Origin of the sequence: Piscirickettsia salmonis LF-89 = ATCC VR-1361 (genome assembly GCF_000297215.2) — a bacterium.
In the GTDB taxonomy this organism is placed as follows: Bacteria; Pseudomonadota; Gammaproteobacteria; order Piscirickettsiales; family Piscirickettsiaceae; genus Piscirickettsia; species Piscirickettsia salmonis.
This window is the reverse complement of record NZ_AMFF02000087.1, coordinates 1-46,301: the sequence shown is the minus strand read 5'-3', so window position 1 is coordinate 46,301 and position 46,301 is coordinate 1. Positions and strand designations below refer to the sequence as shown.

The 46,301-nt window shown below is 41.6% G+C and carries 41 protein-coding genes and 1 pseudogene; 26 read left to right on the top strand and 16 right to left on the bottom strand.

Translation table 11 applies throughout. From position 1 onward, the window contains the following. Positions 1–74: 74 nt before the first annotated feature. Together C200_RS09285 and C200_RS16725 are read right to left on the bottom strand one after the other, a co-directional pair. Entirely contained in the window at positions 75–497 is a 423-nt protein-coding gene (locus C200_RS09285; protein WP_016209863.1) for a hypothetical protein, read from the bottom strand. Positions 498–737: 240 nt separating this feature from the next. Then, positions 738–1,181, bottom strand: coding sequence for a YhbY family RNA-binding protein (locus tag C200_RS16725; RefSeq protein WP_016209853.1), 444 nt, complete (start codon positions 1,179–1,181; stop codon positions 738–740). Between the two features lie 54 nt (positions 1,182–1,235). On the opposite strand from C200_RS16725, the gene C200_RS09275 reads away from it, so the two are divergent. The 9 genes from C200_RS09275 to C200_RS09235 all read left to right on the top strand — a co-directional run bounded on the left by C200_RS09275 (position 1,236) and on the right by C200_RS09235 (position 13,727). Then, complete coding sequence (locus tag C200_RS09275; protein WP_016209873.1) at positions 1,236–1,493, top strand: hypothetical protein; 258 nt, start codon at positions 1,236–1,238, stop codon at positions 1,491–1,493. Then, positions 1,471–2,097, top strand: a complete 627-nt coding sequence (gene rlmE, locus C200_RS09270) for a 23S rRNA (uridine(2552)-2'-O)-methyltransferase RlmE (protein ID WP_016209868.1) — start codon at positions 1,471–1,473, stop codon at positions 2,095–2,097. The genes C200_RS09275 and rlmE overlap by 23 nt, the downstream gene beginning before the upstream one ends. Positions 2,098–2,174: 77 nt before the next feature. Beyond that, complete coding sequence (ftsH, locus tag C200_RS09265; protein WP_016209871.1) at positions 2,175–4,157, top strand: ATP-dependent zinc metalloprotease FtsH; 1,983 nt, start codon at positions 2,175–2,177, stop codon at positions 4,155–4,157. A gap of 209 nt (positions 4,158–4,366) precedes the next feature. Then, positions 4,367–5,710: a phosphoglucosamine mutase gene (gene glmM, locus C200_RS09260; RefSeq protein ID WP_016209869.1), complete on the top strand. Its 1,344-nt coding sequence runs from the start codon at positions 4,367–4,369 to the stop codon at positions 5,708–5,710. Between the two features lie 266 nt (positions 5,711–5,976). After that, positions 5,977–8,646 (top strand): pyruvate dehydrogenase (acetyl-transferring), homodimeric type, encoded by a 2,670-nt coding sequence (gene aceE, locus C200_RS09255; protein WP_016209874.1) that lies wholly within the window; start codon positions 5,977–5,979, stop codon positions 8,644–8,646. A 32-nt stretch (positions 8,647–8,678) separates the two neighbouring features. After that, positions 8,679–10,589: a dihydrolipoyllysine-residue acetyltransferase gene (aceF, locus tag C200_RS09250; RefSeq protein WP_196771057.1), complete on the top strand. Its 1,911-nt coding sequence runs from the start codon at positions 8,679–8,681 to the stop codon at positions 10,587–10,589. Positions 10,590–10,758: 169 nt separating this feature from the next. Next, positions 10,759–12,180: a dihydrolipoyl dehydrogenase gene (lpdA, locus tag C200_RS09245; protein ID WP_016209860.1), complete on the top strand. Its 1,422-nt coding sequence runs from the start codon at positions 10,759–10,761 to the stop codon at positions 12,178–12,180. Between the two features lie 154 nt (positions 12,181–12,334). Further along, positions 12,335–13,300: a phospholipase A gene (locus tag C200_RS09240; protein WP_230384586.1), complete on the top strand. Its 966-nt coding sequence runs from the start codon at positions 12,335–12,337 to the stop codon at positions 13,298–13,300. A gap of 31 nt (positions 13,301–13,331) precedes the next feature. Next, positions 13,332–13,727, top strand: coding sequence for a VOC family protein (locus tag C200_RS09235; protein ID WP_016209855.1), 396 nt, complete (start codon positions 13,332–13,334; stop codon positions 13,725–13,727). A gap of 2 nt (positions 13,728–13,729) precedes the next feature. Here the strand turns inward: C200_RS09235 and C200_RS09230 are convergent, their stop codons facing one another. From C200_RS09230 to C200_RS09220, 3 genes are all read right to left on the bottom strand, one after another. Beyond that, a complete protein-coding gene (locus tag C200_RS09230; RefSeq protein WP_016209859.1) occupies positions 13,730–13,951 on the bottom strand; it encodes a hypothetical protein in 222 nt (73 codons plus the stop codon). Between the two features lie 163 nt (positions 13,952–14,114). Further along, positions 14,115–15,776: a chaperonin GroEL gene (gene groL / locus C200_RS09225; protein WP_016209875.1), complete on the bottom strand. Its 1,662-nt coding sequence runs from the start codon at positions 15,774–15,776 to the stop codon at positions 14,115–14,117. Between the two features lie 72 nt (positions 15,777–15,848). Beyond that, entirely contained in the window at positions 15,849–16,139 is a 291-nt protein-coding gene (locus C200_RS09220) for a co-chaperone GroES (protein WP_016209850.1), read from the bottom strand. A gap of 225 nt (positions 16,140–16,364) precedes the next feature. Here C200_RS09220 and aroQ point away from each other — a divergent pair, with 225 nt between their 5' ends. The 9 genes from aroQ to C200_RS09175 all read left to right on the top strand — a co-directional run bounded on the left by aroQ (position 16,365) and on the right by C200_RS09175 (position 25,412). Further along, positions 16,365–16,820 carry a type II 3-dehydroquinate dehydratase gene (gene aroQ / locus C200_RS09215; protein WP_016209861.1) on the top strand — a complete coding sequence of 152 codons (456 nt, stop codon included), beginning with the start codon at positions 16,365–16,367 and terminating at the stop codon, positions 16,818–16,820. 64 nt (positions 16,821–16,884) lie between these two features. Then, a complete protein-coding gene (accB, locus tag C200_RS09210; protein WP_016209852.1) occupies positions 16,885–17,349 on the top strand; it encodes an acetyl-CoA carboxylase biotin carboxyl carrier protein in 465 nt (154 codons plus the stop codon). A 92-nt stretch (positions 17,350–17,441) separates the two neighbouring features. Next, a complete protein-coding gene (accC, locus tag C200_RS09205; protein ID WP_016209862.1) occupies positions 17,442–18,788 on the top strand; it encodes an acetyl-CoA carboxylase biotin carboxylase subunit in 1,347 nt (448 codons plus the stop codon). After that, positions 18,788–19,693 (top strand): 50S ribosomal protein L11 methyltransferase, encoded by a 906-nt coding sequence (prmA, locus tag C200_RS09200; RefSeq protein WP_016209870.1) that lies wholly within the window; start codon positions 18,788–18,790, stop codon positions 19,691–19,693. Before accC ends, prmA begins: the two co-directional genes overlap by 1 nt. Before the next feature lie 61 nt (positions 19,694–19,754). Continuing rightward, positions 19,755–20,741, top strand: coding sequence for a tRNA dihydrouridine synthase DusB (gene dusB / locus C200_RS09195; RefSeq protein ID WP_016209854.1), 987 nt, complete (start codon positions 19,755–19,757; stop codon positions 20,739–20,741). Beyond that, positions 20,734–20,976, top strand: coding sequence for a helix-turn-helix domain-containing protein (locus tag C200_RS09190; RefSeq protein ID WP_016209851.1), 243 nt, complete (start codon positions 20,734–20,736; stop codon positions 20,974–20,976). The genes dusB and C200_RS09190 overlap by 8 nt, the downstream gene beginning before the upstream one ends. Before the next feature lie 121 nt (positions 20,977–21,097). Then, positions 21,098–22,642, top strand: a complete 1,545-nt coding sequence (gene purH / locus C200_RS09185) for a bifunctional phosphoribosylaminoimidazolecarboxamide formyltransferase/IMP cyclohydrolase (protein ID WP_016209858.1) — start codon at positions 21,098–21,100, stop codon at positions 22,640–22,642. Positions 22,643–22,688: 46 nt separating this feature from the next. Next, a complete protein-coding gene (gene purD / locus C200_RS09180; protein ID WP_032126611.1) occupies positions 22,689–23,975 on the top strand; it encodes a phosphoribosylamine--glycine ligase in 1,287 nt (428 codons plus the stop codon). Positions 23,976–24,017: 42 nt separating this feature from the next. After that, positions 24,018–25,412, top strand: a complete 1,395-nt coding sequence (locus C200_RS09175) for an aminopeptidase P family protein (protein WP_016209864.1) — start codon at positions 24,018–24,020, stop codon at positions 25,410–25,412. 23 nt (positions 25,413–25,435) lie between these two features. Here C200_RS09175 and C200_RS15450 read toward each other — a convergent pair whose 3' ends face one another. The 5 genes and pseudogenes from C200_RS15450 to C200_RS09155 all read right to left on the bottom strand — a co-directional run bounded on the left by C200_RS15450 (position 25,436) and on the right by C200_RS09155 (position 31,512). Beyond that, complete coding sequence (locus C200_RS15450) at positions 25,436–25,615, bottom strand: hypothetical protein (RefSeq protein WP_016209867.1); 180 nt, start codon at positions 25,613–25,615, stop codon at positions 25,436–25,438. A 194-nt stretch (positions 25,616–25,809) separates the two neighbouring features. Further along, positions 25,810–28,071 (bottom strand): annotated as a pseudogene (locus C200_RS09170) (type VI secretion system Vgr family protein); the annotation flags it as partial. A gap of 394 nt (positions 28,072–28,465) precedes the next feature. After that, positions 28,466–28,963, bottom strand: a complete 498-nt coding sequence (locus tag C200_RS09165) for a chemotaxis protein CheW (RefSeq protein ID WP_016210079.1) — start codon at positions 28,961–28,963, stop codon at positions 28,466–28,468. 170 nt (positions 28,964–29,133) lie between these two features. After that, entirely contained in the window at positions 29,134–29,829 is a 696-nt protein-coding gene (locus tag C200_RS09160) for a response regulator transcription factor (RefSeq protein ID WP_016210095.1), read from the bottom strand. Positions 29,830–29,931: 102 nt separating this feature from the next. Then, complete coding sequence (locus C200_RS09155) at positions 29,932–31,512, bottom strand: APC family permease (protein WP_032126603.1); 1,581 nt, start codon at positions 31,510–31,512, stop codon at positions 29,932–29,934. Between the two features lie 297 nt (positions 31,513–31,809). Here C200_RS09155 and C200_RS09150 point away from each other — a divergent pair, with 297 nt between their 5' ends. The 7 genes from C200_RS09150 (at position 31,810) to C200_RS09120 (ending at position 38,870) form a co-directional block, all read left to right on the top strand. After that, positions 31,810–33,603 carry an aminopeptidase P family protein gene (locus C200_RS09150; RefSeq protein ID WP_016210093.1) on the top strand — a complete coding sequence of 598 codons (1,794 nt, stop codon included), beginning with the start codon at positions 31,810–31,812 and terminating at the stop codon, positions 33,601–33,603. Positions 33,604–33,688: 85 nt separating this feature from the next. Continuing rightward, on the top strand, positions 33,689–33,961 hold the full coding sequence (locus tag C200_RS09145; RefSeq protein ID WP_016210081.1) for a dual-action ribosomal maturation protein DarP: 273 nt from the start codon (positions 33,689–33,691) through the stop codon (positions 33,959–33,961). Positions 33,962–33,966: 5 nt separating this feature from the next. Next, positions 33,967–34,593, top strand: coding sequence for a DUF938 domain-containing protein (locus C200_RS09140; protein ID WP_016210094.1), 627 nt, complete (start codon positions 33,967–33,969; stop codon positions 34,591–34,593). Further along, a complete protein-coding gene (locus C200_RS09135) occupies positions 34,586–36,010 on the top strand; it encodes an exodeoxyribonuclease I (protein WP_230383349.1) in 1,425 nt (474 codons plus the stop codon). Before C200_RS09140 ends, C200_RS09135 begins: the two co-directional genes overlap by 8 nt. A 332-nt stretch (positions 36,011–36,342) precedes the next feature. Continuing rightward, positions 36,343–37,398, top strand: a complete 1,056-nt coding sequence (locus C200_RS09130; protein ID WP_016210086.1) for a methionine ABC transporter ATP-binding protein — start codon at positions 36,343–36,345, stop codon at positions 37,396–37,398. Then, complete coding sequence (locus C200_RS09125) at positions 37,367–38,044, top strand: methionine ABC transporter permease (RefSeq protein ID WP_032126605.1); 678 nt, start codon at positions 37,367–37,369, stop codon at positions 38,042–38,044. Before C200_RS09130 ends, C200_RS09125 begins: the two co-directional genes overlap by 32 nt. Beyond that, a complete protein-coding gene (locus C200_RS09120) occupies positions 38,034–38,870 on the top strand; it encodes a MetQ/NlpA family ABC transporter substrate-binding protein (RefSeq protein WP_016210084.1) in 837 nt (278 codons plus the stop codon). Before C200_RS09125 ends, C200_RS09120 begins: the two co-directional genes overlap by 11 nt. Positions 38,871–39,029: 159 nt before the next feature. On the opposite strand, the gene C200_RS09115 is transcribed toward C200_RS09120, so the two are convergent. From C200_RS09115 to C200_RS09090, 6 genes are all read right to left on the bottom strand, one after another. After that, on the bottom strand, positions 39,030–39,323 hold the full coding sequence (locus tag C200_RS09115) for a phage tail assembly protein (RefSeq protein WP_016210080.1): 294 nt from the start codon (positions 39,321–39,323) through the stop codon (positions 39,030–39,032). A gap of 106 nt (positions 39,324–39,429) precedes the next feature. Next, the gene (locus C200_RS09110) at positions 39,430–40,236 is read right to left on the bottom strand and encodes a replication initiation protein (RefSeq protein ID WP_122940784.1); all 807 of its coding nucleotides are present in this window, start codon (positions 40,234–40,236) and stop codon (positions 39,430–39,432) included. 304 nt (positions 40,237–40,540) lie between these two features. After that, positions 40,541–41,395, bottom strand: a complete 855-nt coding sequence (hslO, locus tag C200_RS09105; RefSeq protein WP_016210083.1) for an Hsp33 family molecular chaperone HslO — start codon at positions 41,393–41,395, stop codon at positions 40,541–40,543. Between the two features lie 154 nt (positions 41,396–41,549). Beyond that, entirely contained in the window at positions 41,550–42,599 is a 1,050-nt protein-coding gene (locus C200_RS09100) for an NAD(P)H-dependent flavin oxidoreductase (RefSeq protein WP_016210082.1), read from the bottom strand. 50 nt (positions 42,600–42,649) lie between these two features. After that, on the bottom strand, positions 42,650–43,303 hold the full coding sequence (locus C200_RS09095) for a DedA family protein (protein ID WP_016210087.1): 654 nt from the start codon (positions 43,301–43,303) through the stop codon (positions 42,650–42,652). Positions 43,304–43,320: 17 nt separating this feature from the next. Then, positions 43,321–44,601 carry an HlyC/CorC family transporter gene (locus C200_RS09090; RefSeq protein WP_016210097.1) on the bottom strand — a complete coding sequence of 427 codons (1,281 nt, stop codon included), beginning with the start codon at positions 44,599–44,601 and terminating at the stop codon, positions 43,321–43,323. A gap of 273 nt (positions 44,602–44,874) precedes the next feature. On the opposite strand from C200_RS09090, the gene ffh reads away from it, so the two are divergent. Beyond that, positions 44,875–46,236 (top strand): signal recognition particle protein, encoded by a 1,362-nt coding sequence (ffh, locus tag C200_RS09085; RefSeq protein WP_016210096.1) that lies wholly within the window; start codon positions 44,875–44,877, stop codon positions 46,234–46,236. Positions 46,237–46,301 lie beyond the last annotated feature (65 nt).

Here is a 46,301-nt window from a genome sequence, read left to right as displayed (position 1 = left end):
TATCCAGTAGCTCTTTATTCATTCCTGATGAAATCCCTGTATCTATCAGATTTCATTATACATTGTTTATCATGTCAGTGCGTAAGGTGAGTTAAAAACTCTTTGGGGTGATACCAAGCTTGCTGAAGCCAGGGTGGGTTTGGCCAAGTTTGATAGTTATCAATGAGCTTAATTTCACCTTCTAGCTTTATCGCATTAAATACGTGGTTTATACAGGTTAGGTGGGCAATGTCGGCAGAAACCTGCACATGCTGACCTTCATTTAAAGTGTGCATTAGTGCTTTAAGTGGTGCTTCTCCATCTTTAAAGTGGTAAAAAAATTGTTTTTTAGAGATTCTTGGCAATCTTTGTAAATAAGATTCTGTTAAATCTGTACCGGTATTTAAAAGGTGGCTGACTCTATTCGCAGCTTGAACACAGTTGCCAATGCCTGTGCGTTGGGTGTTTAATATTTTTTGATAGATTAAATCTAGATAGTCTGATTGGCAGTTCGGCATAATTTAAAATTTTTTTAACTTTTAATCTTTATAGTTAAATATTTATAATAAATAAATATAAAAGTATATGTTTTTTTAACAAATAAATTAAAAAAGTAAAAATTAATAAAGAAAATAATACAGTGTCTGGCTTGAGTGTAGGTGAACAGTATTAAGGTTATCCGTTCTAGAGTAAAGGGATACTGGTGCACCCTCCTGTTGGAGAGTGTCGAGTGGTTAATAATTGATTGATCTTTAATTTTAATCTTGATTGTTACGTGGTGTGCGCGGCTGGGTGATTTTTTTAAAGTACTTGGCTTTTTTACGTGCTTGCTCTTCTTTTTCAGCTTTTGCTTTTATTTCTTGGCGTTTTTCACGGGCTTTGACTTTTGAGTTGGGTTTAGATTTAGTTTTCGCTTTTTCAGCTGCCGGTTTTGTAGGCGCTTGGCGATAGAGTACGGCAAGAAAGCCGATAAGTTGCACACATTCAGCATGATGGTCTGTGCAAATGGTCTGAGTTAGCTGCTCAAGTTCATCACGGTCTGTGCAATTGATGCGAACTTTGATGAGTTCGTGGTGGCTAAGCGCAATATCAATCTCGTTATTAACGTTTTCCGTTAGGCCTTTATGGCTGATGGTTACAACTGGCTTTAAATGGTGGGCTCGGGCCTTGAGGGTCTGTTTTTCTTGACTGGATAATGCCATAATTGTCACCTTGAAAGATTAGGTTAAAAAATAAACCCGTAGTGTAACGACTTGATGAGCAAAAAACTACCTTCTGAGCGCTTTTTTTATATTCGTTTGGATCTCGCGATTATTGCGCTATTTGGCATTATTCTATTGATAGGTGTTTCGAATTGGTTTGATCGCTATTTATATCAATGTGTTACTTTACTTGCTTATAGTGGCGTGGCGGTGCTGTGGTTGTTGTGCCGTATTAAGCGGCAATTAAATCAATTAAAATGTATAAAAAATGCCAATGCTGAGGATGTTGATGGCAAAGAAGTCGAAAAGTAGTTCACGCTGGTTACAAGAACATCGTGATGATTTTTATGTGCAAAAGGCACGTGCTGAGGGCTATCGCTCACGGGCGAGCTATAAGCTGAAAGAAGTGCAGGAGAAGGACAAAATTATTCGCCGTGGGATGACCGTGATTGATTTGGGCGCTGCGCCTGGTGGGTGGTCACAATTGGCGGCGGATTGGGTTGGTGCCTCAGGTTGTGTGATTGGTTTGGATTTATTGCCGATGGATCCATTGGAAAATGTGATTGCCCTGCAAGGAGACTTTACTGAAAAAGCGGTTTATGATTGTTTGGTTACAACATTAGCCGGTCGGCCGGTGGATATTGTCTTATCAGATATGGCGCCAAATATGAGTGGGATTGATACCAGTGATCAGGCGCAAGCCATGTATTTAGTTGAGTTGGCGCTGTATTTTGCTGAGCAGGCTCTAAAGCCCGGCGGGGACTTACTGGTTAAGGTGTTTCAAGGGGTGGGCTCACAAGAGTATATTAAAGCATTACGTACTAAGTTTGCCAAAGTAGTGACTCGCAAGCCGGCGGCCTCACGCCCACGTTCACGCGAGATTTACCTTCTGGCGAGAAACTTTCAAATGGTGTAAGGTGAGGGTTAAACTGTGAGTAGTGTCGCTATAAAAAAATTTAGGAACATATATAAGAGGTTAGGGCTTTGAGCGATATGATTAAAAACATCATGCTATGGCTGGTCATTGCTTTGGTGTTGGTGACTGTGTTTAGTAATTTAGGCCCACGTCAGCAGTCGGTGAATCGGCTAGATTATTCAACATTTGTTAAAGACATCAATAATGGTCAAGTAAAAAGCGTTATCATTGATGGTTTGAATATTAAAGGACAAACCTCAAGTGGGACGCCATTTGCTACTTATATTCCGTGGAAAGATCCATTTTTAATGGATCAGATGCTGGCGAAAAATGTCACAATTGCTGCTAAACCACCTGAGCAGCGGAGCTGGTTATTGTCTGCATTAATCAGTTGGTTCCCTGGTATTTTATTAATTGCGATTTGGATTTTCTTCTTGCGGCAGATGCAAGGCGGTGGTGGTGGTAAGGGCATGATGTCCTTTGGTTCCAGTAAGGCACGTCTGCTTGGTGAAGATCAAATTAAAGTTAACTTTGCTGATGTTGCTGGCTGTGAAGAGGCTAAAGAAGAAGTAAAAGAACTGGTCGATTTTCTGCGTGACCCAACCAAATTCCAAAAGTTAGGCGGCAAAATTCCGCAAGGGGTATTGATGGTTGGCCCACCTGGAACAGGTAAGACGCTATTAGCTAAAGCCATTGCAGGTGAGGCGAAAGTCCCGTTCTTTTCTATTTCAGGCTCTGATTTTGTTGAAATGTTCGTCGGTGTCGGTGCATCGCGGGTGCGTGATATGTTTGATCAGGCAAAAAAACGTGCACCGTGTATTATCTTTATCGATGAGATTGATGCAGTGGGCCGTCACCGTGGCTCAGGTATGGGCGGTGGTCATGACGAACGTGAGCAGACCTTAAATCAAATGCTGGTCGAGATGGATGGTTTTGAGGGAACCGAAGGGGTGATTGTCATTGCCGCGACGAATCGTCCGGATGTATTGGACCCGGCATTATTGCGTCCCGGGCGTTTTGATCGCCAGGTCAGTGTCGGGCTTCCCGATGTCAAAGGCCGTGAGCAGATTCTAAAAGTGCATATGCGTAAGGTGCCTTTGGGAGATGATGTTAAAGCGTCATTGATCGCCCGTGGTACGCCTGGGTTCTCAGGAGCGGATTTGGCGAACTTGGTCAATGAAGCCGCACTCTTTGCCGCGCGTAAAGATAAAACCGTGGTTGCTATGCGTGAGTTTGATGATGCCAAAGATAAAATTTTGATGGGCACTGAGCGCCGTTCGATGGCAATGACCGAAGAGCAAAAACGTTTAACCGCCTTTCATGAGGCAGGGCACGCGATTGTCGGGTGTTTGGTACCTGATCATGATCCGGTGTATAAAGTCTCGATTGTGCCGCGGGGTCGTGCCTTAGGTGTGACCATGTATCTGCCTGAAGAGGATAGTTATGGTTATTCACGCGAGCGCTTGGAGAGCTTAATTTCGAGTATGTATGGCGGACGTATTGCTGAAGCTTTAGTCTTTGGTGTTGAGAAAGTAACGACTGGGGCATCGAATGACATTGAAAAAGCCTCAGAAGTGGCGCGCAATATGGTGACAAAGTGGGGGCTGTCTGAGCGCTTAGGGCCGATATTATATGGACAAGAAGGCGGTGATCCGTTTGGTTATGGTGCGGGTAAAGGCACGCCGGAATTTTCAGATCAAACCTCTGTTGCTATTGATGAGGAAGTACGTCAGATCATTGATCGTAATTATACACGCGCTGAGAGCATTCTAATCAATAATCGGGATATTCTTGATGCGATGGCGGATGCGTTGATGGTCTATGAGACGATTGATCGTGACCAAGTGGCTGATCTAATGGCGCGTCGGCCGGTGAAAGCACCGAAAGATTGGGATCAGCCCTCTGATGAGAGTGGCTCATCAGCATCTGGTGATGAGTTACAACCTCTTGATGCTAATATCAATACTGATATTAATGAGACTAAGAGCGCTGATCAAGAGACAGATCAGGGCGCGCCGTCACCAGAAATAAAGGGTAAACCAGCGGATGATCCTACCTAATAATTACCCTTCATCTTTTTAATATTATTTAAATTTTTATAGATCTTAAGTAGATAAATGATAAAGGGCACGGGTTGCCCTTTTTTCTTGAGTAACCTAAAGAGGATCTTAACTAAAAAAAAGATAGATGGTTTGATATTTAGATCGTATTTTTGATAGCGCTAGAGGGCATTGGCTAGGATAGTGATAGTGAGTGAAGTGAGAAAACAATGAGTACAAAACGCAAATATTTTGGTACGGATGGTGTGCGTGGACGGGTTGGTCAGGCACCGATTACCGCTGATTTTATTTTACAGTTAGGCTGGGCAGTCGGTAGCGTGATTCGTCGTGAAAGCGGAGCGGGTAAGGTTGTGATTGGTAAGGATACGCGGATTTCAGGCTATATGTTTGAAGCGGCGCTTGAAGCGGGCTTCTCAGCAGCAGGAGTGGATGTGTATTTACTTGGGCCGATGCCAACACCAGCGATTGCTTATTTAACACGGACTTTTCATGCCGATGCAGGGGTGGTAATCAGTGCTTCACATAATCCTTATTATGACAATGGCATTAAGTTTTTCTCAGCCCAAGGGGTAAAGCTCCCTGATCATATTGAGCTGATGATTGAAGCTGAGCTTGAGAAGCCGATGCAGACAGTCGAGTCATTGGAGTTGGGTAAAGCGTGGCGGATTGATGATGCACCTGGACGCTATATTGAGTACTGCAAGGCAACGATTCCAAATGATTTGACTTTATCGGGGTTAAAAATTGTCGTTGATTGTGCGCATGGCGCGACTTATCACGTGGCCCCGAGTGTGTTTCGGGAGCTGGGCGCTGAGGTGGTAACCATTGGTGTTGAACCAAATGGGACGAATATTAATGATAATGTGGGCGCGACATCACCACAGGCCCTATGTAAGAAAGTGCTCAGCGAAGGAGCAGATATTGGCATTGCTCTGGATGGTGATGGTGATCGCTTGATTGTCATTGACCATGCGGGCAGTGTTGTTGATGGTGATGATTTACTGTATATCATGGCCAAAGACTATCAACAGCAAGGGGTATTGCAAGGAGGTGTTGTCGGTACGGTGATGAGTAACCTGGGGCTGGAAAAGGCACTCGATCGTGAAAATATTGCTTTTGTCCGTGCGCAGGTGGGTGATCGTTATGTGGTTGAAGAGATGCACGCGCGTGCTTGGAATTTAGGTGGTGAATCCTCAGGCCATTTAATTTGTAGTGATGTGACGACGACAGGTGATGGTATTGTTGCTGCTTTGCAAGTGCTGGCGAGTATGAAGCGCTTGGGTAAGAATATTCAAGAATTAAAGGCTGGTTTTAAAAAATACCCACAGAAAATGATTAATGTACCGGTTAAGAAAAGGCTAGGTCATCAGGCATGGGAAAAAGTCAATCAAGAAGTAGTCAAAGCAGAAGCGCAATTGGGTGAGCGTGGTCGAGTTTTGCTGCGACCTTCTGGAACAGAGCCTTTGGTACGAGTGATGGTTGAAGGTGAAAATATGGGGGAAATTACCCGCTGTGCAGAAGATCTCGCTGACGTGGTACGAGAGTATAGCTAAATTTACCGGCTCTCTCATTTTTAAAATAGCAGTGCAATGATTGATATGGCCGCCACACGGTGGTTGACTAGGCTTTCGTATTAAAAAAGAGTAGACTATGGTGCGTAAGGAATGCCTACTGTTTAAGAAACGGTTGTCCGCTGCTTAATAAAAAGAGATATTTTCGGCGCTTTATGGACAGATTAATTTAAGGCAAATTTGTGTTTAGTATATGAAATAACCGGCAATAATGCTGAGACTGAATAAATTTAAGGATAAGGGTGGTTATGTCTAGTATCCATGATATTGATCCACAAGAAACAAGCGAATGGCTTGATTCAATCAACTCTGTTGCAAAGGCAGATGGTAGTGAGCGCGTTGGCTTTTTATTAAATAAAGTGAAAGAGCGTGCGCGGGAACTTGGTGTAAATGTTGGTTCAGAACAGATTACGACCCCTTATGTCAATACAATTCCCGTTGAAGCAGAGGTGATGATTCCTGCAGATAAAAAGCTTGAAGCACGCCTAGAAGCGCTGGTGCGTTGGAATGCTGCAGCGATGATCGTCCATGCCAACCGTCAAGATTCGACTTTAGGTGGCCATATTGGCTCGTATGCATCAAGCTCAACCTTGTATGAAGTGGGTTTTAACCACTTTTTTTCAGGTCCTGATGCTGAGCAGGGCAGTGATTATGTTTATTTTCAGGGCCATATTGCCCCAGGAATTTATGCGCGTTCTTATTTGGAAGGACGTCTAACAGAAGAGCAAATTAGAAATTTCCGTCAAGAAACCATGGGCAAGGGCTTGTCGTCTTATCCCCATCCATGGCTACAGCCCACCTATTGGCAGTTCCCAACCGTGTCTATGGGCTTAGGTCCATTATCGGCAATTTACCAAGCACGTTTTGCTAAATATTTGCATAATCGTGAGATTATAAAAACCGATCAACGCCATATCTGGTGTTATTGTGGTGATGGTGAGATGGATGAGCCCGAATCACTCGGTGCTATCAGTTTGGCCGGCCGTGAAAAGCTTGATAATTTAATTTTTGTGATAAATTGTAATTTACAGCGTTTAGATGGCCCTGTGCGTGGCAACTCGAGCATTGTCCAAGAGCTAGAAGGCGTATTCCGAGGGGCTGGTTGGAATGTGATTAAAGTATTATGGAGCACGGATTGGGATGAGCTCTTTGCGAAAGACCATTCTGGCAAATTAATGCAGCGTATGAGCGAAGTCTGTGATGGTGAATATCAAGCTTATAAGGCAAAAGGTGGCGCGTATTTGCGTGAGAATTTCTTTGGTAAATACCCAGAATTAGTTGAGTTGGTTAAAGATAAGAGTGATGATGAGCTAGCCGCTTTACGTCGTGGTGGTCATGATACCCAAAAAGTTTTTAATGCGTATAAGCAAGCGACGGAAACGAAAGATAAGCCAAGCGTTATTTTGGCCAAAACCGTTAAAGGCTATGGCATGGGTGATGCGGGTGAAGCCTTAAATATTGCGCATAACCTGAAGAAAATGACCTCTGAAGAGCTGTATACGTTCCGTGATCGCTTTAATATTCCTGTCAGTGATGAAAATGTCGAAAATGTTGATTTATTTCATCCAGGAGAAGGCAGTGAGGAGATTCAATACCTCAAATCACGTCGTGCTACTTTAGGTGGACCATTGCCTAGCCGGCATGATAAAGCATTAATGCTGGAGATTCCAAAAGCAGTTGATTTTGCCAAGCGTTTAATGAAAGACTCTGGTGAGCGTGAAGCCTCGACAACGACGGCGTTTGTGCAGATTTTATCGACTTTGGCCAAAGATAAGAAAATCGGTAAACGTATCGTACCGATTGTGCCAGATGAGTCGCGGACTTTTGGTATGGAAGGGCTGTTCCGCCAACTGGGTATTTATGCACATGAAGGCCAAAAATATGTGCCTGAAGATAAAGATCAGATCATGTTCTATAAAGAAGCTAAAAATGGTCAGATTTTGCAAGAAGGCATTAACGAAGCCGGTGCATTTTGTTCTTGGCTAGCTGCGGCGACGTCTTACAGTAGCAATAAAGAACCGATGATCCCTTTCTATATTTATTATTCAATGTTTGGCTTTCAGCGCGTGGGTGACTTATCTTGGTTGGCCGGTGATATGCGTGCACGAGGCTTTTTAGTGGGTGGTACCTCAGGGCGGACGACGCTCAATGGTGAAGGGTTGCAGCATGAAGATGGCCACAGTCATATTATGGCAGGGACTATTCCAAACTGTGTTACCTATGATCCAACCTATGCCTACGAGCTTGCTGTGATTGTTGAAGAAGGCATGCGTCGTATGTATGAGCGTGATGAAAGCGTGTTCTACTACATTACGACGATGAACGAAAATTATACGCACCGCGGTTATGATGAGAGCATGCATGAAGGTATTATCAAAGGTCTGTATTCTTTGATTAAGCCGAAAAAAGCGAAAAAATTACATGTTCAATTGTTGGGTTCAGGGTCTATTTTACGTGAAGTGGAAGCAGCAGCAGCATTACTGGATCAAGACTTTGGTGTCAGTGCGGAGGTCTGGAGTATGACTAGCGCGAATGAACTCCATCGTGAGGGTTTAGACGTTGCGCGTTGGAATCTGTTGCATCCAGAAGAGCCAGCGTGTCCAAGTTATTTAGAGCAGTGCTTAGGCAATACCAAAGGGCCGATTATTGCTTCAACAGATTATATGAAGCTGTACACTGAGCAGTTACGCGAGCATATGCCCAAAGATCGTCGTTTTATTGCACTAGGAACCGATGGCTTTGGCCGTTCTGACTCACGCGCTGCGCTACGCCGCCATTTTGAAGTCGATCGCCATTATGTTGCGGTTGCTGCATTGAAAGCGTTGGCCGATCAAGGCGATATAGCTGCCAGCCGCGTGTCTGAAGCGATTAAAAAATATAACATCGATGTTAATCGTGTCCATCCATTACAGGCATAATAGAATTTAGGGGAGAAACAAACGTGGCAACGATGAAAGACGTATTGGTGCCGGATATTGGTAACTATAGCGATGTAGATGTCATTGAAATTAATGTTGCTGTTGGTGATCAGGTGAGCGCTGATGATGCATTGATTACACTTGAAACAGACAAGGCCACTATGGAAGTCCCTGCACCGTTTGCAGGGACTGTTAAAGCGATTAAAGTGAAAGAAGGTAGTAAAGTCTCTGAAGGTAGCTTAATTGTACAGATGGAAGGCTCTGGTGATGTGGTTGAGTCTGCTACAGTGCCTGCGGCTGTCGCAGCACCGACAGCGGTCGTAGCACCGACAGGTCCAATTGAAGTGCGTGTACCTGATATTGGTAATTACAGCGGTGTGGATGTGATTGAAATCAATGTTGCTGTCGGTGATCAGGTCAGTGAAGAAGATGCTTTAATCACCTTGGAAACTGATAAAGCGACAATGGAAGTACCATCGCCGGTGGCGGGTATCGTTAAAGAAATTAAAGTCGCTGAAGGCAGTCAAGTCTCTGAAGGTGACCTAGTTTTAATCGTTGAAGGTGCCGGTGGTACGAGTGCGGTAGCGCATACCCCTGCTACTGCACAACAGGAGGTTACAACAATAAGCTCGGCGGTGCCGATGGCTGTTGTTGCGACTGCAAGTGTACAAGAAGTGCATGTGCCGGATATTGGTAACTACAGCGGTGTGGATGTGATAGAGATCAATGTCGCAGTGGGTGATTGTGTTAATGAGGAAGATCCACTGATTACTCTGGAAACTGATAAGGCGACGATGGAAGTACCATCGCCGGTGGCGGGTGTTGTTAAAGAAATTAAAGTTGCGGAAGGCAGTAAAGTCTCAGAAGGTGACTTGATTGTTTTAGTTGAATCACCAGGGGCTTCAAGCGTTGTTGTAAGCTCAGTAACGAGTCAAGGTGCAGCAGCAGTGGCAGCCCCAGCGGCCAATCAGCCAGTGACATCGGCAGCAAGTGCAGCAGCACCTGTGTTAACACAAGCATCAGGCCCTTCACATGCATCACCAGCGCTTCGTCGTTTTGCGAATGAGTTAGGCGTTGATTTAGCAAAAGTGATCGGAACAGGTCGTAAAAATCGCATTTTGCATGAAGATGTGACGAAATGGGTGAAAAATGCATTATCGCGTCCAGCAGCGACAGCGAGTGCAGGAGGAGGTACTGGGTTAGATTTATTGCCGGTGCCAAAAGTTGATTTTGCTAAATTTGGTGCGATTGAAGAGCAGTCACTATCACGGATTAAGAAAATCTCCGGGGCGAATTTACATCGCAACTGGGTGATGGTGCCGCATGTCACACAGTTTGATGAAGCGGATATCACCGAGATGGAAGCATTTCGTAAAGAGCAAAATAAATTAGCTGAAAAGAAAAAAGCTGATTATAAATTTACTCCGTTGGCTTTCTTGCTCAAAGCTAGCGCTGCGGCATTAAAGGCGTTTCCTGAGTTCTGTGCGTCACTAAATGAAGCCGCTGATGCGTTAGTATTGAAAAAGTACGTGCATATCGGTGTTGCTGTTGATACGCCGAATGGTTTAGTGGTGCCAGTGGTGCAGAATGTTGATCAAAAAGGTCTCGTTGAGTTATCGCGTGAATTAGGTGAGATCAGTAAAAAAGCGCGTGCTGGTAAGCTGACGGCGGTAGATATGCAAGGCGGTTGTTTTACTATTTCAAGCTTAGGTGGTTTGGGTGGTACGGCATTTACACCCATTGTGAACTTACCGGAAGTTGCGATTTTGGGTGTATCTAAGTCCAGTATCAAGCCGATTTGGAATGGCAATGATTTTGCGCCACGGTTAATGTTGCCATTATCGCTGTCTTATGATCATCGTGTCATTGATGGAGCGGCGGCGGCACGTTTTACAACCTTCCTAGCAGAGCAATTGTCTGATCTGCGTAATATGTTGTTGTAGTATTTAAGGCAATTAAAGACAGAGCAATCGACTGTCCTTAGTTGCCCTTAATTATATAGTGATAGGGATTTATCGATTTTCTGAATCTTGGTCGGTTGTTTTTTAAACCAAGTACAATAGAAAAGCAGTAATAAATTTGATTTTTAAATAAATGAATAAGGCAAAAGCAATGAGTCAATTACAAGCAGATGTTGTAGTTTTAGGTAGCGGTCCTGGCGGTTATACGGCAGCCTTTCGAGCTGCAGACTTAGGAAAAAAAGTTATTCTCATCGAAAAATATGCTGAGATCGGTGGCGTGTGTTTAAATGTGGGCTGTATCCCATCGAAAGCACTATTACATACAGTGAAAGTTGTTGATGAAGCCAAGCACATGTCTGCGCATGGCGTAAAATTTGGCAAAATCAGTTTTGATATTGATAAAATCCGTGACTATAAAGCCGGTGTGGTGACGCGATTAACTAAGGGTTTAAAAGCCCTGGCATCTGCACGTAAAGTTCAAATTGTTCAAGGTTATGGCAAATTTGCTTCTGATAAAGAAATTATCGTTGAACATGCAGGTAAAACGCAATCAGTAAGTTTTAATCATTGTATTATTGCTGCAGGGTCGCGTCCGGTAAAATTACCATTTTTGCCAGAAGATGAGCGTATTATGGACTCAACGGGTGCATTAGAACTCAAAGACGTGCCTAAAGAGTTATTGGTCATTGGTGGTGGTATTATCGGCCTGGAAATGGCGCAGGTCTATAGTACATTAGGTGCAAAAGTAACGATAGTTGAATTAGCCGATCAGTTGATGAATGGTGCCGATAAAGATGTCGTTAAGCCATTTCAAAATTTTGTCAAAGATCGTTATGAGATCATGTTACAAACGTCGGTCACAGCGGTTGATGCGAAAAAAGATGGTTTACACGTTGCATTTGAGGGTAAGCACGCAGCGGAGGGCACGCGCCGCTTTGACCGTATTTTATCAGCGGTGGGTCGTGTACCAAATGGTAAGCTGATTGATGCAGAACAGGCTGGGGTAAAGGTGAGCGAGCGTGGTTTTGTCACGGTTGATGATCAGATGCGTACGAATGTGCCACATATTTTTGCTATTGGTGATATTGTCGATAATGGTCCGATGCTGGCTCACGTTGCCGTACCTCAGGGTAAAGTCGCTGCTGAGGTGATTAGCGGTGAGAAACATTTCTTTAACCCATTGTGCATTCCATCTGTGGCTTATACTGATCCAGAAGTCGCTTGGGTAGGTAAAACAGAAGAGGAATGTAAAAAAGCCGGCATTAAATACGGTAAGGGTGTGTTTCCTTGGGCCGCCTCTGGTCGTTCATTGGGTATCGGTCGTGATGAAGGTCAGACAAAAGTATTATTTGATGAGGAAACACATCGTATTTTAGGTGCGGCGATGGTCGGACCGAATGCCGGTGAACTGGTTGCTGAAGCTGGATTGGCAATAGAAATGGGCGCAGATGCTGAGGATATTGCATTGACTATTCATGCGCACCCAACCTTATCAGAGACTTTTGCCTTAGCTACAGAAATGTATGAAGGTTCGATTACTGATTTAATTGCGCCGAAGAAAAAGAAAAAATAATAATAAAGAGCTATATTATAGTTTTTTTTATTAGTTAAAATTTAATCAATAAACTTTGAATAGGCCCTTTACTGATTGATCAGGAGGGCTTTTTTATAAAGTTTTTTATATTAAAAAATAAAACATAGAAAAAATACAAGGAAATATGATAGATATGATCAGGTTATTACCATCTGTAGTAAAGCTCGGCTTATGTCTTTTTGCTTTGCTAATATGCATTACTCAAGAGATTTATGCTGCTAAGAGCGCGCAAAACACGACAGGAATAGAGCAGCAAGAACTGCCGCCAAGCGCTGATCAGGGTGTGGTCGATACGGCATTAAATAAAGTTACACCCGATCAAAGCTCGATTTTAGAGTCGCGTCTTAAAAAAGAAAGTGCGATTGCTAATAATTCATTAGGAATTATTTTTTACCAGCCAAATTATGTGTTGCCTTATTATTATACGGGTAGCCCTTATCAAGCGATTTATAATGGCCAAACACCGGATAACCAAAAGGTAATGAGCTCTGAGTTTAAAGCTCAGTTGAGCTTGATGGTGCCACTTTGGAAAGATATGTTTGGTAATCCAGATTATAGTCTTAATGTTGGTTATACTCAGTTATCTTATTGGCAGTTTTATGCAAAATCACAGTATTTTCGTGAGACCAATTATGAGCCTGAGCTATTTGTGACCGATCATTTTCACCGCAATTGGCAGATCAGCTATGGGGTGGTTCATCAGTCGAATGGTCGTGGTGGCTCGCTGGAGCGGAGTTGGAATCGGGCGTATTTAAATTTAGAAGCCTCAGGTGAGCACTGGTTAGCCAGTATTAAACCATGGGTTTTAATTTTTAAGCCAGACTCGAGCGATTTGCATAATCCAGATATTGCCCATTATTTAGGCCATGAGCGTATCATGTTTGCTTATGTATTTAATAATAAAATGCAAGCATCAATTGCTTTGACAAATATCGAAAGTGGTATGAAGCGTGGTGCAGTAGAACTGGATTACTCTTTCCCTTTAACCAAGCATATTAATGGCTTTGTTCAGTATTTTAATGGCTATGGTCAAAGCTTAATTGAATATGATCACCGTACCCAAAGTGTCGGGATTGGTATTGCCTTAAGTCATTGGTGATTAATGCCTGATTTTAATTTAGGGGTAATATATGGATATTAAGCGCATTGATCATATTGTATTAACAGTGAAGGATATTGATGTAACCCTTGATTTTTATACAGGTGTGCTTGGCATGGAAGCCGCGACTATTACTAGAAAAAATAGTGTCAGAGATATGCAAGTGTTGAAATTTGGTAATCAGCGGATGAATTTGCATGAATATGGTAATGAGCGTCAGCCGAATGCAGCGCAAGCCTTGCCTGGTTCGCAGGATCTATGTTTTGTTGTCGATGTTTCTATTGATAACGTTATTGCTCGCTTGGAGAAATTAAATATTAAGATAGAATTTGGACCTGTTATTATCCCAGGTGCAGTGGGTCAGATGGAGTCTGTTTTTATTCGTGACCCTGATCAAAATTTAATTGAGTTGGCTTATTATTTATAAATTTAGTGCTTGAGTTGCAAATCAGAGGTCTCTTGCTCAAGCTGATATAAAACTGCGGCGAGGCTGTCTTTGCTGAGTTGTTTTAATAACTGGCCTTGTGCGGCGAGCTGTGCAAGAGGAATCGTTAGCTCTTTGGCTGTTTTGATATGTTGCAATGTACATTCGGTGCCGGATGAATAAAAGGTCATGGTGGTTAGAGTATATTGGCAATAATCATTCATCATGTTTCCCCTGCGATTTAACTTCACTTAAACTATAACTATATTAAACTTTGTATATTTAATATGCTTAATTAAGTAATAGCAGGAAAATAATAAATAACAGAGCAGAAAAATAAAAAGCCCCATGATGGGGCTTTTTTGTGCTTGAATGAAATTCGCGCAGGGCTTACATCATGCCCATACCGCCCATTCCACCCATACCGCCCATGCCACCCATATCTGGCATGCCAGCACCACCTGCAGAGTCTTCTTTAGGAAGCTCTGCAACCATCGCTTCTGTTGTGATCATAAGACCTGCGATAGACGCTGCATTTTGGAGTGCAGAACGTGTGACTTTAGTTGGGTCAAGAATACCCATTTCGATCATATCGCCAAACTCATTGGTTGCAGCGTTATAGCCAAAGTTACCTTCACCGCTGACAATTTTATCAAGAATTACAGCCGGCTCACTGCCTGCGTTCTCAACGATTTGACGCAACGGTGCACTCATAGCACGCAATAAGATGTTGGCACCTTGTGCTTGCTCATCATTTGCGAACTCAAGGGCTTTAACTGCAGCAATGGCACGAACCAGTGCAACACCACCACCAGGAACCACACCTTCTTCAACTGCAGCACGTGTTGCATGCAGCGCATCATCAACGCGGTCTTTCTTCTCTTTCATCTCGATTTCAGTCGCTGCGCCAACTTTAATGACAGCAACACCACCAGATAGCTTAGCGACACGCTCTTGTAGTTTCTCGCGGTCGTAGTCAGATGACGTTTCTTCAACTTGTGCGCGGATTTGAGCAACGCGAGCTTCGATCGCAGTCTGTTCACCCGCACCATCAATAACGGTTGTATTGTCTTTAGTGACGACGATGCGTTTTGCTGTACCTAAGTGTTCAAGAGTCGCTTTCTCAAGGTCTAAGCCAACTTCTTCAGAGATTACAGTACCGCCAGTTAAGATGGCAATATCTTCAAGCATCGCTTTACGACGATCACCAAAGCCAGGTGCTTTTACTGCGCACACTTTAACAATGCCGCGAATGTTATTAACGACGAGTGTTGCCAGAGCTTCACCTTCAACGTCTTCAGCGATGATGAATAATGGCTTGCCTGATTTAGCAACTGATTCTAATGTGGGTAGTAATTCGCGAATGTTAGAAATTTTCTTGTCGACGAGTAAGATAAATGGGCTTTCGATTTCAGCGATCATTTTCTCTTGTTTGTTGACAAAATATGGAGAGAGGTAACCGCGATCGAATTGCATCCCTTCAACAACATCTAATTCGTTTTCAAGGCTAGAGCCTTCTTCAACAGTGATTACGCCGTCGGTAGATACTTTTTCCATCGCTTTAGCAATGATAGAGCCAATTTCTTCATCAGAGTTTGCTGAAATTGTACCGACTTGAGCAATGGCTTTGTTGTCTGTGCACGGTGTAGATAAGTCTTTTAATGCAGCAACTGCAGCGATAGTGGCTTTATCGATGCCGCGTTTTAGGTCCATTGGGTTCATGCCGGCAGCAACAGACTTCACGCCTTCTTGAATAATTGCTTGTGCTAATACTGTCGCCGTTGTCGTACCGTCACCTGCATCATCATTTGACTTAGATGCAACTTCTTTGACCATTTGTGCGCCCATGTTTTCGAACTTATCGCTAAGCTCGATTTCTTTGGCAACAGATACACCATCTTTAGTGATGGTTGGGGCGCCAAATGATTTTTCTAAAATAACGTTACGTCCGCGTGGACCTAGAGTGACTTTCACTGCATTTGCAAGTAGGTTAACACCGTCCAACATTTTTTGACGGGAACCGGTACCGAAGCGCACTTCTTTTGCTGACATTCTTATATCTCCATAAATGTACTTAAGTTAGTACTTAAATTAAGTAAGATGAAAAACGGATAATTAATTTAATTAATCTTCAACGACTGCAAAGATTTCGTCTTCACGCATCACCTGATACTCTTCGCCATCGATCTTCACTGTTGAGCCTGAATATTGGCCAAACAATACAGTGCTACCAACTGCGACATCAATCGGGCGGTAGTCGCCGTTATCCAACGCTTTACCACGACCTACAGCAACCACTTCACCACGGTTTGGCTTTTCTTGTGCGCTGCCAGTTAAGATGATGCCGCCAGCAGAAGTAGTTTCTTCTTCCAGACGACGAATTACAACGCGGTCATGTAATGGACGGATTTTCATTCATTCTTCTCCTAAAAGATGACAAGGCACTCGCCTTGATTAATTTGGACTTAAAAAGCCTTCAGGCATTAACATAGGGACCTTGAATGAAATTACAAGTCCTGCTGGCTATTTTTTTTGTTTTTTTTCTTATTCTAGCTTTGCTGACATAAACACAGTAAAATTGATCTTTTTGCACGCTAGCAGTACACTCACAGCAGAGTATAACGAGTGAAAACTATAAATATGTTTAAAATTCAAGTGCTTCATGGTCCAAATTTAAACTTATTAGGATTGCGGGAGCCTGATCAATATGGCCTGATGAACCTGACAGAGCTTGATGCTGAATTGGCAAGGCGTGCGGGGGTAGCTGGCGTTGCGTTAGAGAGCTTTCAAAGCAATGTGGAGCATGAGCTGCTGGGTATGATTCATCAAATGGCTCATAAGGATCATATTGTTGATTTTATTATTTTTAATCCAGCTGCATTTACGCATACGAGCATTGCATTGCGTGATGCCTTAACTGCGGTACAGATTCCTTTTATCGAGATCCATCTGTCCAATGTGCATGCGCGTGAGAAATTTAGGCAACATTCTTATTTCTCTGATATTGCGCAAGGCGTGATTACAGGCTTGGGTGCACACAGTTATTTTTGTGCATTAGAGGCTGCAATTGCTTATTGTCAACAAGCTAAAGTCTAAACTTGCTAAAGCTAAATTATTAAACCAACTAGAAGTCAACTTAAATAATTAATCGGTAGAGTCGATGGAAATACGTAAGATTAAAAAGCTTATTGAGCTTATTGAAGCCTCTGGTGTTGCAGAAATAGAAATTAAAGAGGGCGAAGAGTCTGTACGCATCAGTCGTTATACTGGCGCAGCGCCTGTGCCTGTAGTTGCACCACAAGCAGTGATCCCAATGACAACAACAGCATCTGTACCAGCGCCTTTGCCTGTTGCTGAGGCAGCTGCACCGGCGGTAAGTAATGAGATGAGTGGACATGCGGTCAAGTCGCCGATGGTCGGGACGTTCTATTCGGCACCGTCTCCAGATGCAGATCCTTTTGTGAAGGTTGGCCAAAAAATCAATATGGGAGAGACCATCTGTATTGTCGAAGCGATGAAAATGTTTAACCAAATCGAAGCGGATAAAGCGGGTGTGGTGAAGCAAATTTTATTAAGTGATGGTGATATTGTTGAGTTTGATCAACCTTTGGTGATTATTGAATAAAGTTCAGTCATTCCTAGTATTTGTATTTCTATTATATTAGATAAATCTTGAGAATATACTTTTGAGTACACTGAGTAACGAGTTCGTTGACTATGATTAAAAAAGTTCTGATTGCCAATCGTGGTGAAATTGCACTTAGGATCTTGCGCGCTTGTCGTGAGATGGGTTTAAAAACGGTCGCGGTGCATTCAACTGCTGATCGAGATCTAAAGCATGTACGCCTGGCCGATGAGTCGGTCTGCATTGGCCCGGCACCTGCTTTGCAAAGCTATTTAAAGTTTCCTGCAATTATCAGCGCTGCTGAGGTCACCGGCGCGGATGCGATTCACCCCGGATATGGCTTTTTATCTGAGAACGCTGATTTTGCTGAACAGGTTGAAAGTGGTGGTTTTGTCTTTATTGGTCCACGGGCGGAGACGATTCGTGTTATGGGCGATAAAGTCAAAGCGATTCAAGCCATGCAAAAAGCTGGGGTGCCTTGTGTACCTGGTTCGGATGGTCCCTTAGGGAATGATAGTGCACAAACTAAACGCATAGCTCAAAAAATTGGCTATCCGGTGATTTTAAAAGCAGCCGGTGGTGGCGGTGGCCGGGGTATGCGTGCGGTATTTGAAGAAGATGAATTGCTTGAGGCACTACAGCTGGTCCGCGCTGAAGCAGCTGCGGCATTTGGCAATAATATGGTGTACATGGAAAAGTATTTGGTAAAACCACGTCACATTGAAATTCAAGTGATTGGTGATGGCAAAGGCGCTGCGATCCATTTAGCCGAGCGTGATTGCTCGATGCAGCGCCGTCACCAAAAAGTGGTTGAGGAAGCACCCGCACCAGGATTGACGAAAGAAGAGCGCGAAAAAATTGGTGAGCAATGCGTGAAAGCCTGTCGTGAATTGAAGTACCGTGGTGCAGGAACCTTTGAATTTCTATATGAAGATGGCCGCTTTTATTTTATCGAAATGAATACGCGCGTGCAGGTTGAGCATCCGGTCACTGAGTTAATTACGGGTGTTGATATCGTCAAAGAGCAGTTGCGTATTGCCGGTGGTTTAGGCTTATCAAAGCGTCAGAAAGATATTCACATTCAGGGCCATGCCATTGAGTGTCGTATCAACGCTGAAGACCCGAAGACCTTTATGCCATCGCCCGGCCATATTGACTTTTACCATCCACCGGGAGGTCCTGGGATACGGGTGGATTCGCACTTATACTCAGGTTACTCTGTGCCACCTCACTATGATTCGATGGTTGCAAAGGTCATCACTCATGGCGAAGATCGTCAGAGTGCGATTATTCGCATGCAAGGGGCCTTAGGTGAGACGATCATCAATGGCATTAAAACAAATATTCCGTTGCAGCAAGAGATTATGGCAGACCTGAACTTCCAAGCTGGGGGCACCAATATTCACTATCTTGAGAAAAAACTCAATGGTCAGAAATAATGGCTTGGTTAGAGCTTAAAGTGATCACCACTCGGCAGCATGCTGAGCTGATTGGTGATTATTTAAATGAAGTGGGCGCTCTGGCGATTACTTTGCGTGATGGTAAGGATCAGCCGATTTTAGAGCCGGGTGTGGGTGAAACGCCGCTATGGCAAGATGTGCATGTCATTGCTTTGTTTGATGCTGGTATTGAGCTAGAGCCAGTACGTGAGCAATTACTTGTGCAGTTTGATGAGCTGAATGATATTTCGGTAAAAATTGACCCATTAGAAGATCAAGATTGGACAGCAACTTGGCGTGAGCACTTTGAGCCGATGTTATTTGCTGATCGTTTATGGGTGCATGCTGATTGGCATGAGGTAAACGCCCGTGAGAATCAGGTGAAAATGCTGCTCAACCCAGGTCTTGCCTTTGGTACGGGAACGCATCCGACGACCGCTATGTGTTTAAACTGGCTGGCAGGTCACTTAAACCCGGGTAGTCGGGTGATTGACTTTGGTTGTGGCTCGGGTATTTTAGCCATCGCAGCACTTAAGCTGGGTGCTCATTATGTGCACTGTATTGATATTGATCCGCAAGCGTTAGAGGCGATGCATTACAATGCCAAGCAAAATGAGTTAGACCCGTCTTGTTATCAGGCGGTATTACCTGAGCAGTTTACTATCAGTGATATAACGAGTACGGGGGCTGATGTTCTCGTTGCTAATATTTTAGCGAACCCGTTAATTGGTTTGGCGCCACAATTTGCCAGTTTGGTGAAAGCAGGTGGCATGCTGGTGCTTTCCGGTATTTTAGTTGAGCAAGCAGAGCGCGTTCAAACCGCTTATTTAGATCACTTTGATCTTGTTGAATTACAGCAAGATGATGAATGGGTGTGTGTCATCGCTCAGCGTAAAGCTTATTAAGCTCGCTTTTAGCCTTAATTGAATCATTGTTTAATCATTATTTATAAAATAAAATTTTTTTATGAAAATCGGTCCTTATGCTGTTGATAATCGTTTAATTTTAGCGCCGATGGCGGGAGTCACCGATAGGCCTTTTCGTATGCTATGTAAACGTTTGGGTGCAGGTTTAGTGGTCTCCGAGATGGTGAGCTCGCAGCAGAATTTACGCCAAAGCCGTAAAACCCAGCTGCGTATGGATCATCGCGGTGAAGTTGCACCGATCGTGGTGCAGTTATTGGGCACTGACCCCAAGCAGATGGCAGAGGCTGCACGCTTTAATGTTGCCCATGGCGCACAGATAATTGATATTAATATGGGGTGTCCGGCGAAGAAAGTGTGTCATGTGGCCGCTGGCTCTGCTTTGATGCAGCATGAGAGCTTGGTGGCGGATATCCTAGCTGCAACGGTTGCTGCTGTTGATGTGCCGGTGACCTTAAAGATGCGTACTGGCTGGTGTCGTGAGCATAAAAATGCGGTGAAAATTGCTAAGTTAGCTGAACAGGCGGGAATCGTCTCGCTTGCAGTGCATGGACGTACGCGTCAGGATTTATATAAGGGTGAGGCAGAATATGCGACGATTGCCGCAGTCAAGCAGGCCGTCACTATTCCTGTTGTCGCCAATGGTGATATAGACTCTCCTGCAAAAGCAAAATATGTCCTGGAAAAAACAGCGGCAGATGCTTTAATGATTGGTCGTGCCGCACAGGGTAACCCTTGGATATTTCAGCAAATTGAGCATTATCTGCAACATGGTACACTCAGTTCGCCGATTTTATTGCAAGAAAAGTACACGGTGATGTGTGAACATCTGGAGAATCTGTACTCATTTTATGGTACATTTATGGGCGTTAGAATTGCACGCAAGCATGTTGGTTGGTATTTGCAATCAAGTTTAACGACAAAGCCCTTTCGTAAACGATTTAATGCGCTGGATGACCATAAGGCCCAACTGGGTGCGATTCGACACTTTTTTGAGCAGCAAGAGAGTGAGAGTGTGGCCTATGTCTGATGAAACAGAGAAAACATTACGGCATCATGTTGAAGATGCGGTGGCAAAGTTTTTAGCCGATAGCGAAGGCTGTCATCTGACTAATTTATATGAAGTGATTTTAAAAGAAGTTGAAATCCCCCTGATCGAAACAGCTTTAGCGTTTACTGCAGGAAACCAGTCAGAGACGGCCCGAATGTTGGGTATTAATCGTGGCACTTTACGCAAAAAAATTCGGCAGTATTCCATTGAATAAAAGCAAGTATCAAAAAGGTTAAGTGGCGTCTTAACCTTTTTTGTTTGTATTGATTAATTGCATTGAGTTCTATGAATTTACCATATTAACGATTACTTTAAATTGAGGAGTGAGGCAAGCCATGCAAAACATTCAACGGGCGCTGATTAGTGTGTCTGATAAAACGGGAATTGTGGAGTTTGCGAGAACATTAGCGCAACATAAGGTTGAAATTTTATCGACAGGAGGGACGGCCAAGTTATTAAAAGAGCATGGCCTGGCTGTGATCGATGTCTCTGATTATACTGGTTTTCCTGAGTTGTTCGCAGGACGGGTGAAAACCCTACACCCGAAAGTGCATGGTGGTATTCTTGCTCGCCGTGGTATGGATGATGAAGCGATGCAGGCTAATCATATTCCAGCAATTGATTTAGTCATCGTGAATTTATATCCGTTCCAGGATACGATTGCCAAGGATGACTGTACGCTAGCGCAGGCCATTGAGAATATAGACATCGGTGGGCCAACGATGGTGCGTGCGGCAGCAAAAAATCATCAGTCCGTCTTTATCGTTGTTCATCCTGAAGATTATGCACGAGTAACTGACGCTTTAAATAATGAGGCTGGCATGACTGAGCGCTTACGTTTTGAGTTGGCAGTGAAAGCCTTTGAGCATACAGCTCAATATGATGCGGCAATTTCTCGTTATTTATATAAACAATGTCATGATAGTGATTTTCCTGAAACGTTAACACTTGCCTTTGAAAAGAGCGGTGAGCTGCGTTATGGCGAGAATCCGCATCAACAGGCAGCGGTGTATAAAGAAAGTAATCACACGGGTATTTCTGTGGTCAATGCTGAACTACTACAAGGTAAAGCGCTGTCTTATAATAATTTAGCCGATGCTGATGCGGCACTTGCTTGTGTAAAAAGCTTTAAAGAATGCAGTTGTGTGATTGTCAAACATGCGAACCCATGTGGTGTTGCCCATGGCAAAACGGTTACAGAAGCTTATCAGCGGGCCTTTGCCTGTGATTCAACATCGGCCTTTGGTGGGATTATTGCCTTTAACCAGTCGTTAACGAAAGAAGCAGCACAAACAATTCTAGCCAACCAATTTGCGGAGGTAATTATTGCGCCGTATGTTGATAAAGACGCCCTGGAGATATTAAGCTCTAAGCCCAACTTACGGGTATTAGCTACTGGTGAGGGTGAGCTACAAATGGGGTTTGAGTTAAAGCGTGTTGCCGGTGGTTTACTGATTCAAGAGCAAGATCGTTTGTCAAATCAGTTTGACTATGCAGTCGTTACGGAGCGCAAGCCGAATGAAGAAGAGTTGGCGAGTTTAAGCTTTGCTTGGCATGTCGTTGCTGCGGTTAAATCAAATGCAATTGTTTATGCTAAAAATAGCCAAAGTATTGGTATTGGCGCAGGTCAGATGAGTCGAATTGATAGTGCTAAAATTGCTGCAATAAAAGCCAAAGAAATGGGTTTTAGCCTTGATAATGCGGTTATGGCGTCAGATGCATTTTTTCCCTTTAGAGATAGCATTGATGCGGCTGCTCAACAGGGAATTGCAGCCATTATTCAACCAGGTGGATCGATTTGTGATGAAGAGGTGATTGCTGCGTGTAATGAGCATGGTCTTGCAATGATCTTTACCGGCGAGCGTCATTTTAAGCATTAATTATTTAATTAAATAATGATGAGAATTAGATTAGGAATTAAATATCATGAAAGTATTGGTGGTGGGTCAAGGTGGCCGTGAACATGCAATGGCATGGAAAATTGCACAAAGTGATCAGGTGACGGCTGTCTTTGTTGCGCCTGGAAATGCGGGAACAAGTTTAGAAGAAAAAGTCAGTAATATTGCTATTGATGCATTAGATATTAATGGGCTAATTCACTTTGCTAGGAATAATGCCATTGATTTAACAGTTATTGGCCCTGAAGCACCATTGGTTGCTGGTATTGTCGATCAGTTTAATGAAGCGGGATTGCGTTGTTTTGGTCCAAGCCAAGCAGCAGCACAGTTAGAAGGGTCTAAGGCCTTTAGTAAGGATTTTCTTGCTCGTTTTAGTATTCCAACGGCAGAGTATCAAGTGTTTAATGAAATTGAGCCTGCAAAACAATATCTTCAGGCAAAAGGTGTACCGATTGTCATTAAGGCCGATGGTTTAGCGGCAGGTAAAGGGGTGGTCGTTGCTTGGTCAACAGAGGAGGCAACCACTGCAATTGATGATATGTTGGGGGCAAATCGCTTTGGTGATGCTGGGCATCGTATTGTCATCGAGGAGTTTTTACAAGGCGAAGAAGCAAGCTTTATGGTGATGTGTGATGGCAAGAGCATCGTGCCATTTGCAACATCACAAGATCATAAGGCGCGTGATGATGGTGATCAAGGCCCTAATACTGGAGGTATGGGCGCTTATTCACCGGCGCCGGTGATTGATGAAGAAATGCATGAAAAAATTATGCGCACGGTGATAGAGCCGACGATTGAGGGGCTCGCACAAGAAGGCATTACTTATACTGGTTTTTTGTATGCTGGAATTATGATCACTGCAACTGGGCCTAAAGTATTGGAATTTAACTGTCGTTTGGGCGATCCTGAAACACAGCCGTTATTGTTTCGGTTAAAATCAGACTTTGCTAAAGCGTGTCTTGCAGCGACTGAACAACAATTAACTGAAGATGCATTGGTTTGGGATGAACGGGTGGCTTTAGGTGTGGTGTTAGCTGCACAAGGTTATCCTGAACAGTATCCAACAGGAGAGGTTATTAGCGGGCTGGATCATACATTAATTCAGACGGAGGCAAAGGTCTTTCATGCGGGGACCAGGCTAAATACTGAGGGCCAAGTGGTCACAGCTGGAGGGCGTGTGCTGTGTGCTACAGCATTAGGTATCAATGTAAAAGAGGCTCAGGAAAAAGCTTACGCTGCCAGTGAAAATGTCACCTGGCCTAATAAATATCAGCGTAGTGATATTGGTTATCGGGCCATTAATCGAGAAAATTAATCACTAGAGCTTAATTAATTTAAAACTTGGGGGGAAAATTACATGGTGTTTAGTGCAGTGACTTATTGTAATCGTCGTGAGAAATTGCAAGAACAATTACAATCTGGTGTCGCCTTATTTTTAGGTAACCCTCCAAGTCCAATGAATTATTTGGATAATACCCTACCATTTCGTCAAGATAGTAGTTTTTTATATTATTTTGGTGTAAATCGCTCGAGTATTGCCGGCTTTATTGACTGTGATAATGGTGAGTCGGTATTAATCGGCGATGACTATACGCTAGATGAACAAGTTTGGATTGGCCGTCAGCCGAGTTTGCGCAGCTTGGCTGAAGTGATTGGTTGTCAGCGCGTGATAAGTTGGCAAGAGTTTGCTGAATTTATTAATAAAGGCCAATTGCAAGGTCGAAAAGTACACTATTTAGATCAATACCGTGCTGAAAACATTTTATTGTTACAAGAGCTATTAAAGCTTTCTCCAAGAGAAATAAAAGAGAATATTTCTATAGAGTTTACTACAGCGATTATTCAACAGCGTTTGTATAAAACGCCTGAAGAGCTTGCAGAAGTTAAGAACGCCTTGGTCATTACCCGTCAAATGCATTTGGCGGCGATGCGTGAAAGTCAAGTTGGACGGATTGAACAAGAAGTGGTGGCGTTGATTCAAGCTGAAGCGGTTGCAGCTGGCATGCAGTTAGCATATCCGATTATTTTTTCTAAGCGCGGTGAAGTGCTTCATAATGAACAATATAGCAATACCTTGAGTGATGGTGATTTAGTTTTACACGATTCAGGTGCAAGTGCCGCAGGAAGTTTTTATGCCAGTGATATTACCCGGACTTTTCCAGTCAGTGGTAAGTTTAGCCCTCAGCAAAAAGAAATTTATGAGCTGGTTTTAAAGATGCAAAGTACAGCTTTTGAATTATTAAGGCCTGGAGTGTCTTATAAAGATGTGCATTTAGCTGCGGCGCGTTGTGCGGTTCAAGGTTTAGTTGATCTTGGCTTAATGTGTGGTCATGTCGATGAGATTGTTACAAAAGGCGCACATGCCTTATTTTTCCCACATGGCCTTGGGCATCATATTGGCCTAGATGTGCATGATATGGAAAGCTTGGGTGAAAATTTAGTCGGTTATTCTGATGAAGTGAAGCGCTCAGAGCAATTTGACTTGGCCTATTTACGTTTAGGACGGCCGCTTGAGGAAAATGTATTAATTACTGTTGAACCTGGGTTATATTTTATTCCGTTATTAATTAAGCAATGGCAGAGTGAGAATAAATTTTCTGAATATGTTAATTATCAGGGATTAGAAAACTATATGGATTTTGGTGGTGTGCGCATAGAAGATAATGTGCTTATTACTAAAACTGGATACGAGAATTTAAGTGAAAATATTCCTAAGCAAATTGCTGATATAGAGGAAATTTGTAAGCGGTAACTTTTTTATACTCTAAATTCAAGCTACGATATGATATGCAGAGGGCTGTTAGCCATACTGGCAGCAGCCATAATTCGTTTGTCCGTTGTTGCAACTTGTTCCATAATGAGGCTGAGATATCCCCTTTGTTCTGCTTGGCTTTGTTGGCTGATAGCGGTGAATGTTGAGGTTGGGATGAGTTCTTTTTTAGATATAGCACTCAACGAATAGTTTCTGACATTGACTTCATTACTTGACTAAGCGCTGTCTCTAAATTTATTTCATCTTGATCAAGCTTCATGCGAACCCTATTTTTAAGCGGTGACCATACATGCTCTATCGGGTTTAAATCAGGAGCGTTTTTGCTTATTGTATTTTTTAACCTACTGATATTATGTCAGAAACTGTTAATCCAGCGCTATAAAATAATATCATCTTTGCAGGCGACGACATCGGAACTGTAATTTCTAGTTGTTTGATAGGTCATTGTGTACACTCTTTCGTAAGCGCCACTATAAAAGGCTGAATCTAGGCCGGTATGAGTCGAGCTTTTTATTCCTGTAGAGACTTTTGCATGGGCTCCGATTAAGTCCAAATCATTTTTTAATGGGGTCATGAGTGCTTTGACTTGGCTGAGTGAGGTATGATGCTCGGCATGAGAGAGGTCATTTTTTGTAGCAACATGAGCTGCAGTTGCTCCGGCATGCGCCACTAGGCCGCAAAGTTCTGTTTCGGTATCTGAGTTAATCTGATGACTGCCAGATTTATTGCCGGTGTGTGAGCTGTGACTATCACCGTGATGATTATGGTGTGAGTTGCCTGTGTGGGTATGGGATGAGTTACCTTGTGATTTATGTGTACTATTGCCCTTATGAATGCTGGTACTGTTACCTGACATGAGCTCGTATTTATTGCCAAAAATTTCTTCAGCTTTGACTTGATTTTTATATAAATCAGCATAGCTGGCGACAATATCTTGTACCGCTAAAAATTCGCTGTTGTATTGATTTGGGTCAATGGAAGTAAATAAGGCCGATGGGTCTTGGGCATCAGGAGCTGATATGGGTTCAGTGATTAATGTATTGTTACGTTGATAAAGGTTATTTGGTCCAGGTCCCATTTGCTGATTAGCATTGATTTTTGAGTTAGGCCCACCAAAAATATGTAATTTTAATGGGGTTTCTTCAAGGTAAGTTGCATAATCATTTTTAGTTTGATTACTCGAGCTATTGTTAAAATTACCATGAATTAGCTCATATTTCCAATTGCCAAAACCTTCACCAACTTGTGCTTCATCTTTAGTGATTTGAGTATCTGTGATAGGGGTGTTTGTTTTTTGAATTTGATTGTTTATGGTTATTGATTGCTGTTTAATATATTGCTTATAGCCAGGTTGCTTTAAGCGGATATGGGCATATTTTGGATGGTCTGATAAGGTAAATTCGGTATGTTTAGCGGTTTTAATACTATGGTCGTGTGGATTAGCTTCAGTGACAAGGTTAACTGCTTGTGAATTAAAGGCACTGCCGGTGATGATGGGACTTTCTGGATGGCCTTGGACAAAACTTAGCAATACTTCAGTGCCGGATTGTAAGGGAAAATGCATGCCATAATTCTTTCCTGAATAGGGTTCTGATTTTCTTACTGACCAGCTTTGTCCTTGATGGTTAAAGCCAAGCTTGATTTGATACCAACCCTGTTCATCTAACGGATTAATCTTGGCATCATGACTAATGTAGGCATGAATAATACCTTGAATACGGGGGATTGCTGTAATTAGAGGTGGACGATATTGCTGGGTGTTTTTTCTGAAGATTAATTGATTGTGGTATTGGCTTGTTGAAGGTGTTGAGTTTAAAATCGGATTATCTTTTGGTGCTTGTTCGATAAAATGATGGATTTCATAGAGTAAGTAATCTTGATTATAATGCGGTTGCGGATGGTTTTCTAAACTGTAGAGTAGACCCGATTTTAAGTCTATTATTGTTGATTGTGCGTTAAAATAGTGGTGTTTACTATAAATTTCTTCAGCTCTTAGTTTGGCTAAATTATTTAAATCACTTTGAGATTGGACTGCTTCGCAATATTCAGAGTGTTCACCAATGCCGGTACTATCAATGTGATGCTGCGCTGTTGCGAAACATTCTGCTTGCTTAGGTTGATAAGAATGTAATTTTATTTGTTGTGGGCACAGTGTACTGACCGCTGAAAACTCAGTGATATGTGGAAAAAGTGTCGCTATATTTAAAGTCTGGTTGTTAAAGTAAGGTAAGGTTGTCTTATTATTATTGGGCCTTTGGTGAGTGCTATAATGATCGGTAAAAACAAGGGTTTCTTTATTATCTGCTTTGAAATAATAATAAATCCCCGCGCGCTCTAGATACCTGGATAGAAAATCAAAGTCAGACTCATTGTGCTGATGCAAAATCGGATAGACTGCATATGAATTTACTAATTGTAATTGGTATTTAATATCATAAGGGGCGAGCAGTTTTTCAATCAGCTCAATAATTGAAATAATGGCATAGGCACAATGGTGAGTTTGCAGTTTTAAAAAACTTAATTTAGGTTCAAGTTCGAGTTGGTAGCGTATAGAGTGTGCTGTTGTTTGTAGTGTTTTTGTATTAAAAATATAGCCTGAAAAGTGATTGATTTTCTCTGTAGTTTTTAGCGATAAAGTCGCGGGTTGGCCTTGAAACTACTCAGGAGTGGTGGCAAGATCTGTGCAATACACTTCAATAATGCAATGGTGAGATTGGCTTAAAGATTTTTTGCAGGCGGCCTTGATTACCTGTAATTTTGGCAGATTAGCTAGGGTTAGTTCCAGGGTCGGTGCAAATTGTTGACAGGGTGTCGAGTCCATAATTGATAATTTTTTATATAAAGTGATTTATTTGCCTGTATTATAACGTTTTAATATGAAACTTTAGTGACAGCTTTATTACAGCGCCATCATATTGCTATTTTTATAAAGAAAACTGAGTGTATTTCTAAGGTGTGTGTAAGTGTAATTTGGCTTTTTATCCAGGCTGCTTTATTTTAAGTTAAAGTATATCAGTATGGGGCGTTTATTATTAATTATTGCTATTATTGCTGGGTTTTATCGTATTCAGTATTTTTTCAATGTCAATAAGTTGGACTAATTTACCTTCAATTTGGGCCGTTGCAGTGATATAGCGTTCGCTGCCTAGGGATTTTTCTGCAGGGTGAATGGCATCGTGAGAAATACAGGTAATATGTTTGACTTGGTGAACCAGTAAGGCTTGCTGGTGATTATTAGATATTGTAATAATTAGTGTTGCAGCGGCTGTTTCTTGGGTTGCTTGGCCAGATAGTATATATCCTAAATCAATGATGGGAAGGGTGTGGTTACGAATCGTTGTGACTCCAATGATAGACTCATGCATGCCAGGAAAGCAGTTTAATTTTTGTAGCGTAATGATTTCTCGGGTTTTAAAAATATCAACCGCATAATCTTGTTGATTTTTAAGTGTAAAAATCAGAAGTTCAACCTGTTTGTCAGAAGTTGTTGAATAGTGGGTTGCTGTTTGTGTTAACGTGGTCTCGGTCATGATTATCACCTGGTTACCATCATTAACAGTTAGAGGGTGAGAAATAGATTTGGTTTATTAAAAATGCGGAAAAATGTCTAAAAATAATGACACTCGTAGGCAACATATCAATGCATTACTAGATAACTATTTGAATTAAATTTATTTAAAGTTACTTTGATGCATTATTATTACGCCTGGGGCGGTTCTAAACGGTAGCCTACGCCTGAAATAGTATGAATGAGGTGAGGTGAGTTTTTTCGTGACTTTAACTTTTTACGTAATTGCCCAATATACACACGTAAATACTGTAATTTGCTTTGATACTCTTTACCCCAGACCTCTTTAAGTAATTGGCTTTGCGTGACGACTTTACCATGGTGAATCGATAGTACTTTAAGTAAGTTATATTCTTTTTGTGATAAGGACAGCGGTGTGCCTTTAAGAGCGACTTTGCGCTGTAATAAGTCCACTTCAAGATGGCCAATTTTGAGTGTAGATGTAGATAGTGATTTTTGTAATTTTTTACTGATACGAAAAGCAGCATGCAAGCGGGCCAGAAGTTCTTGAGGGTGGCAGGATTTAAGAATGTAATCATTGGCACCAAGAGAAAAAGCATGAAGTTTGTCATTAATATTATCATTATCTGAATAGACTAAGATGGGAGTTTGGGTCCATTCACGAAACGATGGAATAATATTAATAGTACTATCTTCAGCAAGATTAATTTCAATTAAGATTAAATCAGGCGGTGTTTTAGCTGCTAAATGTAAGGCGTGTTGACAGTCGTCAGCATGGGTGATTTTAAAGTGTTGTTGTAGATGCGTGATGGTGTTGGAATGTAGGGCAGTTGCCTGATTAATGTATAAAAGAGTGGGCTCGGCCATTAATTTCTCCTTTGGGGTTATTGATATGGTTATTGTTATAGACGGATGAATAATAAAGGCTTATTTCCGCTTGCTTTAACTATAAAGCTGGGAAAAGTGTCGTTATCCGGTGACTTCTGTCAGTGTTGTAACATAATGCTGTGTGTTGGCGTTAGGGAGTCGAAAGCGTAAGGCGAGCATCATGATAAGTGCACAGAAAATGCCAATGACAATAAAATCTATACCGAAGGGTAAAATATGTTTGCTGTGTCCAAAATTACCGAGATACGAAATAAGTGTTAAGCCAAGAAGGTAAGGCCATAGCCAGGTTGATTCTTTCCAGTCGATTTTGCAGGAGCGTCCCCTCGGGCTAAACAGCCGATAGCCAAAAAACAAGATTAGGCCGGCTATGAGAGCGATACTGATTTTTGAAATGGTTTCCCAGCCACTCCAGTATGACATGAGTGTGGCAATATAAAAGGCTAACCAGGCCCACACGGGTGTAAAAGGTAGTTTAAAGGGGCGTTTAATATCTGGCATTTGGCGGCGTAGTGCGAGTAAGGCAATGGGTGCAATGGCATAGGTTAATGACATTAAGGACGATAAAAAGCCAACCATTTTCTCCCAGCCAGGCAGAGGCGCGAACATGAGCATGCCAACAGCAAAGTTGACCATAATTGCAGTAATCGGGTTGCCTTGAGCGGTGATGCGCTGTAAAGAAATCGGCAAGTAGCCATTTTTACTCATGCCAAACAATGAGCGGCTGGAACTGCTGCAATACATGAGCCCTGAAGCAAGTGGGCCGGCTAAAGCGCCAATATATAATAAGGGTAATAATGTAGTTAAGTGATCTTGTTGTAACGTGGCGGCCAAAGGGCTTGTGGCACCACTTAAATCAAGGTGGTGCCAGCCGTGGGCGAGATTATTTGTATTCATTGAGGTTAAAAAGGCGGCTTGCAGCAGTAAAAAGATAATAAGGCAGATGACAATGGAACCAATAATAGCAATAGGTAATGCTTTTGCTGGATTTTTAGCTTCGCCTGCCAGCTCAGCTGCTTGCTTAAAGCCTGTGAAAGCAAAGACAATACCGCCGGAGGTAATTGCAGCAAAGATACCGTGCATGCCAAATGGAGAAAACCCACCGGCTTCTTGGTGAATTAAATGGGCAGGTTGGTGAAAATGGACGAGTATGGTGATGGCGATAATAATGGGAATAATGAGTTTTAAGTAAGTTAAGGCGTTATTAGCACGAATCAACCAATACAATGAATAGGTGTTAATTGCACTAATGACAAGCATGAGTAAGGTCGCGCTGATATAGCCCGTTGTTGTTAATGCACCTTGGCTCTGTGTGAGCGATGGGAAATAAAAGGCGAGATATTGGACGACAGCTTGAACTTCTGTGGGAGCTAAGGCCATGTATGAAAGCCAAATGATCCAGGAGAAGACGAAACTGACCAAGGTGCCATGGCTGAGTAAGGGAATACGGGTGCTTGAACCGGTGACAGGAAATGCCGTGCATAATTCGGCAAAGACAAAGGCGATGATGATGGAGGTGACTCCGCCAATTAACCATGCAATTAAAGCGGCTGGACCTGCAAGTTGCGAGGTAAAATAAGCGCTAAATAGCCACCCTGAGCCTAAGATAGCGCTGACTGATGAAAACAATAAAGCGACGGGAGATATACTGCGTTTGATTCTCAACTCTAAAACCTACTGACGTTATCAAATGATACTAAAATCTATTGAATATAAAGCGAATTTTAATTATTAACTCGCCTATAACAATAAAAAGCCGTTTATTCTTATACCATCTTTGGGGCAAGAAAGCACCCGGCGGCGCAATAAAGCAAGGATGACCAAATAAACTAAGATAATAAACTAAGGGATAATTATAGAGTATGAATAAGATTATTTGCATGCATGCTGTATGCTATGATGGGTCGGGTCGAGATTTTTATTATTGTTATGGCCTAGTTGAGAATTGAGAGAGGGCGTTTTATGCACGTGGTAGAGAAATTACAACAATTGCGTCAGTTGATGAAGCGAGATGGTGTGGATGCGTATTATATTCCTATGCAAGATCCTCATAATAGTGAATATTTACCACTGCATTGGCAGCGTTTAGCTTGGTTGTCTGGCTTTACTGGCTCTGCAGCGACGGTGATTGTTACACAAAAAATAGCCATGTTGTGGACGGATTGCCGTTATTTTTTACAGGCTGAAAATGAGCTTGATTTAAATTGCTTTGAGCTATTTCGTCAAGGTCAGCCAGAGGTGCCGACGATTGCTGCTTGGTTGGCAGAGCAAGCAGCAGGTTTTTGTTTAGGTGCTGATCCGCAAACAGTGACCATTAAGCAAACGCGTCATTTTGAACCTATTTTAAATAAAAACCGCGGTACTTTGAAGTTTACTGCTGAGAATTACATTGACCAAATTTGGTTAGAGCGTCCTGCATTGCTTAAACGTCCAGTTTCACTGTGGTCTGTAGAGTATGCGGGTAAAACTGTAGCAGAAAAGTTAGGGCAAGTGCGTGAGCAGCTGATAAAAAATAAGGTAGAAAGTCATGTATTAACGACGCTGGATGCCGTGGCTTGGTTGTTTAATATTCGTGGTGCTGACATGAGTTTTAACCCGGTTGTTGTTAGTTATGCTCTGATTGAACAAGAAAAAGCCTGTCTTTATATTGATCAAAGTAAATTGACTGAAGAACAAGCTGGCCATTTAGCTGCTGCAGGAGTTAGTACCGCTGACTATGATGATTTTGCTAATGATTTACAGCAATTAACGGGGACCGTCTGGTTAGATGCGGATGTTGATAGTTATTGGGTACTCTCTCAACTGAGTACAGCTAAAACCCAGGTGTTTGAGCAGTCATCACCTATACACTTATTAAAAGCCTGTAAAAATAGTACTGAAGTGAAAGGCATGCATCAAGCACACCACTATGATGGTTTGGCGTTGGTGAGGTTTTTTCATTGGTTAGAGCGTCATTGGCAACAAGGAGTGAGCGAGCTTGCTGTTGTGGATCAGCTTTTAGCGTTTCGCAAGCAAGCAGCGAGCTTTCAAGGCAATAGTTTTGCGACAATCAGTGGTTTTGCTGAACATGGCGCGATTATGCATTATCGAGTGAGCAAGGCGTCGGATAAGATTATTGATGATAGCAATTTATTTTTGCTGGATTCTGGTGGTCAATATCTGGAAGGAACAACGGATGTGACGCGGACGATTCATTTAGGTCAACCAACGGCAATACAGAAAAAACATTATACTTTGGTATTAAAGGGTCATTTGCAATTAGAGTATGCCTTGTTTCCACAGGGAACAACAGGAACTCAGTTAGATACTTTAGCGCGTTACCCATTATGGCAGGAAAAACTGAATTTTGGCCATGGTACTGGTCATGGTGTGGGGTGCTATTTAAATGTGCATGAAGGGCCTCAGCGTATCTCACCTAAAGCGTCGGATATTGCTTTAGAATTAGGTATGGTGGTGAGTAATGAGCCGGGACTTTACCTTGATTATCAATATGGCATTCGTATTGAGAACTTATGTGTGGTTGCTGAAAAAGCACAAGCGGATGAGAGTTTAACAGAAAATATACCGTTTTATGGGTTTGATAGCTTAACTTTAGTGCCTTATGCACGTAATTTAATCGATGTGAGCTTGTTGTCTGATAATGAATTAAACTGGCTAAATAATTATCATTGTAAAGTGTATACACGTTTAGCACCAGAGTTAACAGCAGAGCTACAAGTATGGCTGGCAGAAAAAACAGCTCACATAACAAGGTGAATTTAAATCAATAGAAAGTAATAAAATGCTAATAAAAATAGAGTAATAGCTAGAAAATAATTGTACTTAGTGTGAGTGTAAATAGATGCAAGAAGACAATGAATTTGATTACAAAAGTAAATCGCAAGTTAAGCGTGAATTACTTGAAATTACGGTAATCGCTGAGCAATTAGTCCTGTTGACGGAAATCCAAATAAAGAAAATTCCTTTAGCGGATCATATTTTGGCTCAAGTTGCAAAGGGTCGTAAGTTGAGTAAAATTGCGCGAAAACGTCATATTCAATATGTCAGTAAATTGTTGCGTAATGAAGATAACCTTAGTGAGATAATAGGTGCATTTGAAAAAATACGGAAATAACATTTATGGAAAAGCCTTGCTCAGCTGCAGCTGAGCGTAATAAAGCTGCGATTTTAGCGGTCCTGAAAGACGTTTTGGCAGATTGCAAGCGTGTTCTAGAGTTTGGTAGTGGCACAGGCCAGCATGCGGTGTATTTTGCTCGAGAAATGCCATGGATACAGTGGCAGACCGGTGATAGAAAGCAGCAACATCGGACGATTTTGGCCTGGTTAGCGGATGCAAAATTATTAAACTGTGCTAAGCCATTAAATCTAGAAGTGGATGCGAAGCAGTGGGATTGTAGTGAATATGATGTAATTTTTACTGCGAATACCCTACATATTTTATCTTGGTCTCAAGTGAAGCGCTTCTTTGAAAAAGTTGATCAGCATTTAGAAAAACAAGGAAAGTTCGTTATTTATGGGCCTTTTAATTATCAGGGGAAATTTACCAGTATCAGTAATGCTGAATTTGATGCTGTGCTTAAAGAAAATAATTTATTAAGTGGTATTCGTGATTTTGAAAAAGTTATCGATCTTGCAAAGTCATATCGCTTAGATCTTGCAGAAGATGTAAAAATGCCTGCAAATAATCGGTTGTTAATTTTAGAGAGAAAAATTAAATATTTTAAGGTTGAGTGTGAATGTGAATAGCTATTTATTTTATGATATTGAGACGACTGGAATTAATAAATGCTTTGATCAAGTCGTTCAGTTTGCTGCAATTCGTACCGATTTAAATTTAAATGAAATTTCTCGCCATGAATATGTAGTTAAGTTGCGTCCAGATGTGATTCCAGCGCCTAAAGCCGCAATTACTCACTTAATTTCACTCGATCGTTTGGTGCAAGCAGAATCTGAATATACGGTTATTAAGAAAATTCATGAATTACTTAATGAGCCAGGTACGATTAGTTTAGGCTATAATACATTGGGCTTTGATGATGAATTTTTACGCTTTTCTTTTTATCGTAATTTATTAAACCCATATAGTCACCAGTATGCCAATGGCTGTAGCCGCATGGATTTATATCCGATGGTCGCTTTGTATTATTTATATTGCCCAACTGTTTTACAGTGGCCACAAGTTAATGGCCAGCCATCATTGCGTTTAGAAAATTTAAGTGCGTTAAATCAATTGGCTGAAGGTCAGGCGCATGATGCAATGGTTGATGTGGAAGCAACGGTGGCATTGGCAAAGTGCTTAATACAGGAAAAGGCCACTTGGGATTATTTATGTAATTATTTTATTAAACGTGAAGATCAAAATCGCTTGCTGAAACTACCTCGTTTATTTGATGATGATTCGCAAAGTTTTTTGGCCATGATGATTGCAGGTGAGATGGGCACAAAAGTTAACTATCAAGCACCCGCATTATTATTAGGTGAGCATTATCATTATAAAAACCAAACCGTTTGGTTACGCTTAGATCAGGAATATTTAAAGCAAATAATTATAAGTGATTTTTCTGAAAAAATCTGGGTTAAAAATAAAAAGTATGGTGAGCCGCCATTTGTTTTACCTTTGACTGAAAAGCGCTTGGCTAAAATGTCTAAAGAACAATTGGAGTTATATCAAGAAAATAAAAATTGGCTTTTAAATAATAAATCGTTATTACAAGAAATTCGTGAATATTATTTAGATTATAAATACCCTGAGCATGAAAATGTTGATGCGATGGCTCTGTTATATCAATCTGGCTTTTATAATTATCGTGAGAAAAATTGGATTGAATGCTTTCATGAGTATTTATTAGGGCAGCAACTTTATGATCATGCGGTACCGAGTGAGCGTTTAGGTGTGTTGTCAGATCGTTTAGCCGGTTATGAGAATAAAATCCTCGCGAATGATCCGCGACAGCAATTATTTGATAGTTATGTCGATGAATGTTGGCAGGTTGAAGAGCAAAATGCTAGGCGTGATTACAAGGGTGAATGTGCCTTAACTGTTGAGGCTGCCCTAGCAGAGATTACTCAGCTTGAGGCAGATAAAGGGCTTTCTAGCATTCAACAGACACGTCTTGCTGAATTAAAGGCTTATATTCTTGGAAAAACCGAAGTAAAGCCATAATTAAGGTTAATTAAGGTGATAAGGCGAGGTTTATGCAGTGATGATATTAAAGAGTCAGTTATATTTAGGATGAAAGAGTAGATAAATCGGGATGAAATGCTTGCTTTTAGTTCTATAATATGGTTTATTAGCGAGATATAAAGACGCGCCGATTTGAGTTTCAGCTTGCGGGCGCTGTTTTCTAAAGGCTGCGGCTGATAGAAGACTGTAAATACGGCTAAAGCGATGAAGGTCAAAATGTCTTCTGATTGCATCCCTTCTTATCTAGTTAGCTCATTGTCGCAAGTTGCTATTAATAGAAGTAAGCGCTGTAATTGCACTTGAGGTGTTTTATGATTCGGTTAAACTCTGTGAGTAAATATTACTCGCTTGCAGGTGGGCAAGTTACCGCTTTGAATGATATTTCCTTGCATATAGAACAAGGGAGTATCGTTGGAATTGTTGGGCGCAGTGGTGCGGGGAAAAGTACCTTGATTCGTATGCTCAATATCCTAGAAACGCCTAGTCAGGGTGAAGTGACTATCGATGGCGTGTGTTTAAATACGCTCAATCGCAAAGAGTTACGTGCGCAGCGCCGGCAAATTGGCATGGTGTTTCAACACTTTAATCTACTGGCCTCGCGTACGGTATTTAGTAATATCGCCTTTCCCTTGGAAATTAGTCATATTAGCCACGAGCAGATTAATAAAAAAGTTAATGAGTTGCTAAAGTTAGTGGGTTTAACTGACAAGGCAACACAATGGCCGAGTCAGTTAAGTGGTGGACAAAAACAGCGTGTTGCTATCGCGCGTGCATTGGCTGTAGAACCTAAAGTATTGTTGTGTGATGAAGCAACGTCTGCCTTGGACCCTGAAAGTACCGGTTCTATTTTGAAACTATTGGAAAAGATTAATGATAAATTGGCTGTGACGATTGTATTAATTACTCATGAGATGGATGTAGTCAAGTCGATTTGCCAACGTGTTGCTGTTCTTGATCATGGCTGTTTAGTTGAAGAAAACAGCGTCCATGGCTTGTTCTCTGAGCCGAAAAGTACAGCGGGACAAGAGTTGGTTAATCATAGCTTAAATTTAAATTTGCCACGTGAGATTAAGGCAATTATTTGTCATGATAATCGTGAGAATTATTCGCCGTTGGTACGTTTGGCCTTTGTTGGCCAACAAGCGACCTATCCGGTTATTTCTGTATTAGCTGAAAAGTTTGCTCTAAAAGTAAATATCCTCGAGGCACATTTGGATATGCTAGCGGGGTCTCAAGTTGGCATTATGCTCTGTCAGCTTGATGGTGATGATGCAGCAGTGTCTGCATCTATTGATTATTTACGCACTCATCAGATTACAGTAGAGGTACTAGGTTATGTCCCAAGCCACACTACAGCTATTGTTTAGCTCAACACTTGATACGGTTTATATGGTTTTTGTTGCTGGAATTATTGCGATTGCATTAGGGTTGCCGATTGCCATTGCGTTAACTTTAGCGCGTCCTGGCTCTCTTTACGAAAACAAATCACTATATCGGTTATTGAGCTTGATTGTGAATATTGGCCGCTCCGTGCCTTTTATTATTTTAATGGTGGCCATTATTCCACTAACACGCTTTATTGTCGGTACATCAATAGGCACAGAAGCGGCAATGGTGCCTTTATCGATTGCAGCGATTCCTTATTTTGCCCGTATTGCAGAAGGTAAATTACATGAGCTAGACCATAGTTTGATTGAACTCTCAGAGGTTGTTGGCGCTAATGTTTGGCAGATAATTACAAAAGTGATGTTGCCCGAAGCATGGCCGGCATTGGTTAATGGCATGACGATTTTATTTGTCTCATTGATTGAGTATTCAGCGATGGCAGGAACGATTGGTGGCAGTGGTCTTGGTAATATGGCGATTCAGTATGGTTATTATCGCTTTGATTTAAAAGTGATGTTTCTGGCAGTTGCTGGCCTGGTGATTTTAGTACTATTAGTGCAGTGGTTTGGAGATTTTATTGTAGCGTCTAGTATGAAACATCGTCAGAGGAGAAATCATGGAAATTAATTCTAATTTTCTTGTTAAGCATAGAGTTAAAATTATTACTGCTGTGATTGTATTGGTCATTTTAGCTTTGATTTTTCATCACAAGAAAACACCGGAAAATTTAATTAAAGTAGGTATTACCGCCGGGCCTATGCAGCAGGTGATGGCGGTAGCAAAAAAAGAGGCAATAAAACGCTATGGTCTGGACATTGAACCTGTGGTTTTTAATGATTATCAAACACCTAATGAAGCCTTAGCATCCGGTGATATCAGTGCAAATATTTTTCAGACGGTTGCTTTTTTAAACGATGCAATGAAACAACAAAATTATAAGTTTAAAACTATTGCTAGGACATTTATTTATCCGATGGGAGTTTTCTCAAAAAAAATAGATAATTTAACTATGCTAAAAAAAGGTGCGATAGTTGCTATTCCAAATGATCCAAGTAATGAGGACCGGGCACTGCGTTTATTAGATCGCGTGGGCTTAATTAAGCTAAAAACTGACTTTAATGGTTTAGCGTCTTTGCAAGAGATGACTGCTAATCCTAAAGAGTTACAAATTAAAACATTAAGTGCAGCGCAATTGCCGCGTGTTGTTCCAGATGTGGATATTATTGTGTTAAATAATGATTTTGTTAAAGATGCTGGCTTTAAATTTAATGAGGCTTTAGCTCATGAAGATCCAGAACATGCAGAGTCTTATATCAATGTTATTGTGGCACGAGCTGATCAGGCAGAAAATAAAAAATTAAAAGAATTAGTTCAAGTTATGCGTAGCCAGGCTGTTGTAAAAGTAAATAATAACTATTTTCCTGGTGCAATTAAGGCTTGGAAAGTTGATTAGTTTTATGTAAGTTTAATAAATAATGCTAAGACTTAGACTATAAGTTATTTTCTATAAGTTATTTTGCCATTTATAAATAGCTTATAGTGAGTATAGTCTTGGCATTATATAAAATATAAAACAGTAAAAATATAAGATAGGTAAAAGGATTAAACGTTTTTAAGGAATACAAGGTCCCCAGAGCTCTTGATAAAAGTGTGAATCGCCGCCGTGGCTGATGCACAGGTGTTCAATAATAAGCAATGTGATTTTGCTAAAGTCTTCTTGGTCTAATTCTAATACTTGAGGTGTGGGTAAATTACATAACTTAGAGACCAATTGAATAATATTATCAAGTTTATTCTCAGAGTAACGTGCTTCTTGAAGGTCTGCGACTTTAGCACGGCGGATATTTACACAGGTGATTTTTTTGCCACGAGAGTGTAATGGATGCTTGAGTAAGTATTTTTGCATGGTTCCCTACAATACAATTAAAAAGACTGAAATAAAAAGCAAGCACTTTTATTTTTCCTAAACGAAAGTGCTTGCCTGGTTAGTGAGAGTAAGTTATTTTTAAAACTTAGGCAATAACCTCTTCTTCTGTTTTTGGTGTAGGTGTTATGCTTGGTGTGGTTAATGTTTTGCTTGCAAAAATAAAACCAGGCTTAGAGATATTCCAATTAGGCTGAATAAAACCAATGTTTTCAAGTGTGCTAAGTGCCATGGTTAAAGAGCGTTTAAATGTGCTCATATTGCTGCTGGCAGAGCCACATAATTTATAAAGCTCATCAATTTGTAGTGGTGGGAGCTGATTGAAGGTTGACCAATAGCCATAGAGCCAACTTGTCAAACCTTGTGGTAGGCTATTACGTTCTTTAATGTTGAGTGTTGTTAATGCATCGGCGGCACAGAGATTTGCATATTCATCGCTAAAAATTAAGGTAAATGCCTTGGTTTTTGCGCTATAATCAAACGAGTTAAGCTGTGTTGTGGTAAATTTTTTATGGCCGAAGACAATATCAAAAGTGACCTCAGTAAAGCGCTGAAAACTATTATTAATTGCACGGCGTTGTGAAGAGCCATCGGTAGTATTAAGGCCGCGAAGAATCTGCTGTAGGCTAACAACGAGTTCTTGGTTATGACCTTGATTATTATCTTTTGTTAAAAGTGCACTAAATAAAACAGCCATGTCATGTTGGTCAAGCTGCTCACCCGTGATTTTCATAGTGTAGTGATCTGTTGCAATAAGGTTTTCGCTGGTGTATTGCTTACGTTTTTGTGAGCGGTTACGTACACTAAATAAAGAAGAACGCAAATAAAATTCAGGGGTTTGAATTATTGCTTTAAGGTTTGGGGTGTTGGTGTATTTTTTTTCTGCTGCTTCCATATCCATAATCCTATTTTATTGTTATGAAGCCATCGCTTCCTGTTGCTTGGGTTTTAATTGTTCAATATCGTACAGCAAAATGACGATTAACAAGTAGCTTAACATATCATGAAAGGCATTATTTTGCACGTAAATATCCACAGATTAATCCCTTTGTTTTTATATATCCCATTGACTTTAAATTAGTTATTTTTTTGGTCTGTCATATTGCAATGTTTTTGGCTTATTTTCTTAGAAGCTTAGCATTAACTTGATCGTTATGCTTTATCTAAATGAAAATAAACCAGAGAATTTTTAGAGCGTTTTAATGTGTATTGATTTTTAAATCATCAGCACTAAAGCGATATTGTTGATTACAATAATCGCAGGTCATTTTAATGTGGCCATCTTGCTCTAATAAATCATGACATTCTTGAGCGGGCAATGTTTTAATTGCCGCAATAAAATTTGTTTTTGAACATTGGCATTTAAAGTTGACTTTTTGGGCTGGAAATAAGCGGGCTTGCTCTTGGTGGAAGAGACGGTAAAGTAATGTTTCATTATTCAGCGTTAATAATTCTTTATCGGCAATAGTGTGTGCAAGGGTTGTTAAATGTTCCCATAAATGCAGAGATTCTTGGTTATTATCATGTGGGAGTTGTTGTAATAATAAAGCGCTAATATGATTAGTGTCACTGGCTAACCAAATACGTGTGGCAAGTTGTTCTGAGCTGGCAAAATAATGCTCGATGCAGGTGCTTAGTGTATCGCCGGTTAGAGCGACAACTCCCTGATGGCGTTGTGTGCTGTCATCAGGCTCCATGGTGATAACGCAGTGGCCTTGTCCGACTAGCTCAGAAAGTTTTGCTGCGTTTATAGCTTGAATAGATTGTTCATCAAAGTGAGCAACACCACGAAATTCGAGTTTATCATTGCATTGGGCGACCAGCATTTTTAATGGGCCATTGCCCTGTAGTTGTAAAGTAATTTTCCCAGTAAACTTAACGATGTTGCGCATTAATACTGTTACTGCTAAGGCTTCACCTAACAAGTTGCGAATAATAGCCGGGTAGCTGTGTTGTTGAACAACCTGGCGAAAGCTTTGGTTTAAATGGACGAGCTGACCTCGAACTGGGCAATTATTAAATAAAAAGCGTTGTACCGAATCATACTGGTGCATGCGCGATTCCTACTTATCCTAAATCATTAGTATTAATATTATGAATAGTTTTTAACTTGCAACTGTTATTTTATAATAATGTAAAAAAGTGCATTTTAGCAAAACATACCTGAAAATGCACATTATTTGGGTATGAGTATTTCTTTTATATAAGCTATGTTGATTGCGTTAATTTGTTTATTAATGCGCTTACTGAAGTTTTATGACAGTGATGGACGGATTGACCCGCCCAAAGTGATAGATAGTCAGTGTTGTTTTGACTACCTGCTAATTTACGTAATGGTTGGGTCAGTGCATTTTGTACCGGGTAGGGCAGTGGTTGAATGTTTTCTAATTCTTCAAGTTGTTTTAACTGTTCGATAAATGAATTAGCAATTCCTCGTGCGAGTTTGCCTGAAAAAGCACGTGTTAAAACCGTACAGTCATGTTTAGCTTGGATGAGGGCGTTTTTATAGCAAGGTGCAATGCCGGATTCATCACAGCTTAAAAACAGGGTGCCGATTTGTGCGGCGATCGCACCACTGGCTATGACCTGCTTGATATCGCTGTGGTCGGCGATACCGCCTGAGGCAATCAATGGTCGTTTAATTTTTGCACTGTGTACTTGCCGAATCAGTTTTAATATGGGCGTTAATGAATTTTCTTCAGAGCCAATAAACGTGCTACGATGCCCTCCGGCTTCAGAGCCTTGTAAAACGATGGCGTCAACACACTCAGCGAGTAATGCTGCTTCCTCAATAGAGGTGGCGGTACCTAAGATAATCGTCCCTTGTTGCCTAAATTCTTTTAAAATTTCACTGTCTGGGATGCCAAAAGTAAAGCTAAATACGGGAACTTTTTCACGTAATAAAGTTTCCACTTGATGATAAAAGTGTTGTGCGAATTGCGTTGGAAGCTCACTGGGTACTGTTTGGCCGAGCTGCTGATACAAGGGTATTAAGGCATGTTGCATTTTTTGCAGTTGCTGAGGATTGATAGTAACGCTATTTGGCACAAATAAATTAATGTTAAATGGGCGTTCGGTCTGTTGCTTAATGAGTTGAATCTGTTCGCCAATTGCTGTGGCCGAGAGATAACCTGCACCCATAGAACCTAAGGCGCCCTGGTTGCAAACGCCACAGATCAGTTCAACGGTTGTCGCCCCTCCTGCCATCGGTGCTTGAATAATTGGGTATTTGAGCTTGAGAATGTCAAGGATATCCATATTGATTAATCCTGATTATTGAGTTGAGTTAATTTGACTTTTTGAGTGGTTTATTGGGCTTTTTTTTTATACTGTTTATGTTTGTGTTTTAACCACTCTATCAGCATCGGTGATACCGATAGAACAATGATGGCCAAGATAACGATAGAAAAGTGCTGCTTGACAGCAGGGATATTGCCAAACCAAAAGCCTGCGTAGGTTAGTGAGGTAATCCATAACAGGGCGCCGATAACACTGTAGCTGAGAAAATAGCGATAACTCATGCTGCCGACACCGGCAGCAAAAGGTGCATAGGTTCTAATTATTGGGATAAAGCGGGCGAGAATAATAGTTTTGCCACCGTATTTTTCGTAAAATCCATGGGTTTTATCAAGGTAGGCTTTTTTGAAAAAACGGCTATTTTCATATTGAAAGACTTTGGGGCCGATGAGCTGGCCGATAAAGTAATTGGTATTATCCCCTAAGAAAGCCGCAGTGACGAGTAATGGAACTAAGAGGTGAACATTCATACTGCCAAGTGCGGCCACAGAGCCTGCGGCAAATAATAATGAGTCGCCAGGCAAAAATGGCGTGACAACTAGGCCGGTTTCACAGTAAATAATCAAGAAAAGAATGGCATAGATCCAAAGTCCATACTCGGCTGAAATTTGCGCGAGATGGTCGCTCAGATGGAGTAGAACATTAAGAAGCTGTTGAAAATCCATAACGGTCAAACCTAATATTAATATGCAGAAACAAGTGTTTTCGGTGGTGAGTATACCTTGATACTCTTAATTAGGTTATCTTGAATAGAGAGGATTTCAAGGGGGTAGCCTTTAATATTAACACAGGCCGGCGCGCTTGGAATATCTTCTAAATACTCGACGACGAGGCCGCTTAACGTTCTCGGTCCATCGGTAGGAAGTTCTATATTAAGTAACTTATTCAGCTCGCGAACACTCATGCTACCTTCGACAAGATAGCTATTCGTATTATCTTTGCTGTGATGGACTTGTTTATGTTTAGCAAGGGCTTCTTTGGAAAAATCGCCGACAATTTCATCAAGAATATGATTGAGCGTAATCAGGCCGATAATATCACCATATTCATCAATGACGAGGCCAATATGTTTTTTAGTCTGTTGGAAATTAATGAGCTGGCTATATAAAGGTGAGCCTTCTGGGATAAAATAAGGAGGTTCGGCAAGCTGTTCGAGGTTGTCTTTAGAAAATTGATCTTGGGCGAGTAAAGACAGTGATTTTCTGACTGGCAGAATGCCGATGATATTGTCTATATCATCACGGTATAAAGGTAAGTAATTATGTTTGCTTTGTAGTAATTCGAGCTTAATGTGTGCCAGCGTGTCTTCTAGATCAATGCCGATAATCTCATTACGTGGTTCCATCACATCATCGACATCGATTTTTTCAAGATCGAGTACGCTAAGTAGCATATGTTTATGCCGCGATGGCATGCGTAGACTTTCTTCGTTAACGACTGAGCGCAGCTCTTCGCGTGATAAGGTATCTTTGAGTGTTTTTTCACGAATACCAAAGGGCAGTAGGACGATGCTTGCAGTCGTGTTAATCAACCAAACCGCAGGATAAAATAGCTTGAGCAATAACGTTAAGGGGTGAGATACACTAAAAGAGAATTTTTCTGCCCGCAATGCTGCAAATGTTTTTGGTGTCACTTCAGCAAAGATCAGTACGACTACAGTAAGCAGCACAGTGCCGATGGCAATACCTATATCACCAAATAAACGATCCGCGATCACTGTAGCCACAGCGGAGGCAAGAATATTGGCAAAGGTATTACCAAGCAAAATAACGCCAAGTAAGCGGTCAGGGCGTGAGAGTAATTTTTGTAAGCGCTTGGCTGCCCCGTGACCTGAGCGCGCTAAGTGACGCAAACGAAAGCGATTGAGCGACATCGAGGCGGTTTCTGAGCCGGAGAAGAATGCTGAAATTAAAATAAGTACAACCAGCACTAAAGCTAGTATAGAAATTGGTATATCGTTCACGGGTTGTTACTATCCTTTTTTAGGATTAATTGAAAGTTGATTGTTTTAGCCACTAAATTATATTGCTTTTAATGAGTATATTCATGAGTTTTCTGCTAGGTTTGTTGCTTCTCTCTACTTTGGTTTCTCTTGTACTTAGGTTTTGTTTCTTGTTGATACGGTTTATAATCCACTTTCTTTATACTGTAATTTGCAAAGCGCAGCAAGATCAGGCGCGGCAAGCTTTAAATCGACTGTGTCTTCGATAAGGCACGTAACATTTTGGATTAAGTGATGTTTCAAAGTTTAAGTGATCGTTTAGGTGCGACACTAAAAAAAATTCGCGGCCAAGGCCGCTTAACTGAAGATAATGTAAAAGATGCAGTCCGTGATGTGCGCATGGCGCTTTTAGAAGCGGATGTTGCGCTGTTAGTAGTGAAGGATTTTGTTAAGCGGGTGCGTGAAAAAGCCGTGGGCCATGAGGTCTTAAAAAGCTTAACGCCCGGTCAGGCATTTGTTGGCATCGTTAAAAATGAGCTTACGCATTTAATGGGTGAGGAGAATGCAGACTTAAATCTGAATGCTCAACCGCCTGCGGTGATCTTAATGGCGGGGTTGCAGGGGGCGGGTAAAACCACCACCGTGGCTAAATTGGCACGCTTTTTAAAAACGGAGAAAAAAAAGTCCGTGTTGGTGGCCAGTGCTGATGTTTATCGACCTGCTGCGATTAAACAGTTAGAGACCTTGGCAGGGCAAGTGGAGGCTGATTTTTTCCCCAGTCATGCTAATGAGGACCCGGTTAGAATTGCAGAAAACGCGATCAGTGAGGCGAAGCGTCAATTTAAAGATGTGGTGATTATTGATACGGCTGGTCGTTTAGCCATTGACGATCAAATGATGGATGAAATTCGTCGTGTTCATGATGCGATTAACCCTATTGAAACTTTATTTGTGGTTGACTGTATGCAGGGCCAGGATGCGGCCAATGTGGCTAAAGCCTTTAATGATGCCTTGCCATTAACGGGCGTGATATTAACCAAAGTTGATGGTGATGCCCGCGGTGGTGCGGCCTTGTCGGTACGTCATATTACCGGCAAACCCATTAAATTCTTAGGGATGGGTGAGAAAACTGAAGCCTTAGACCCTTTTCATCCAGAGCGCATGGCCTCACGGATCTTGGGTATGGGTGATGTCGTCAGTTTGGTGGAACAAGCTGAAAAAAGTATCGATAAGGCACAAGCGGAAAAGCTAGCCAAAAAAATTCGCACCGGTAAAAAATTTGATTTAGATGATTTTCGTGATCAGCTTAAGCAAATGGAAAAGATGGGTGGTGTGTCAGGCTTAATTGATAAGTTACCAGGCATGGGCAATATGTCTGAGAAAATTAAATCACAAGTTGATGATAATAGTTTTAAGCGTTTAGAGGCGATTATTAACTCGATGACTAAAGGTGAGCGGCAAAAGCCTGAAATTATTAAAGGCTCGCGCAAACGCCGCATTGCTGCGGGTTCCGGTACCCAGGTTCAAGAAGTCAATCGCTTGCTCAAGCAGTTTGCGCAGATGCAAAAAATGATGAAAAAAATGTCAGGCAAAGGGGGCATGATGAAAATGATGCGGAGTATGAAAGGCATGATGCCGCCGGGAACAGGTGTATAGGTAAATATAAACATCCTCATTCCAAACTTTAAACTCTAAATTCTAACGCTGCGAGCCATGGAGTG

Coding starts and splice junctions, on each gene's coding strand:
- C200_RS09285 (WP_016209863.1), bottom strand. CDS start 497: ATGCCGAACTGCCAATCAGACTATCTAGATTTAATCTATCAAAAAATA.
- C200_RS16725 (WP_016209853.1), bottom strand. CDS start 1,181: ATGGCATTATCCAGTCAAGAAAAACAGACCCTCAAGGCCCGAGCCCAC.
- C200_RS09275 (WP_016209873.1), top strand. CDS start 1,236: ATGAGCAAAAAACTACCTTCTGAGCGCTTTTTTTATATTCGTTTGGAT.
- rlmE (WP_016209868.1), top strand. CDS start 1,471: ATGGCAAAGAAGTCGAAAAGTAGTTCACGCTGGTTACAAGAACATCGT.
- ftsH (WP_016209871.1), top strand. CDS start 2,175: ATGATTAAAAACATCATGCTATGGCTGGTCATTGCTTTGGTGTTGGTG.
- glmM (WP_016209869.1), top strand. CDS start 4,367: ATGAGTACAAAACGCAAATATTTTGGTACGGATGGTGTGCGTGGACGG.
- aceE (WP_016209874.1), top strand. CDS start 5,977: ATGTCTAGTATCCATGATATTGATCCACAAGAAACAAGCGAATGGCTT.
- aceF (WP_196771057.1), top strand. CDS start 8,679: ATGAAAGACGTATTGGTGCCGGATATTGGTAACTATAGCGATGTAGAT.
- lpdA (WP_016209860.1), top strand. CDS start 10,759: ATGAGTCAATTACAAGCAGATGTTGTAGTTTTAGGTAGCGGTCCTGGC.
- C200_RS09240 (WP_230384586.1), top strand. CDS start 12,335: ATGATCAGGTTATTACCATCTGTAGTAAAGCTCGGCTTATGTCTTTTT.
- C200_RS09235 (WP_016209855.1), top strand. CDS start 13,332: ATGGATATTAAGCGCATTGATCATATTGTATTAACAGTGAAGGATATT.
- C200_RS09230 (WP_016209859.1), bottom strand. CDS start 13,951: ATGATGAATGATTATTGCCAATATACTCTAACCACCATGACCTTTTAT.
- groL (WP_016209875.1), bottom strand. CDS start 15,776: ATGTCAGCAAAAGAAGTGCGCTTCGGTACCGGTTCCCGTCAAAAAATG.
- C200_RS09220 (WP_016209850.1), bottom strand. CDS start 16,139: ATGAAAATCCGTCCATTACATGACCGCGTTGTAATTCGTCGTCTGGAA.
- aroQ (WP_016209861.1), top strand. CDS start 16,365: ATGTTTAAAATTCAAGTGCTTCATGGTCCAAATTTAAACTTATTAGGA.
- accB (WP_016209852.1), top strand. CDS start 16,885: ATGGAAATACGTAAGATTAAAAAGCTTATTGAGCTTATTGAAGCCTCT.
- accC (WP_016209862.1), top strand. CDS start 17,442: ATGATTAAAAAAGTTCTGATTGCCAATCGTGGTGAAATTGCACTTAGG.
- prmA (WP_016209870.1), top strand. CDS start 18,788: ATGGCTTGGTTAGAGCTTAAAGTGATCACCACTCGGCAGCATGCTGAG.
- dusB (WP_016209854.1), top strand. CDS start 19,755: ATGAAAATCGGTCCTTATGCTGTTGATAATCGTTTAATTTTAGCGCCG.
- C200_RS09190 (WP_016209851.1), top strand. CDS start 20,734: ATGTCTGATGAAACAGAGAAAACATTACGGCATCATGTTGAAGATGCG.
- purH (WP_016209858.1), top strand. CDS start 21,098: ATGCAAAACATTCAACGGGCGCTGATTAGTGTGTCTGATAAAACGGGA.
- purD (WP_032126611.1), top strand. CDS start 22,689: ATGAAAGTATTGGTGGTGGGTCAAGGTGGCCGTGAACATGCAATGGCA.
- C200_RS09175 (WP_016209864.1), top strand. CDS start 24,018: ATGGTGTTTAGTGCAGTGACTTATTGTAATCGTCGTGAGAAATTGCAA.
- C200_RS09165 (WP_016210079.1), bottom strand. CDS start 28,963: ATGACCGAGACCACGTTAACACAAACAGCAACCCACTATTCAACAACT.
- C200_RS09160 (WP_016210095.1), bottom strand. CDS start 29,829: ATGGCCGAGCCCACTCTTTTATACATTAATCAGGCAACTGCCCTACAT.
- C200_RS09150 (WP_016210093.1), top strand. CDS start 31,810: ATGCACGTGGTAGAGAAATTACAACAATTGCGTCAGTTGATGAAGCGA.
- C200_RS09145 (WP_016210081.1), top strand. CDS start 33,689: ATGCAAGAAGACAATGAATTTGATTACAAAAGTAAATCGCAAGTTAAG.
- C200_RS09140 (WP_016210094.1), top strand. CDS start 33,967: ATGGAAAAGCCTTGCTCAGCTGCAGCTGAGCGTAATAAAGCTGCGATT.
- C200_RS09130 (WP_016210086.1), top strand. CDS start 36,343: ATGATTCGGTTAAACTCTGTGAGTAAATATTACTCGCTTGCAGGTGGG.
- C200_RS09125 (WP_032126605.1), top strand. CDS start 37,367: ATGTCCCAAGCCACACTACAGCTATTGTTTAGCTCAACACTTGATACG.
- C200_RS09120 (WP_016210084.1), top strand. CDS start 38,034: ATGGAAATTAATTCTAATTTTCTTGTTAAGCATAGAGTTAAAATTATT.
- C200_RS09115 (WP_016210080.1), bottom strand. CDS start 39,323: ATGCAAAAATACTTACTCAAGCATCCATTACACTCTCGTGGCAAAAAA.
- C200_RS09110 (WP_122940784.1), bottom strand. CDS start 40,236: ATGGAAGCAGCAGAAAAAAAATACACCAACACCCCAAACCTTAAAGCA.
- hslO (WP_016210083.1), bottom strand. CDS start 41,395: ATGCACCAGTATGATTCGGTACAACGCTTTTTATTTAATAATTGCCCA.
- C200_RS09100 (WP_016210082.1), bottom strand. CDS start 42,599: ATGGATATCCTTGACATTCTCAAGCTCAAATACCCAATTATTCAAGCA.
- C200_RS09095 (WP_016210087.1), bottom strand. CDS start 43,303: ATGGATTTTCAACAGCTTCTTAATGTTCTACTCCATCTGAGCGACCAT.
- ffh (WP_016210096.1), top strand. CDS start 44,875: ATGTTTCAAAGTTTAAGTGATCGTTTAGGTGCGACACTAAAAAAAATT.